General features: G+C 66.1%; 53 protein-coding genes and 1 pseudogene (2 of these 54 only partly in view). 24 read left to right on the top strand and 30 right to left on the bottom strand.

Features of this window, described 5'->3' with window-relative positions; translation table 11 throughout:
- The 5 genes from FQK05_RS10225 to lpdA form a co-directional block, all read left to right on the top strand.
- Positions 1-1,961 carry the 3' portion of a 2-oxoglutarate dehydrogenase E1 component gene (locus FQK05_RS10225; protein WP_158966392.1) on the top strand. The gene continues 1,006 nt to the left of window position 1, outside the view, so only the last 1,961 of its 2,967 coding nucleotides appear in the window; its start codon lies off the left edge, out of view; its stop codon occupies positions 1,959-1,961.
- Positions 1,962-1,964: 3 nt separating this feature from the next.
- The gene (odhB, locus tag FQK05_RS10220; protein ID WP_158966390.1) at positions 1,965-3,500 is read left to right on the top strand and encodes a 2-oxoglutarate dehydrogenase complex dihydrolipoyllysine-residue succinyltransferase; all 1,536 of its coding nucleotides are present in this window, start codon (positions 1,965-1,967) and stop codon (positions 3,498-3,500) included.
- 45 nt (positions 3,501-3,545) lie between these two features.
- Positions 3,546-4,109: an HXXEE domain-containing protein gene (locus FQK05_RS10215; protein ID WP_158966388.1), complete on the top strand. Its 564-nt coding sequence runs from the start codon at positions 3,546-3,548 to the stop codon at positions 4,107-4,109.
- A 129-nt stretch (positions 4,110-4,238) separates the two neighbouring features.
- On the top strand, positions 4,239-5,771 hold the full coding sequence (locus tag FQK05_RS10210; RefSeq protein WP_158966386.1) for a phospholipase D family protein: 1,533 nt from the start codon (positions 4,239-4,241) through the stop codon (positions 5,769-5,771).
- 226 nt (positions 5,772-5,997) lie between these two features.
- On the top strand, positions 5,998-7,386 hold the full coding sequence (gene lpdA, locus FQK05_RS10205; RefSeq protein ID WP_158966384.1) for a dihydrolipoyl dehydrogenase: 1,389 nt from the start codon (positions 5,998-6,000) through the stop codon (positions 7,384-7,386).
- 147 nt (positions 7,387-7,533) lie between these two features.
- Here lpdA and FQK05_RS10200 read toward each other — a convergent pair whose 3' ends face one another.
- From FQK05_RS10200 to FQK05_RS10185, 4 genes are read right to left on the bottom strand one after another with little or no spacing between them, the layout of a single operon-like run.
- Complete coding sequence (locus tag FQK05_RS10200; RefSeq protein WP_158966382.1) at positions 7,534-8,139, bottom strand: pyridoxamine 5'-phosphate oxidase family protein; 606 nt, start codon at positions 8,137-8,139, stop codon at positions 7,534-7,536.
- Positions 8,108-8,863 (bottom strand): lysophospholipid acyltransferase family protein, encoded by a 756-nt coding sequence (locus FQK05_RS10195; protein ID WP_158966381.1) that lies wholly within the window; start codon positions 8,861-8,863, stop codon positions 8,108-8,110. The genes FQK05_RS10200 and FQK05_RS10195 overlap by 32 nt, the downstream gene beginning before the upstream one ends.
- Entirely contained in the window at positions 8,860-9,762 is a 903-nt protein-coding gene (locus FQK05_RS10190) for a cell division protein FtsX (RefSeq protein WP_158966379.1), read from the bottom strand. Before FQK05_RS10190 ends, FQK05_RS10195 begins: the two co-directional genes overlap by 4 nt.
- The gene (locus tag FQK05_RS10185) at positions 9,759-10,436 is read right to left on the bottom strand and encodes a cell division ATP-binding protein FtsE (protein ID WP_158967588.1); all 678 of its coding nucleotides are present in this window, start codon (positions 10,434-10,436) and stop codon (positions 9,759-9,761) included. Before FQK05_RS10185 ends, FQK05_RS10190 begins: the two co-directional genes overlap by 4 nt.
- Here FQK05_RS10185 and FQK05_RS26505 point away from each other — a divergent pair.
- Together FQK05_RS26505 and FQK05_RS10180 are read left to right on the top strand one after the other, a co-directional pair.
- A pseudogene (locus tag FQK05_RS26505) lies at positions 10,352-10,681 on the top strand (hypothetical protein); the annotation flags it as partial. The gene FQK05_RS10185 and the pseudogene FQK05_RS26505 overlap by 85 nt on opposite strands.
- Before the next feature lie 171 nt (positions 10,682-10,852).
- On the top strand, positions 10,853-11,551 hold the full coding sequence (locus tag FQK05_RS10180) for a hypothetical protein (protein WP_233270454.1): 699 nt from the start codon (positions 10,853-10,855) through the stop codon (positions 11,549-11,551).
- Between the two features lie 162 nt (positions 11,552-11,713).
- On the opposite strand, the gene FQK05_RS10175 is transcribed toward FQK05_RS10180, so the two are convergent.
- The 7 genes from FQK05_RS10175 to FQK05_RS10145 form a co-directional block, all read right to left on the bottom strand.
- A complete protein-coding gene (locus FQK05_RS10175) occupies positions 11,714-12,064 on the bottom strand; it encodes an H-type lectin domain-containing protein (RefSeq protein WP_158966375.1) in 351 nt (116 codons plus the stop codon).
- Between the two features lie 118 nt (positions 12,065-12,182).
- Positions 12,183-12,596 carry a F0F1 ATP synthase subunit epsilon gene (locus FQK05_RS10170; protein WP_158966373.1) on the bottom strand — a complete coding sequence of 138 codons (414 nt, stop codon included), beginning with the start codon at positions 12,594-12,596 and terminating at the stop codon, positions 12,183-12,185.
- 12 nt (positions 12,597-12,608) lie between these two features.
- A complete protein-coding gene (atpD, locus tag FQK05_RS10165; RefSeq protein ID WP_158966371.1) occupies positions 12,609-14,033 on the bottom strand; it encodes a F0F1 ATP synthase subunit beta in 1,425 nt (474 codons plus the stop codon).
- A 13-nt stretch (positions 14,034-14,046) separates the two neighbouring features.
- Positions 14,047-14,925: a F0F1 ATP synthase subunit gamma gene (locus FQK05_RS10160; RefSeq protein WP_158966369.1), complete on the bottom strand. Its 879-nt coding sequence runs from the start codon at positions 14,923-14,925 to the stop codon at positions 14,047-14,049.
- 12 nt (positions 14,926-14,937) lie between these two features.
- Entirely contained in the window at positions 14,938-16,476 is a 1,539-nt protein-coding gene (atpA, locus tag FQK05_RS10155) for a F0F1 ATP synthase subunit alpha (RefSeq protein ID WP_158966367.1), read from the bottom strand.
- Positions 16,477-17,037, bottom strand: coding sequence for a F0F1 ATP synthase subunit delta (locus tag FQK05_RS10150; RefSeq protein WP_158966365.1), 561 nt, complete (start codon positions 17,035-17,037; stop codon positions 16,477-16,479).
- A 374-nt stretch (positions 17,038-17,411) separates the two neighbouring features.
- The gene (locus tag FQK05_RS10145) at positions 17,412-18,179 is read right to left on the bottom strand and encodes a methyltransferase domain-containing protein (protein ID WP_158966363.1); all 768 of its coding nucleotides are present in this window, start codon (positions 18,177-18,179) and stop codon (positions 17,412-17,414) included.
- 72 nt (positions 18,180-18,251) lie between these two features.
- Between FQK05_RS10145 and gloB the strand changes: the two genes are divergently transcribed.
- Positions 18,252-19,022: a hydroxyacylglutathione hydrolase gene (gene gloB / locus FQK05_RS10140; protein WP_158966361.1), complete on the top strand. Its 771-nt coding sequence runs from the start codon at positions 18,252-18,254 to the stop codon at positions 19,020-19,022.
- A 421-nt stretch (positions 19,023-19,443) separates the two neighbouring features.
- The gene (clpA, locus tag FQK05_RS10135) at positions 19,444-21,771 is read left to right on the top strand and encodes an ATP-dependent Clp protease ATP-binding subunit ClpA (protein WP_158966359.1); all 2,328 of its coding nucleotides are present in this window, start codon (positions 19,444-19,446) and stop codon (positions 21,769-21,771) included.
- Positions 21,772-21,951: 180 nt separating this feature from the next.
- Here the strand turns inward: clpA and FQK05_RS10130 are convergent, their stop codons facing one another.
- The 3 genes from FQK05_RS10130 to FQK05_RS10120 are packed head-to-tail and all read right to left on the bottom strand — an operon-like array spanning position 21,952 to position 26,292.
- Positions 21,952-24,498, bottom strand: coding sequence for a peptidoglycan -binding protein (locus FQK05_RS10130; RefSeq protein WP_158966357.1), 2,547 nt, complete (start codon positions 24,496-24,498; stop codon positions 21,952-21,954).
- Positions 24,499-24,501: 3 nt separating this feature from the next.
- Positions 24,502-25,689 (bottom strand): biopolymer transporter ExbB, encoded by a 1,188-nt coding sequence (locus FQK05_RS10125; protein ID WP_158966355.1) that lies wholly within the window; start codon positions 25,687-25,689, stop codon positions 24,502-24,504.
- Positions 25,690-25,713: 24 nt separating this feature from the next.
- A complete protein-coding gene (locus tag FQK05_RS10120) occupies positions 25,714-26,292 on the bottom strand; it encodes a gamma-glutamylcyclotransferase (protein ID WP_158966353.1) in 579 nt (192 codons plus the stop codon).
- Between the two features lie 80 nt (positions 26,293-26,372).
- Between FQK05_RS10120 and FQK05_RS10115 the strand changes: the two genes are divergently transcribed.
- Complete coding sequence (locus tag FQK05_RS10115; protein WP_158966351.1) at positions 26,373-27,368, top strand: DUF2125 domain-containing protein; 996 nt, start codon at positions 26,373-26,375, stop codon at positions 27,366-27,368.
- A 4-nt stretch (positions 27,369-27,372) separates the two neighbouring features.
- Here the strand turns inward: FQK05_RS10115 and FQK05_RS10110 are convergent, their stop codons facing one another.
- The 15 genes from FQK05_RS10110 to FQK05_RS10040 all read right to left on the bottom strand — a co-directional run bounded on the left by FQK05_RS10110 (position 27,373) and on the right by FQK05_RS10040 (position 41,438).
- Entirely contained in the window at positions 27,373-28,221 is an 849-nt protein-coding gene (locus FQK05_RS10110) for an extensin-like domain-containing protein (protein ID WP_233270453.1), read from the bottom strand.
- On the bottom strand, positions 28,218-29,159 hold the full coding sequence (locus tag FQK05_RS10105) for a prephenate/arogenate dehydrogenase family protein (RefSeq protein ID WP_158966349.1): 942 nt from the start codon (positions 29,157-29,159) through the stop codon (positions 28,218-28,220). The genes FQK05_RS10110 and FQK05_RS10105 overlap by 4 nt, the downstream gene beginning before the upstream one ends.
- Complete coding sequence (gene hisC, locus FQK05_RS10100) at positions 29,156-30,241, bottom strand: histidinol-phosphate transaminase (RefSeq protein ID WP_158966347.1); 1,086 nt, start codon at positions 30,239-30,241, stop codon at positions 29,156-29,158. Before hisC ends, FQK05_RS10105 begins: the two co-directional genes overlap by 4 nt.
- A 149-nt stretch (positions 30,242-30,390) precedes the next feature.
- On the bottom strand, positions 30,391-31,011 hold the full coding sequence (gene rpsD, locus FQK05_RS10095; protein ID WP_158966345.1) for a 30S ribosomal protein S4: 621 nt from the start codon (positions 31,009-31,011) through the stop codon (positions 30,391-30,393).
- 268 nt (positions 31,012-31,279) lie between these two features.
- On the bottom strand, positions 31,280-32,323 hold the full coding sequence (locus tag FQK05_RS10090) for a Hint domain-containing protein (protein ID WP_325063865.1): 1,044 nt from the start codon (positions 32,321-32,323) through the stop codon (positions 31,280-31,282).
- An 800-nt stretch (positions 32,324-33,123) separates the two neighbouring features.
- On the bottom strand, positions 33,124-33,561 hold the full coding sequence (locus FQK05_RS10085; protein WP_158966341.1) for a DUF302 domain-containing protein: 438 nt from the start codon (positions 33,559-33,561) through the stop codon (positions 33,124-33,126).
- Positions 33,562-33,621: 60 nt separating this feature from the next.
- The gene (locus FQK05_RS10080) at positions 33,622-34,686 is read right to left on the bottom strand and encodes a c-type cytochrome (protein WP_158966339.1); all 1,065 of its coding nucleotides are present in this window, start codon (positions 34,684-34,686) and stop codon (positions 33,622-33,624) included.
- Positions 34,670-35,935 carry a sulfite dehydrogenase gene (gene soxC, locus FQK05_RS10075; protein WP_158966337.1) on the bottom strand — a complete coding sequence of 422 codons (1,266 nt, stop codon included), beginning with the start codon at positions 35,933-35,935 and terminating at the stop codon, positions 34,670-34,672. The genes FQK05_RS10080 and soxC overlap by 17 nt, the downstream gene beginning before the upstream one ends.
- A 29-nt stretch (positions 35,936-35,964) precedes the next feature.
- Complete coding sequence (soxB, locus tag FQK05_RS10070) at positions 35,965-37,659, bottom strand: thiosulfohydrolase SoxB (RefSeq protein WP_158966335.1); 1,695 nt, start codon at positions 37,657-37,659, stop codon at positions 35,965-35,967.
- 88 nt (positions 37,660-37,747) lie between these two features.
- Entirely contained in the window at positions 37,748-38,611 is an 864-nt protein-coding gene (soxA, locus tag FQK05_RS10065) for a sulfur oxidation c-type cytochrome SoxA (RefSeq protein ID WP_158966333.1), read from the bottom strand.
- A 91-nt stretch (positions 38,612-38,702) separates the two neighbouring features.
- A complete protein-coding gene (soxZ, locus tag FQK05_RS10060; protein ID WP_158966331.1) occupies positions 38,703-39,032 on the bottom strand; it encodes a thiosulfate oxidation carrier complex protein SoxZ in 330 nt (109 codons plus the stop codon).
- Positions 39,033-39,050: 18 nt separating this feature from the next.
- Positions 39,051-39,473 (bottom strand): thiosulfate oxidation carrier protein SoxY, encoded by a 423-nt coding sequence (soxY, locus tag FQK05_RS10055; protein ID WP_158966329.1) that lies wholly within the window; start codon positions 39,471-39,473, stop codon positions 39,051-39,053.
- 34 nt (positions 39,474-39,507) lie between these two features.
- Positions 39,508-39,984: a sulfur oxidation c-type cytochrome SoxX gene (gene soxX / locus FQK05_RS10050; RefSeq protein ID WP_158966327.1), complete on the bottom strand. Its 477-nt coding sequence runs from the start codon at positions 39,982-39,984 to the stop codon at positions 39,508-39,510.
- A gap of 94 nt (positions 39,985-40,078) precedes the next feature.
- Complete coding sequence (locus tag FQK05_RS10045; RefSeq protein ID WP_407644500.1) at positions 40,079-40,678, bottom strand: thioredoxin family protein; 600 nt, start codon at positions 40,676-40,678, stop codon at positions 40,079-40,081.
- Positions 40,679-40,697: 19 nt separating this feature from the next.
- Positions 40,698-41,438: a cytochrome c biogenesis CcdA family protein gene (locus tag FQK05_RS10040; protein ID WP_158966325.1), complete on the bottom strand. Its 741-nt coding sequence runs from the start codon at positions 41,436-41,438 to the stop codon at positions 40,698-40,700.
- 47 nt (positions 41,439-41,485) lie between these two features.
- On the opposite strand from FQK05_RS10040, the gene FQK05_RS10035 reads away from it, so the two are divergent.
- From FQK05_RS10035 to FQK05_RS10015, 5 genes are all read left to right on the top strand, one after another.
- Positions 41,486-41,911 (top strand): thioredoxin domain-containing protein, encoded by a 426-nt coding sequence (locus FQK05_RS10035; RefSeq protein WP_233270452.1) that lies wholly within the window; start codon positions 41,486-41,488, stop codon positions 41,909-41,911.
- A gap of 29 nt (positions 41,912-41,940) precedes the next feature.
- Positions 41,941-42,444, top strand: a complete 504-nt coding sequence (locus FQK05_RS10030; protein WP_199252630.1) for a GlcG/HbpS family heme-binding protein — start codon at positions 41,941-41,943, stop codon at positions 42,442-42,444.
- A gap of 30 nt (positions 42,445-42,474) precedes the next feature.
- Complete coding sequence (locus tag FQK05_RS10025) at positions 42,475-42,825, top strand: ArsR/SmtB family transcription factor (protein ID WP_158966321.1); 351 nt, start codon at positions 42,475-42,477, stop codon at positions 42,823-42,825.
- A 94-nt stretch (positions 42,826-42,919) separates the two neighbouring features.
- Complete coding sequence (locus FQK05_RS10020; RefSeq protein ID WP_158966319.1) at positions 42,920-43,975, top strand: YeeE/YedE family protein; 1,056 nt, start codon at positions 42,920-42,922, stop codon at positions 43,973-43,975.
- A 169-nt stretch (positions 43,976-44,144) separates the two neighbouring features.
- Positions 44,145-45,242 carry a linear amide C-N hydrolase gene (locus FQK05_RS10015; protein ID WP_158966317.1) on the top strand — a complete coding sequence of 366 codons (1,098 nt, stop codon included), beginning with the start codon at positions 44,145-44,147 and terminating at the stop codon, positions 45,240-45,242.
- A gap of 195 nt (positions 45,243-45,437) precedes the next feature.
- Here the strand turns inward: FQK05_RS10015 and FQK05_RS10010 are convergent, their stop codons facing one another.
- Positions 45,438-46,106, bottom strand: coding sequence for a DUF1028 domain-containing protein (locus tag FQK05_RS10010; protein ID WP_158966315.1), 669 nt, complete (start codon positions 46,104-46,106; stop codon positions 45,438-45,440).
- A 149-nt stretch (positions 46,107-46,255) separates the two neighbouring features.
- Here FQK05_RS10010 and FQK05_RS10005 point away from each other — a divergent pair, with 149 nt between their 5' ends.
- The 9 genes from FQK05_RS10005 to FQK05_RS09965 all read left to right on the top strand — a co-directional run.
- Positions 46,256-47,833 carry an ABC transporter substrate-binding protein gene (locus FQK05_RS10005; protein WP_158966313.1) on the top strand — a complete coding sequence of 526 codons (1,578 nt, stop codon included), beginning with the start codon at positions 46,256-46,258 and terminating at the stop codon, positions 47,831-47,833.
- A gap of 152 nt (positions 47,834-47,985) precedes the next feature.
- Complete coding sequence (locus FQK05_RS10000; RefSeq protein ID WP_158966311.1) at positions 47,986-48,933, top strand: ABC transporter permease; 948 nt, start codon at positions 47,986-47,988, stop codon at positions 48,931-48,933.
- The gene (locus tag FQK05_RS09995; protein ID WP_158966309.1) at positions 48,930-50,795 is read left to right on the top strand and encodes a dipeptide/oligopeptide/nickel ABC transporter permease/ATP-binding protein; all 1,866 of its coding nucleotides are present in this window, start codon (positions 48,930-48,932) and stop codon (positions 50,793-50,795) included. Before FQK05_RS10000 ends, FQK05_RS09995 begins: the two co-directional genes overlap by 4 nt.
- A complete protein-coding gene (locus FQK05_RS09990; RefSeq protein ID WP_158967582.1) occupies positions 50,792-51,748 on the top strand; it encodes an ABC transporter ATP-binding protein in 957 nt (318 codons plus the stop codon). The genes FQK05_RS09995 and FQK05_RS09990 overlap by 4 nt, the downstream gene beginning before the upstream one ends.
- A complete protein-coding gene (locus tag FQK05_RS09985; protein WP_158966307.1) occupies positions 51,720-52,484 on the top strand; it encodes a FadR/GntR family transcriptional regulator in 765 nt (254 codons plus the stop codon). Before FQK05_RS09990 ends, FQK05_RS09985 begins: the two co-directional genes overlap by 29 nt.
- 676 nt (positions 52,485-53,160) lie before the next feature.
- Positions 53,161-53,316 carry a hypothetical protein gene (locus FQK05_RS09980; protein ID WP_158966305.1) on the top strand — a complete coding sequence of 52 codons (156 nt, stop codon included), beginning with the start codon at positions 53,161-53,163 and terminating at the stop codon, positions 53,314-53,316.
- A gap of 174 nt (positions 53,317-53,490) precedes the next feature.
- On the top strand, positions 53,491-55,161 hold the full coding sequence (locus FQK05_RS09975; RefSeq protein ID WP_158966303.1) for a thiamine pyrophosphate-binding protein: 1,671 nt from the start codon (positions 53,491-53,493) through the stop codon (positions 55,159-55,161).
- A gap of 4 nt (positions 55,162-55,165) precedes the next feature.
- Positions 55,166-55,921, top strand: a complete 756-nt coding sequence (locus FQK05_RS09970) for a class I SAM-dependent methyltransferase (RefSeq protein WP_158966301.1) — start codon at positions 55,166-55,168, stop codon at positions 55,919-55,921.
- A gap of 328 nt (positions 55,922-56,249) precedes the next feature.
- Positions 56,250-57,199 carry the 5' portion of a SulP family inorganic anion transporter gene (locus FQK05_RS09965; protein WP_158966299.1) on the top strand. It continues 541 nt past the right edge of the window, so only the first 950 of its 1,491 coding nucleotides appear in the window; it begins with the start codon at positions 56,250-56,252; the stop codon falls past the right edge of the window.

Below are 57,199 nucleotides of genomic sequence, written 5' to 3'. Positions count from 1 at the left end.
ACCTGGGTGCGTCTTCCGACCGTGAATTCGACGGCAACAAGGTCCACCTGTCTCTGACGGCGAACCCCTCGCACCTGGAGGCCGTGAACCCGGTCGTCCTGGGCAAGGCGCGCGCCAAGCAGGACCAACTGCACGATCCGGAACGGACCGCTGTTCTGCCGATCCTGTTGCACGGCGATGCGGCCTTTGCTGGCCAGGGCGTCGTCGCGGAATGTTTCGGCCTGTCGGGCCTGCGCGGTCACCGCACCGGCGGCACGATCCATATCGTGGTGAACAACCAGATCGGCTTTACCACCGCGCCGCATTTCAGCCGCTCGTCCCCCTACCCGACCGACATCGCCCTGATGGTCGAGGCGCCGATCTTCCACGTGAACGGGGACGACCCCGAGGCCGTGGTGCACGCCGCCAAGGTCGCGACGGAGTTCCGGCAGAAGTTCCATAAGGACGTGGTCATCGACATGTTCTGCTATCGCCGCTTCGGTCACAACGAAGGCGACGAGCCCATGTTCACCAACCCGATCATGTACAAGGAGATCAAGGGCCACAAGACAACCCTGACCCTGTACTCGGACGTGTTGGTGAAGGACGGCCTGATCCCGGAAGGCGAGATCGAGGACATGAAGGCCGCGTTCCAGGCCAAGCTGAACGAGGAATTCGAGGCCGGCAAGAACTACAAGCCGAACAAGGCCGACTGGCTGGACGGGCGCTGGTCGGGCATCGATCCGCGCAAGGAAGACCAGTACCAGCGTGGCCAGACCGCCATTTCCCCGGAAACGATGGAAAATGTCGGCGCTTCGCTGACCCGCGCCCCCGAAGGGTTCGAACTGCACCGCACCGTCGGCCGCCTGCTGGAAGCCAAGAAGCAGATGTTCGAGACCGGCGAAGGCTTCGACTGGGCCACGGCCGAAGCCCTGGCCTTCGGGTCGCTGCTGACCGAAGGCTATCCGGTGCGCCTGGCGGGCCAGGATTCGACCCGCGGCACCTTCAGCCAGCGGCATTCGGGCTTCGTCGACCAGAACACCGAAGAACGCTACTATCCGCTGAACCACATCCGGGAAGGCCAGGCGCGGTACGAGGTCATCGACTCGATGCTGTCGGAATACGCGGTGCTGGGCTTCGAATACGGCTACTCGCTGGCGGAACCGAACGCGCTGACCCTGTGGGAAGCCCAGTTCGGCGATTTCGCCAACGGCGCGCAGATCATGTTCGACCAGTTCATCAGTTCCGGTGAATCGAAGTGGCTGCGGATGTCGGGCCTGGTGTGCCTGCTGCCCCACGGCTTCGAAGGCCAGGGCCCCGAACACTCGTCGGCCCGACTGGAACGGTTCCTGCAGGGCTGCGGCTCGGACAACTGGATCGTCGCCAACTGCTCGACGCCGGCGAACTACTTCCACATCCTGCGCCGTCAGCTGCACCGCACCTTCCGCAAGCCGCTGATCCTGATGACGCCCAAGTCGCTGCTGCGCCACAAGCTGGCCGTGTCGAAGGCGCATGAGTTCACCGACGGCTCGTCCTTCCACCGCGTCCTCTGGGACGAGGCGGACAACCCGGACTGGGGCCACAAGCTGGTGTCGGACGACAAGGTCCGGCGCGTGGTGATGTGTTCAGGCAAGGTCTACTATGACCTGCTGGAAGCGCGCGACGAACGCGGGATCGACGACATCTACATCCTGCGGATCGAGCAGTTCTATCCCTTCCCGGCGCTGAGCCTGGTGAAGGAGCTGGAACGCTTCCCGAATGCCGACATGATCTGGTGCCAGGAAGAGCCCAAGAACCAGGGTGCCTGGACCTTCATCGAACCGAATATCGAGTGGGTGCTTGGACGCATCAACGCCAAGTCCCCTCGTCCCGTCTACGTGGGCCGTACGACCTCGGCCTCGCCCGCGACGGGTCTGGCCAGCCAGCACAAGGCGCAACAGGAAGCGCTGGTCAACGAAGCCCTGAGCATCGAAGGAAACTGACCGATGACGACTGAAATTCGCGTGCCGACGCTTGGCGAAAGCGTGACCGAAGCCACGGTGGCCACCTGGTTCAAGAAGCCGGGCGATGCCGTCGCGGTTGATGAAATGCTGTGCGAGCTGGAGACCGACAAGGTGACGGTCGAGGTTCCCAGCCCCGTCGCCGGCACCCTGGGCGAGATCGTCGCGGCCGAAGGCGAGACGGTGGGCGTGGACGCGCTCCTCGCAACGATCGCCGAAGGCGACGGCGCCGCGGCACCCGCGGCCAAGACCGACAAGTCGGAGAAGGCTGACAAGGCAGAGGCAGCCCCGGCCAAGTCGGACGGCGGTGCCAAGGTCGACGTGATGGTCCCCACCCTGGGCGAAAGCGTGACCGAAGCCACCGTCAGCACCTGGTTCAAGAAGGTCGGCGATGCCGTCAACCAGGACGAGATGCTGTGCGAGCTGGAAACCGACAAGGTCAGCGTCGAGGTTCCGGCCCCCGCGTCCGGTGTGCTGACCGAAATCCTGGCCGAGGAAGGCGCCACGGTCGATGCCAGCGCCAAGCTGGGCGTGATCACCGCCGGTGAAGGCGCAGGTGCCGCCGCCGCGGCCCCGGCTGAAGCCCCGGCAGCCGCCCCCGCGGCCGCACCGTCCGGTTCGGGCCGGACCGACGTGGCCAACGCGCCCTCGGCCAACAAGGCCATGGCAGAGGCCGGCCTGACCGCGGATCAGGTCACCGGCACCGGTCGCGACGGCCGCATCATGAAGGACGACGTCGCCCGCGCGGTGGCCAACCCGACGCCCGCTCCGGCCGCCGCCCCGGCCCCGATCCCGCGTGCCCCGGTGGCAGCCGAAGATGCCGCGCGCGAGGAACGCGTGCGCATGACCCGTCTGCGCCAGACCATCGCCCGCCGCCTGAAGGATGCGCAGAACACCGCCGCGATCCTGACCACCTACAACGAGGTGGACATGACCGAGGTCATGGCCCTGCGGAGCGAATACAAGGACGAGTTCTTCAAGAAGCACGGCGTCCGCCTGGGCTTCATGTCCTTCTTCACCAAGGCCTGCTGCCACGCCCTGAAAGAGGTTCCCGAAGTCAACGCCGAGATCGACGGCACCGACATCGTCTACAAGAACTTCGTCCACATGGGCGTTGCCGCAGGCACGCCCCAGGGCCTGGTGGTTCCGGTCATCCGGGATGCGGACGCGATGTCCTTTGCCGATATCGAGAAGGCGATCGCCGAAAAGGGCGCCCGCGCCCGCGACGGCAAGCTGTCCATGGCAGAGATGCAGGGCGGTACCTTCACGATCTCGAACGGTGGCGTCTACGGCTCGCTGATGTCCTCGCCGATCCTGAACCCCCCGCAGTCGGGCATCCTCGGCATGCACAAGATCCAGGACCGGCCGATGGTCATCAACGGCGAAATCAAGATCCGCCCGATGATGTACCTGGCCCTCAGCTACGATCACCGCATCGTCGACGGCAAGGGCGCCGTCACCTTCCTGGTTCGTGTCAAGGAAGCGCTGGAAGATCCGCGCCGCCTGCTGATCGACCTCTGATCCCCGAAAGGGACGGCCGGGCCCCGTGCCCGGCCGTCATCCGCCATGTTCCAGCGGCCCCTATTCCAAAGGCTATTTGCAAACTGGGTCTACGGCGGGGCACTCGCGGCCCTGGTGCTGCTGGCGCTGACGCCGTTCCTGGCGCTGTCGCCGGGACTGACGGCCATCTACCTCTGCCTTCCCGTCTACATGCTGCACCAGTACGAGGAGCATGACGACGACCGTTTCCGCCGCTTCGTCAACGCGATGATGACCGGCAAGGGCCGCGGACTGACCCGCGCCGACGTCTTCTGGATCAACATTGCCGGTGTCTGGGCGCTGCTGACCGTCACGCTGTGGCTGGCGGTGACCGTCAGCCCCGGCTGGGGCAGCATCGCCACCTGGCTTCTGGGCCTGAACGGCCTGATCCATATCGCCCAGGCCATGGCCCTGCGCCGCTACAATCCCGGTCTGGTGACCGCCGTGGTGCTATTCCTGCCGATGGCCGCCTGGCTGTTCGTGCAGATCCCGGCCACACTGCTTCAGCAGATCGCGGGTTTCGGCATCGTCCTGGCGCTTCACGCCGCGATCCTTGTGCGCGCCACCCGGCAGGGGCCGACCGTCCCGTGACCCGTTTTTCCGCTCTCCCGTCCGGAAAGGATCTCTCCTTTGCCCGCCGCAAGGGAACCCGCCGCTGTTCTGCAGGGTTGTCTTCAATGGGCTGCATTCCGGCAGCCCGCCCAGGCCCGGAGTTGGCAGATGGAGAACGCGGTGGACGGACGGACAAATGACGACGCGGCCCTGCAGGCTTCTCCTGCCACGGCCCTGATCACGGCGGCCGAAGGCTATCCCGCGCTGGAGCGGCTGGCCCTGGGCGCGGAACGCGAACTGTTGCTGTCGTTCCGGATTTTCGATCCGGAGACGCGGCTGCATTCGGACGAGGCCCGGGCGCTGGGGCTGTCCAGCTGGGCCGACCTTGCCGCCCACGTCGCGCAGCAGGGGATCGACCTCCGGCTGTTGCTGACGGATTTCGATCCGCTCTTCGCGACCGACCTTCATATCGACGCCTGGGATGCCGCAGAAGGTTTTCACGCCGCGGCGCCAGAGATGAAGATCCTGCTGCATCGCCACCCGGCGCGGATCGGGGCGGTCTGGCGGCTGGCGCTGGCCCCCAAGATCCTGAGCTGCATCAACACGATCCGGCAGGACGGGAACGAGGACCGGACCCCGGACATCCGCCCCGCCATGAGACGCGGCCGGATCTATCCCGCGACACTGCACCAGAAGATGGCCATCGCCGACGGGGACCGGATGATCATCGGCGGACTGGACGTGGACGAACGCCGCTATGACACGCCGGACCACGACCAGCCCTCGGAAGAGACCTGGCACGACGTCGCGGTCGAGGTCGAAGGCCCCATCGCCGCCGCCGGGCGCCGCCATTTCGTGGAGACCTGGAACGCCGCCCTGGCCCAGCGCGAGGCCTTCGACGATACGCCGGTGGACCTGGCGCCCATGGACCTGCCGCCCCGGGTCGATCCGGGGCCCGCGCTGCGGCTGCTGCGCACCGTGTCCGAACCCGAAACCGGCCCCTTCGTCTTCGGACCCCGCACCTCCCATGCCGAGCACGAGGAGGCGCACCTGGCGCTCTTTGCGAAGGCGGAACGGTTCATCTATATTGAGACGCAGTTCTTCCGCCACGCCCCCCTGGCCCGGGCGCTGGCCAAGGCCGCCGAACGGGCGCCCGACCTGCAATGCGTCATGGTCCTGCCCGTGGCGCCCGACATCATCCTGTTCAAAGGCCATCGCGGGCTGCATGCCAGGCATGCCCAGGCGCTGCAGATGCGCTGCCTGGACCGGATCCGCGCGGCCTTCGGCGAACGCCTGGCGGTCGTCGTGCCGGCCCGTCCGGGGACAGGCGACAGCGACGTGACCTATCGTGGGGCGGATATCGTCTATGTCCATGCCAAGGTGACCCTGGTCGACGATGTGCACGCCATCGTGGGGTCGGCCAACATGAACGGCCGGTCGATGCGCTGGGACACCGAGGCCTCGGTCCAGGTCGACGATCCGGCCTTTGCCCGGGGCCTGCGGGACCGGCTGGTCGAACACTGGTTGCCCGACCCGGCCCCGTCGGAGGATCCGACCGTGGCCCAGACCTGGGCCCGCCGCGCGGCCGCCAATGCCGCGCACCGGCCCGGGGCACGGGCCGATTTCCTTCTGCCTTACCCCGCCACGCGGACGCGGGCCTTTTCCCTCTATGCGCCGATCGTACCGGCCGAGATGTTCTGATGGCCCGCCCCTGCCCGCACCCGCGCCCGCTGCAATCGCATGCACAGCCGTCTTTGCACCGTCAGAGACCTTTCCCTGCCACCGGGACGGGTTTATCTGCCGGCCCGCTTCCACTATCTCTCTGGGGCAGTGCCCCGGGGGAAACGACAGGTCTCAAGGCGGATACGCCGCCTGCCGGCCCACCAAAACGGATTTCGCGTCTATCGCGAACTGAAAGGAGTTCCGAATGTCCAGCTATGATGTCATCGTCATCGGGTCCGGCCCCGGCGGCTATGTCTGCGCCATCCGCTGCGCGCAACTGGGCCTGAAGACGGCCTGTGTCGAAGGGCGCGAGACCCTTGGCGGCACCTGCCTGAACATCGGCTGCATCCCGTCGAAGGCGCTGCTGCACTCCACGCACATGCTGCACGAGGCAGAGCACAACTTTGCCACGCTGGGCCTGATGGGCGATGCGCCCAAGGTCGACTGGGACAAGATGAAGGGCTTCAAGGACGACGTGGTGGCGCAGAACACCAAGGGCGTCGAGTTCCTGTTCAAGAAGAACAAGATCGACTGGATCAAGGGCTGGGCGTCCATTCCGGAGGCCGGCAAGGTCAAGGTCGGCGACGAGATCCACGAGGCCAAGAACATCATCATCGCGTCGGGGTCCGAAGCGGCCTCGCTGCCGGGCGTCGAAGTGGACGAAAAGAAGGTCGTAACCTCGACCGGCGCGCTGACGCTGGACAAGGTGCCGGGCAAGCTGGTGGTGATCGGCGCCGGCGTGATCGGCCTGGAACTGGGCAGCGTCTACAAGCGGCTGGGGTCCGAAGTGACGGTCGTCGAATACCTGGACGTCGTGACCCCGGGCATGGACGGAGAGATCCAGCGCGTCTTCCAGCGCACGCTGAAGAAGCAGGGCTTCGAGTTCATCATGGGCGCCGCGGTCCAGAAGACCGAAGTCGACGGTGACAATGTCAAGGTCACCTACAAGCTGAAGAAGGACGACAGCGAGCACGTGCTGGAGGCCGATGCCGTCCTGGTGGCCACGGGTCGCAAGCCCTATGTCGACGGGCTGGGCCTGGAGGCGCTGGGGATCGAGATGACCAAGCGCGGCCAGATCGCCGTGGGCAAGGACTGGCAGACCAACGTCAAGGGCATCTATGCCATCGGCGACTGCATCGAGGGTCCGATGCTGGCCCACAAGGCCGAAGACGAAGGCATGGCGGCCGCCGAATGCGTGGCGGGCAAGCATGGGCACGTGAACTATGGCGTGATCCCGGGCGTGATCTACACCGCCCCCGAAGTGGCCAATGTGGGCGAGACCGAGGAATCGCTGAAGGCGGCGGGTCGGGCCTACAAGGTCGGGAAGTTCAACTTCATGGGCAACGGCCGGGCCAAGGCGATGATCGCCGCCGAAGGCTTCGTCAAGATCCTGGCGGACAAGGAAACCGACCGGATCCTTGGCGCGCATATCATCGGGCCCAACGCGGGTGAGCTGATCCACGAGATCTGCGTGGCGATGGAATTCGGCGCCGCGGCCGAGGACGTGGCCCTGACCTGCCATGCCCACCCGACCCTGTCCGAGGCCGTGCGCGAGGCCGCGCTCGATTGCGGCGACGGCGCGATCCACGCCTGATACGGGCCGGGCCCCGGCAGGGGCCTCGGCCGAACCACTGGTGCCAGGCAAGCCGATTCAGATCGGCTTCCTCCCAGCGGGGGTTGCGGGCGCTGCGGCGCCCGCCTCAAGGCCCTTCGGAAGGGCCCTGGACTGTTCCGGGCCTACCTACCACATGGTCTGGCGCGCACGGGCCGGCCAGGCCTCGTCATAGGCCTTGCCGTTCTCGGTTCCCTTCGTGATCTCAGTCAGCATGTCGCCCACCGTCGGCAGGCCCGCGCTCTGATCGCCCAGGGTCCAGAGTTCCGACCGCAGCAGCGCGCGGGCGCATTGGGGATAGACTTCCTCGATCGCGATCACGATGACCGTTGCGGGCTGCCGGCCGTCCTTCTCGAACCGGGCGCGCATGCCTTCGTCCGTCGTCAGTTTCGCCTTGCCGTTGACCCGCATCGCATTGGTCGATCCGGGCACCAGGAACATCAGCGACACACGCCCGTCGCGCACGATGTTGCGCAGGCTGTCGATCCGGTTGTTGCCCCGCCAGTCGGGCATCGCCAGCGTGTAGTCGTCCAGCACCTGGACCACCGGCGACTCGTCCCCCCGGGGCGTGCCGTCGGTTCCTTCCGGCCCCACCGTCGACAGCACGCAGAACCGCGACCGTTCGATCCAGGCCCGGTAGGTGTCGATCAGGTAGGGCGCCACCTTCCTGCGCGCCGGCACGCCGACCTGACCGTAAAGCGCCTCAAGCGCCGCGATGTCCTCGATGAATTCCATTCGCCTTGTCCCTTTGGTTCTCTGCCAGCAACCGGTCCGAGGCCATCTCGACCCGGGCCGTGATCTCGGTCAAGAAGGCGCGTTTGGTCAGGCCGGGGTCCACCGGGTCAAGGAATTCGACCACCGCCCGACCGGGACGGCGGATCAGTCCCTTGCGCGGCCAGACCAGGCCCGCATTGGTGGCAACCGGCACCGCCATGGCCTTCATCGTGTCGTACAGCAGCGCAACACCGGGCCTGTAGGGCGCCTCTGCCCCCGGTTCGACCCGTGTGCCCTGCGGATAGATCACCAGCTGCCCGCCCTCGCCCGCCAGCGCCGCGCGCACCATGTCGGTCATGGCCCCGGCGCCGCGGCGACGATCCACCGGGATGCAGCCGACCCGCAGCGCGTAAAGGCCGAAGACCGGCGCCCGGACCAGCGTGTGCTTCATCACGAAACGTGGCCGCGGCAGCACCGCGAACAGCATCAGGACATCCAGGAAGGACTGGTGCTTGGCCACGACCAGAACGTCGCCCTGCGGCACCGGCCCGCGCCATTCCGTCCGGATTCCCACCAGCCAGCGGGCCAGCAGAAAAACCCACCGCGCGAAGACCTTGATCGACCAGCGCGCCCCCCGGCGCGACAGCAGCCCCACCGGCGCCAGAGCGATTCCCATGACCCCCATGGACACGAACAGCAGCGCCGAGAAGGCGGCCGATCGCAGCCAGAGGATCAGGGTTCTCATGGCAGGCTCCGCAACCGTGTACGGGCCGCCTGCGTCGTGGCCCCCAGGGCCACCAGCGCGGCCAGAACCGGGATCAGCAGCGGCAGGATCCAGCCCCCGCCGTGAAAGCCAAGGCCGGTCAGGATGCTGCCTTCGGCCGAGGCCGACGGCAGCAGCATCACTCCAACCATCCCCAGCACCGTGCCGGCAGCCGCACCGGCCAGAGCCCGAAGCGTGAAGCGGCGCACGAAGGCGCTGGCGATGTAACGGTCCTGCGCACCGACCAGCCGCAGCACCGAAATGATCTGCGCATTGGCCGACAGCGCGGCATTGGCGGCCAGCGTGATCATCGTGGCCATGGCCCCGCCGATCAGCAGGATCGACACCCAGCCCAGAAGCTTCAGCGCCCGCGCCGCCGCCACCAGCGGCCGGCGCCAGCGGTCGTGATCGTCCAGGACGGCGCCCGGCACCTCAGCCTCCAGCCGCAGGCGCAGGCCCGTCGCGTCATAGCCCGGATCGTCCTCGATCACCTCGACCAGCTGGGGCAGCGACAGATTTTCGACCGGCAATTCGTTGCCGAACCAGGGTGCCAGCAGGGCCGACTGTTCCTCGGCGCTCAGCGCGCGGGCACGGGCCACGCCGGGGGTCTGGGACAGGACCTGCAGTGCCTTGGCGGTCAGGTCCGCCATCTGGTCCGCCGGCGCGCTGATCCGCAGCGTGGCGGCCTGCGCCAGTTCCTGCGACCAGCGGTGGGACACGCGGCCCGCCGCCAGCGACAGCGACAGCGCGAAGACGGCCAGGAAGGCCATCGCTCCGGCGGCAAAGATCGTCAGGCGGGCGGTATAGCCGCTGGGGGGTACGATGCGGTTGGCCTGGTCGTCCCCGAAGATCAGCGTGCGCAGCATCAGGCCCCGGCTCATAGCGCGGCCCCCGCCAGTTGCAGCCGCCGTCCTGCGATGCGCAGGACCCGGGTCTGGATCTGGGCCTTGGCGGCGCGGATCAGGTTCAGGTCGTGGGTCGCGATCACGATGGTCTTGCCCATGCGATTCAGTTCGACCAGCAGCTGCAGCAGCCGCTGGGACATTTCCCAGTCGACATTGCCGGTGGGTTCGTCCGCCAGGATCACGTCCGGCGACATCATCACCGCGCGCGCCAGCGCCGCCCGCTGGCGTTCGCCGCCCGACAGCTCCGGCGGCAGCGCATTGGCCCGATGGGACAGGCCGACCCAGGCGATCAGTTCCCGCAGGTTGGCAGCCGCCGTATCCCCCGCCCGGCCCGACACGGCCAGCGGCAGGGCGATGTTTTCGGCCACCGGCAGGTGGTCCAGGAAACGGCAGTCCTGATGCACCATCCCGATCCTCCGGCGCATCAGCGCCAGCCCGTCCCGGTCCAGCGTCGACAGGTCCGCCCCGAAGGCGCGCACCGCCCCTTCGCTGGGATGCAGCGCCCCGGTGCACAGGCTGAGAAGCGTGGTCTTCCCCGCCCCCGACGGCCCCGTCAGGAAATGGAATGTCCCCGGAGCCAGAACCACCGAGACGCCGCTCAGCAGGTAGCCGCCGCCATAAGTGTAGGCCACGTTTTCCAGCTCGATCACGTTCTTTACCCGCTCCATGCCCGGTCTTGTTGCTGCCCTGCTTCTGCCCGAGTGGCCCCCGGGTTTCAATGGGGCCACAGATGCGGGCTGCTGTTCGATTGGGCCTTTTCCGCCCATGGCAGGGGCCCTATCCTTGGGTCCGCTGGATCCGGCGACTGTGCCGGACGTGGAATGAAACCGGGGGTCGCATGCGTCTGACATGTCCGAATTGCGGCGCACAGTATGATGTCCCCGACACTGTCATACCGCCCCGGGGCCGCGAGGTGCAGTGTTCGAACTGCGCCGAATCCTGGTTCCAGAAACATCCCGAGCCTGTCCCCGCGGCGCCCGCCCCTGCGCCAATTGTTGCCGATCGCGGCACGGCAGACACGGCTGAGCCGGCCCCTGCCCCCGAAAACCCGGACGCGGCCGCCCGCGTGCGGGCCGAGATCGAAGACGAACTGGACGCCGACCCGGACGACGACGGCGACGAAGATGCCGAGGACGGCGAAGGCCTGGACGAGGACGCCTGGGCGCAGGTCCGCGCGGCCGAAGACGGCAGGCCCCGGGAGCTGGACCCCGCCATTGCCGCGATCCTGCAGGAGGAGGCGCAGCGCGAGGCCCGCCTGCGCGCCGCCGAAGCCGCCGCGGCCATCGAGACGCAGACCGAACTGGGCCTGGCAGGACCCGGACCGAAGCCTGTGCCAGGGCACAGGCCTGCGACCGGGCCCCAGCCGGAAACGGCAGCCAAACCCGCAGCGGCGCGCAAACCTGCGCCGGCCGCAGAAGAGAAACCCGGAGAGAAGCCCGCGGCAACGCCCGGGCCCACGCCGCGTGCGCGTCGCACGGCGTCGCCCCCCGATGCGGTCCGGCTTGCCCGCCCGACGCAACGCACGCCCATGCCGCCCGAACACCCAGCGCCGCGCCCCCGCGATGGCAGCGCCTTCGGCCGTGGGGTCGCGGTTGCGGTGCTGGTGGGGCTGGTCCTGCTGTTCTTTTACGCCAATGCCGATCCGATTGCCGACGACGTGCCGGAACTGCTGCCACTGCTGGACGTCTATACAGCCGGTGTGGACTCCCTGCGGGCCGGCATACACGACGTCTATCTAAGCCTCAGCGGAACAGGCAGGAACTGACGCGGGCGCCCTGCCCGGCCTCATGCAAGATGCGTGGCTTCCGCCGATCAGATCGTCCTCGACCTCTCCCGTCGCTGGGAGGGCCGATCATTCACCGGAATTGCAGACAGATCGGCAGAGGACGGCCCCGGCCATCCCGACACGGAGCTCTGGGTCAGCCCCCTAGTACAGCTCGAAGTCGTCCTCGTGGGGCATTTCCCCGATGGACAGCCACGCCACCCGGGCGCGGGCGACGCGGGTATCGAGCCAGGTCCGAAAGACGATTTCGAAATCGGATTCGGTGACATTCTCGGCCGTGACCTCGGCCCGAACCGAGGTCTTGAAGTCCACGTCCCAGAGAGAGATCGACACATGCACCGTGGGCGGATGGCGGTAGCGGTCGGAAAAGACGACGCGAAGCCGCCGTTCGCGCGGGCCGGTGCCGCGCCACATCGGGCCCCCGTCCTCGAAGTCGGCAAACATCGTCACATCGCCCTGATCGACGCCCATAAGATGATTGCTGAACCGCTGCATATGCCCGTTGCCTCCCCCGTCCCTTTCTGGGGGTACTCAACACATAACACCTGGTAAAGAACAAAACCGGCCCGCAAGGGGCCGGTTTCAACCAGGTTTCCGCGACGGAATGCCCGGATCAGTTCATGTGGATGCCCAGCTGTTCCAGGTCCGCCAGAAGCTTCAGCGCCTCGTCGACGATGCCCGTATGTGCCTCGGGCGAGGCCTTTGCGGCCTCGACCTTGGCACGGGCTTCGGCGATCAGCTCGTCCAGATGCTCGCGCGTGACCTCGTCCACCGGGGTGGCCTTCTCGGCCAGGACCGACATCGCTTCGCCGTTGATCTCGGCGAAACCGCCTGTGACCAGGTATTCCAGCGTGCCGTCCGGACCGTCGACCTTAAGAAGCCCGGGCCGCAGGGTGGTGATGAGCGGCACGTGGTTGGGCATGGCCGTCATCCGCCCCTCGGTTGCCGGGATCTCGACCGCCGTGGCCTGGACCGAAGCAAGGCTCCGTTCCGGGCTGACGAGGTCGAATTGCATCGTGTCTGCCATCAGACCCGCTCCTTACGCCGCTGCTGCGGCCATGCGCTCGGCTTTTGCGATCACTTCCTCGATGCCGCCAACCATCAGGAAGGCGCCCTCGGGCAGGTGGTCGTATTCGCCGGCCACGACGGCCTTGAACGACGAGATGGTGTTTTCCAGGGGAACCTGGACACCCGGCGAGCCGGTGAAGACCTGAGCCACGTCGAAGGGCTGCGACAGGAAGCGTTCGATCTTCCGGGCGCGGGCCACGGTCAGCTTGTCCTCTTCCGACAGTTCGTCCATCCCGAGGATGGCGATGATGTCCTGCAGCGACTTGTACTTCTGCAGGATCTGCTGAACGTCGGTTGCCACCTTGTAGTGCTCTTCGCCGACGATGGCCGGGTCAAGCAGACGCGAGGACGAGTCGAGCGGGTCAACGGCCGGGTAGATACCCTTTTCCGAGATCGCACGGTTGAGAACCGTCGTTGCGTCGAGGTGGGCGAAGGACGTTGCCGGCGCGGGGTCGGTAAGGTCGTCCGCGGGAACGTAGATGGCCTGCACCGAGGTGATGGAGCCCTTCTTGGTCGAGGTGATCCGCTCCTGCAGCTGGCCCATGTCGGTGGCCAGCGTCGGCTGGTAACCCACGGCCGACGGGATACGGCCCAGAAGTGCGGACACCTCGGAACCGGCCTGCGTGAAGCGGAAGATGTTGTCGACGAAGAACAGAACGTCGGTGCCGGACTGGTCGCGGAACTGCTCGGCCAGGGTCAGGCCGGTCAGGGCGACGCGGGCACGTGCTCCCGGCGGTTCGTTCATCTGGCCATAGACCAGGGCCACTTGGCTTTCGGCCAGGTTGTCCGGCTTGATGACGTTGGATTCGATCATCTCGTGGTAGAGGTCGTTCCCTTCACGGGTCCGTTCGCCAACACCGGCGAACACGGAGTAGCCCGAGTGCACCTTTGCGATGTTGTTGATCAGTTCCATGATCAGAACCGTCTTGCCCACGCCGGCGCCGCCGAACAGGCCGATCTTGCCGCCCTTGGCGTAGGGGGCCAGCAGGTCGACGACCTTGATGCCGGTGACCAGCACTTCGGATTCCGTGGACTGGTCCTCGAATTCCGGGGCGGGCTGGTGGATGGCGCGGGTTTCGGTCGCGTCAACCGGGCCCTTTTCGTCGATGGGCTCGCCCACGACGTTCAGGATGCGACCCAGGGTGGCGTTGCCCACCGGAACCGAGATGGCGGCGCCGGTATCCGTCACCACCTGACCGCGGACCAGACCTTCGGTCGCGTCCATGGCGATGGTGCGGACCGTGTTTTCCCCCAGGTGCTGGGCGACTTCCAGAACCAGGCGCTTGCCCTGGTTCTCGGTCTCCAGCGCGTTCAGGATCTGCGGCAGGTCGTCTTCGAATTGGACGTCGACCACAGCGCCGATGATCTGTGTAATCTTGCCTTTAGCTTGCGACATTGTGTTCGTCTCCTTAAAGCGCCTCGGCGCCGGCGATGATCTCGATGAGTTCGGTCGTGATCGCGGCCTGCCGCGAGCGGTTGTACTGGATCGTCAGCTTTTCGATCATGTCCCCGGCGTTGCGGGTCGCGTTGTCCATGGCCGACATGCGTGCGCCCTGTTCGGATGCACCGTTTTCCAGAAGCGCCGCAAAGATCTGCGTTGCCACGCCACGCGGCAACAGATCGGCCAGGATCGCCTCTTCGCTTGGTTCGTATTCGTACAGCGACGACGCGGCAGCCCCTTCCTCGGGCGCGTCGAAGACGGCCGGGATGATCTGCTGGGCGGTCGGCACCTGGGTCACGACGTTGACGAAACGGGCGAAGAAGATCGTCGCCACGTCGAATTCACCGGCGTCGAAGCGGGTCAGGATGTCCGTGGCGATGCCCTGCGCGTCGGCATAGCCAAGGCGCTTTACGTCGCTCAGGTCGACGTGACCCACGTAATACTGACCATAGTCGCGGCGCATGGCGTCGCGACCCTTCTTGCCGACCGTCAGGATCTTGACCGTCTTGCCTTTGGCCTTCAGCTCGTCCGCCTTCTGGCGGGCCAGGCGCGCGATGTTCGAGTTGAAGCCACCGCACAGCCCCCGCTCGGCCGTCATGACAACCAGAAGATGGGTCTGGTCGTCACCGGTGCCGCGCAGAAGCTTCGGCGCACTTTCACTGTCGCCGACCGAGGCCGCCAGACCCGCCATCACCGCGTTGAAGCGCTCCGCGTAGGGACGCGCTTCTTCGGCCGCTTCCTGTGCCCGCCGCAGTTTTGCGGCGGCCACCATCTGCATGGCCTTGGTGATCTTGCGGGTCGACTTGACCGACTCGATCCTGACTTTCAGGTCCTTGAGACTGGGCATTGCCGTCTCCTCTTACGCGAAGGTCGCAGCGAATTCTTCGATTGCGGCCTTGAGCTTGGCAGCGGCATCATCCTTGATCTTCGGATCTTCCTTGGTGATCCAGTCCAGGATGTCCTTGCGCTTGCCGCGCATGTGCGCCAGCAGGCCCGCTTCGAACTTGCCGACCTGGTTCACCGGAAGCTTGTCCAGGAAGCCGTTGGTACCGGCGAAGATCACGCAGACGATTTCCGCGTTGGTCAGCGGCGCGTATTGCGGCTGCTTCATCAGCTCGGTCAGGCGCGCACCACGGTTCAGCAGCTGCTGGGTCGAGGCGTCGAGGTCCGAACCGAACTGGGCGAAGGCCGCCATCTCGCGGTACTGGGCCAGCGACAGTTTCACCGGGCCGGCAACCGAGGACATCGCCTTGGTCTGGGCCGACGAACCCACGCGGGACACCGACAGACCGGTGTTCACGGCCGGGCGGATGCCCTGGAAGAACAGGTCGGTTTCCAGGAAGATCTGGCCGTCGGTGATCGAGATCACGTTGGTCGGGATAAAGGCCGAGACGTCGCCGCCCTGGGTTTCGATGACGGGCAGAGCGGTCAGCGAGCCGGCGCCGAAATCTTCGTTCAGCTTGGCCGAACGCTCCAGCAGGCGGGAGTGCAGGTAGAACACGTCGCCCGGATAGGCTTCACGCCCCGGCGGACGGCGCAGCAGCAGCGACATCTGACGGTATGCAACGGCCTGCTTAGACAGGTCATCGTAGATCATCAGGCCGTGACGGCCGTTGTCGCGGAAGTATTCGCCCATCGCGGTCGCGGTATAGGGGGCGAGATACTGCATCGGCGCCGGTTCGGACGCGGTTGCAGCCACGACGATGGAATATTCCATCGCGCCGTTTTCTTCCAGCTTCTTGACCAGCTGCGCAACGGTCGAACGCTTCTGACCGATGGCCACGTAGATGCAGTAGAGCTTCTTGGACTCGTCGTCGCCGGCGGCCTCGTTATAGCTCTTCTGGTTCAGGATCGCGTCGAGCGCCAGGGCGGTCTTGCCGGTCTGACGGTCGCCGATGATCAGTTCCCGCTGGCCGCGGCCGATCGGGATCATGGCGTCGACCGACTTCAGGCCGGTGGCCATCGGCTCGTGCACCGACTTACGCGGGATGATGCCCGGTGCCTTGACGTCGGCGATGCCTGTCTTGGTGGCGCCGATCGGGCCCTTGCCGTCGATCGGGTTGCCCAGCGCGTCGACGACGCGGCCCAGCAGTTCGTCACCGATCGGAACGCTCACGATCGAGTTCGTGCGCTTGACGATATCGCCTTCGCCGATTTCGCGGTCGGAGCCGAAGATCACGACGCCGACATTGTCGGCCTCGAGGTTCAGCGCCATGCCCATGATCCCGCCCGGGAACTCGACCATCTCGCCGGCCTGGACGTTGTCGAGGCCGTAGACGCGGGCAATCCCGTCACCGACGCTCAGCACGTGGCCGACCTCAGCAACTTCGGCTTCCTGACCGAAGTTCTTGATCTGGTCTTTTAGGATCGCAGAAATCTCTGCTGCTTGGATACCCATTTATCCGACCTCTTTCATTGCATTCTGTAGCGCACCGAGACGCGAGCGGATCGACGTGTCGATCATCTTCGAGCCCACGGTCACGATGAGACCACCGATGATGTCTTCATCGACGGCCGTCTTGAGTTTCACGGTCTTGCCGACCTTGGCGGCCAGCGCCTCGCTCAGCTTCGCGGTCTGTTCGTCGGTCAGCGCGACGGCCGACACGACAGCTGCCGTCACTTCGCCACGTTCGTCCGCCAGCCGCGCACGCAGTTGCGAGATCAGCTCGGGCAGGATGAACAGGCGGCGCTTGTCGGCCATCAGGGCCAGCGCGTTCGTCAGCATCGCGTCCAGGCCCATCTTCTGGGCGACGGCAACGATGCCGGTCCGCTGTTCGGACCGCGTGAAGACGGGGTTGAAGACCAGTTTCGCCAGGTCGTCGCTTTCGGCCAGGGCGGCCGACAGGTCGTCGAGGCTGGATTCAAGGTTGGAGAGGCCGTTGCCCTCTTTCGCGATCTCGAAGATTGCGGTGGCATAGCGCGCGGCAATGCCGGCGGAAATCGACGCTGATTCGGACACGTCCACCCTTCCGATGATTTGGCCCGGCGGACGCGAATTGCACCCACCCGGGTGTTGTTAATGAGCCCGGGTCTTGCGGCCCGGGCGCGAAAATCAGCGTGGATGTACCAGAGCGTTAACCCCCTAGCAACATGCGATAGCGTTAACGGCAACCGGCAATCGGACTGAAAAGAAACGTGAATTCCCAAGGTGCGACCGTTTGCGCAGGGCGCCACCCGACTGTTAGCGTATGCCAATTGTCCGCTCGCGCAAAGCACTCATCGAAAACGGGTTCCGGGACGGCCAGATCTGCCCCCGGCAGAGCGGCCCACCTGTGCCAGATTCGCGGGCGCGCGCGGGCGGATTCCGGCCCCGGCGACGCAAACGCGCGGTCCCTACAGATCCGTGGGCACCCGGTGGCGCAGCGGCAGGGCCGGTTCGCCCAAGCCCTCGATCGGCTTGGCGGCCGTCCGCGGCGCGCGCTTCGACAACGAGCCGCCGCCGGCACGGACGCGCTTGCTGGCCTCGACCAGGAAGACGCCGCCCGCGATCATGGTCGGAAGGCGTTTGCCCACCCTTTCCATCATGCGGCCGGACTTCAGCCAGAACCTCTTTTCCGACGGCGGCAGGAACAGAGCGGCGCACTGCCGTTCCGGTTCGAATCCGTGGGCCCGGATCTGGGTTTCCAGCTGGCCCAGCGTATAGGGCCGGCCGAAGCCGAAGGGCGTGCGGTCGTTCCGCGACCAGAGACCCGCGCGGTTCGGCACCACGAACAGCGCCTTGCCCCCCGGACCCAGCACGCGGGCGGCCTCGTCCAGAAGATTCGCAGGGCGTTCCGACGTCTCCAGCCCGTGCAGAAGGATCAGCTTGTCGACGCGGCCCGTTTCCAGGGGCCAGAGCGTCTCCTCGATCAGGGCCGATACGTTGTGCCCGTCCTTGGGCCAGGCCATCACCCCCTGCGGTCCGGGCATCAGGGCGATGGTGCGGCGGGCATCGGCAAGGTAGGGGCGCAGAAGCGGCACGGCAAAGCCGAAGCCCACCACTGTCTGGCCCTTCGCCTCGGGCCAGAGTTCAAGCATGCGCTTGCGGATGCTGGCCTGCACCGCCCGCCCCAGGGCGCGCCGGTAATAGAACTTGCGGAGATCCTCGACGTCGAGATGCATTGCGGGCGGGGGTCCGTTCGGTCAATCTGTCGGCGGTTCGCGCGCACTTTATCAACGAAAGGTCAAAAGGCCATGCCTCTCGACATCGTCACGGTTCCCTGCCTGAAAGACAACTATGCCTATCTGGCCCACGATCCGGCAACAGGCGCGACCGCGGTCATCGACGTGCCGGAAGCCGCCCCCCTGCTGGCCGCGGCCAAGGCACGCGGCTGGACCATCGGCCAGATCCTGATCACGCATCACCACTGGGACCATGTCGACGGGCTGGCCGGCATCAGGGATGCCTTCCCGGACGCCAAGGTCGTCGGCCATGCCGCCGATGCCGAACGCCTGCCACCGCTGGACGTGGCCCTGAACGAAGGCGATCCCGTCACCATCGGCACCGAAACCGGGACAGTCATCGATGTCTCCGGCCACACCGTCGGTCACATCGCCTTCTATTTCCCCGGCTCGAACGCGGTCTTCACCGCCGACAGCCTGATGGCCCTGGGCTGCGGCCGTGTATTCGAAGGCACCTTCCCCCAGATGTGGGACAGCCTGTCGAAGCTGGCCGCCCTGCCCGACGACACGGTCGTCTATTCCGGGCATGAATATACCCAGGCCAATGCCCGCTTTGCCCTGACGATCGAGCCCGGCAACACCGACCTTCAGGAGCGCGCGGTCGAAATCGACACCGACCGCGAAGCCGGCAAGCGCACGGTGCCTTCGCTTCTGGGCACGGAAAAGGCCACGAACCCGTTCCTGCGCGCCGCCACCCCCGAACTGGCCGCGGCCATCGGCATGGCAGGCGCGGCCCCGGTGGACGTCTTTGCCGAAGTCCGAACCCGCAAGGACAACTTCTGAGACCCGGGGTCAGAGACGGCTTGCACATGCCGTGACCGGCCATCCCGCCGCCGGTCGCGGTTTCGCCGTGTTGGCTTCCCGCCGACCCGGCCGCCGGGAAGCCCCCCTCCCCCGCAACCGCGGGCATAACCGGGCCACCATGCCGCAACCTGCGGAAGGTCAGCCCCACGGGCGAGCCCGTGGCCGAGTCCACACGGATGGGGACAAATCCCGCCCGGATCCTGCCAAAGCGACAGGCAGACCCCCTGCCCGCCCCCCCGAAAATGATCGCCGATTGAGCAAATGTGAGACGAATTCGGAAGAAAAGCCTTGAAGCCGCCCTGTGATCAACCAAACTCTAACGTGAACGTGGCAGGATTACGTGGGGGTGACCCGGCCCAGCCCACAACCCTCCGCGACCCAGGCAAGAAGGAGCACACCCGTGCCTTCATTCTCGAGCACTCTTGAACAAGCCATTCACGCGTCGCTGGCCCAGGCCAACGAGCGCCGGCACGAATTCGCGACGCTGGAGCATCTGTTGCTGGCGCTGATCGACGAACCCGATGCCGCGCGGGTGATGAAGGCGTGCAGCGTCGACCTGGACGAATTGCGAAGCACCTTGATGGAATTCATCGAGGAGGACCTGTCCAACCTGATCACCGACGTCGAAGGGTCCGAGGCCGTGCCCACGGCCGCCTTCCAGCGGGTGATCCAGCGGGCGGCGATCCACGTGCAATCCTCGGGCCGGACCGAAGTGACCGGCGCCAATGTCCTGGTCGCCATCTTCGCGGAACGCGAATCGAACGCGGCCTATTTCCTGCAGCTGCAGGACATGACCCGGTACGACGCCGTCAACTTCATCGCCCACGGCGTGGCGAAGGATCCTGCCTATGGCGAAAGCCGGCCCGTCCAGGGCTCTGACGAGACGGAGGAAGAAACGCACACCTCGGCTGCACCGGACACCGATCAGAAGGAAAGCGCACTCGCCAAGTACTGCGTGGACCTCAATGCCAAGTCGCGCGGCGGGGATATCGACCCGCTGATCGGGCGCGAAGAGGAGGTCGAGCGCTGCATCCAGGTGCTCTGCCGCCGTCGCAAGAACAATCCGCTGCTGGTGGGCGACCCCGGCGTCGGCAAGACTGCCATCGCCGAAGGCCTGGCCCGCAAGATCGTCGCGGGCGAAACGCCGGAAGTGCTGAAGAACACCACGATCTATTCGCTGGACATGGGGGCGCTGCTGGCTGGCACCCGCTATCGCGGCGATTTCGAGGAACGTCTGAAGGCCGTCGTGACCGAACTGGAAGAGCATCCCGATGCGATCCTCTTCATCGACGAGATCCACACGGTGATCGGTGCGGGCGCCACGTCGGGCGGGGCGATGGATGCGTCGAACCTGCTGAAGCCCGCGCTTCAGGGCGGCAAGCTGCGGACCATGGGGTCGACGACCTACAAGGAATTCCGCCAGCACTTCGAAAAGGACCGCGCGCTTTCCCGCCGGTTCCAGAAGATCGACGTGAACGAACCTTCGGTCGAGGACAGCGTGAAGATCCTGCGCGGACTGAAGCCCTACTTCGAGGAGCACCACGGCGTGAAATACACGGCAGAGGCCGTGCGCTCGGCCGTGGACCTGTCGGCCCGCTACATCAACGACCGCAAGCTGCCGGACAAGGCCATCGACGTCATCGACGAAGCCGGCGCCGCGCAGCACCTGCTGTCGGCGGCGAAGCGGCGCAAGACCATCGGCGTGAAGGAGATCGAGGCCGTCGTCGCCAAGATCGCCCGTATACCGCCGAAGAACGTCACCAAGGACGACGCAGAGATGCTGAAGGACCTGGACGTCGGTCTGAAGCGCGTGGTCTTCGGCCAGGACGCGGCCATCGACGCCCTCTCCAGCGCGATCAAGCTGGCCCGCGCCGGGCTGCGCGAACCGGAAAAGCCCATCGGCAACTACCTGTTCGCGGGCCCGACGGGTGTCGGCAAGACCGAGGTGGCCAAGCAACTGGCGGACATGCTGGGTGTGGAACTGCTGCGCTTCGACATGTCGGAATACATGGAGAAACACGCGGTTTCGCGCCTGATCGGTGCGCCCCCCGGCTATGTCGGTTTTGACCAGGGCGGGCTTCTGACCGATGGCGTCGACCAGCATCCGCACTGCGTGCTGCTGCTGGACGAGATCGAAAAGGCGCACCCGGATGTCTACAACATCCTGCTGCAGGTGATGGACCATGGCGAACTGACCGACCACAACGGTCGGACGGTGAACTTCCGGAACGTCGTGGTTATCATGACCTCGAATGCCGGTGCGCAGGAACAGGCCAAGGCCGCCATCGGCTTTGGCCGCGACCGGCGCGAGGGTGAGGATACGGCGGCCATCGAACGGACCTTCAGCCCGGAATTCCGCAACCGTCTGGACGCGGTGATCTCGTTCGGGCCACTGCCGAAAGAGGTGATCCTGCAGGTGGTCGAGAAGTTCGTGCTGCAGCTTGAAGCCCAGTTGCTGGACCGCGGCGTGACCATCGAACTGACCCGCCCGGCGGCCGAATGGCTGGCGGACAAGGGATACGACGACAAGATGGGCGCCCGGCCCTTGGCCCGGGTGATCCAGGAACACATCAAGAAGCCGCTGGCGGAAGAGCTGCTGTTCGGCAAGCTGGCCAAGGGCGGGCTGGTCAAGGTCGCCGTCAAGAACGGCGAGCTGGACCTTCAGATCGAAGGCCCCGGCAAGCCGCGCCTTGCGGGGGACAAACCGCCCCTGCTGACGGCCGACTGATCGTCGGATCCGGTACAAAATAAGAAACCCGCGGTTCCAACCGCGGGTTTTTTCTTGGCCCCTCATTCTCAGACCAGTGGCAGCACCGTTCCCGGGGCAAGGCGTTTTCTGAAACGCCTTCCACAACGCGCGATGCGCCATGCCCAAGCCGCGGATCAGCGGCTTGGCGCCAGCAGCAGATCAGCGCTCGGTCAGCTTCAGCTCGATCCGCCGGTTCTGGGCATAGGCTTCCTGGGTCCGCGCGGGATTGATCGGCTGGAATTCCCCGAACCCGTTGGCGGCCAGCCGGTTCGGCGGAATGCCCAGGCTTTCCAGGTCACGCACCACCGACAGCGCCCGGGCCTGGCTCAGCTCCCAGTTATCGGCGAATTCGGAATTCGCGCCCAGCGGCGTGCTGTCGGTATGCCCGTCCACCCGGATCACCCAGTTGATCTCGGGCGGGATCTCGCGTGAAATCCGCCGCAGAAGATCCGCCACCTTCGCGACCTCGACCTTGCCTGCATCCGACAGTTCAGCCTGCCCCGGCGGGAAAAGCACCTCGGACGAGAAGACGAAACGGTCACCCACGATCCGCAGACCTTTCTCGTCGCCCAGAACGTCCCGCAGGCGGCCAAAGAAATCGGACCGGTATTTCTCCAGATCCTTGTTCTCGGCCTCCAGCCGTTCGCGCTCGGCCTCTTCCAGGGCCAGCTTCTCTTCCGCCAGCCGCTTGTTGCGCCGCTCCTCGGACGCCACCCGCGCCAGTGCCGCGTTCAGGTCGGTGCCAAGGTTCTGTACCTGCACCCGCTGTGCCGCGTCCCGTTCCTCGTAATCGTCCAGCAGCGACTGCAGATTGCCCAGTTGCGTGCGCAGCGCCGCGACCTGCTGGTTCAGCAGCGCGGTCTGCTTCTGCGCCTCGGCGGAAATCGCCTCCTGCGCGCTCAACCGTTCCCGGGCCTTGGCCAGCAGCACCGCCCGCTGTTCAGCCAGGCCCATCTGCTCGACCGAGCTTTTCTCTGCGGTTTCCTGTGCTGCCAGCGCCGCAATCAGCCGGGCGCGCAGCTCGTCCTGCTCGCTCGCCGCCGCCTGCACCTCTTCCAGACGGTCCAGCGCCTGCAGCAGCCGCGCCTCGACCGTGGCCCGGTCGCTGGCCGTAGAGTCCGCCGTGGCCTGCACTGCCTCAAGCGCCGCCCGGGTGCGGGACAGCTCCGCCTCCAGCAACGCCACGCGGGTCTGGGACTCTTGCCGTTCGGACGCCAGTTCGTCTTCCAGCGCGGTCCGGGCGGTGCGCGCCTGGCGCTCCACCTCGCCAATCCGCGCCTCCAGCGACGCCTTCTGCTCGGCAGCCGCCGTTCGGGCTGCGGCCAAATCTTCCCGCAGGGCGCCCTGTGCCGCCTCGGCCTCGGCCTGCACCCGCACCAGGTCGGATTGCAGGCGACTCATCTCCTCGGCATGTTCGGTGCCCATCCGCGCCATCTCGGCCTCGTAATCCGAACGCACCGTGATCGACTGCCCCCGAACACGCGCCAGCGCCGCTTCCAGCGCGGCCCGCGTATCCGAAGCCCCGGCTTCGGCGGCCGTCAGACGCGCGGTCAGGGCCGATACGCGCTCTTCCGCATCCGACCGGGCGCGGGCCAGTTCGGCCGACAGCGCGGCCACCCGGGCTTCGCCATCCTGACGGGCCTGCACCAGTTCGTCTTCCAGCGCGGCGCGGGTCTGCCCCGCCTGCCCCCGCACGCGGTTCAGCTCTGCCTCCAGCGCACTGACCCGGCTGTCCGCGTCGGATTTGACGACGTCCATCCGCGCCAGGATCCGGGTCAGCCGTTCGGCCAGTTCATCCCGGTCCTGCGCGGCCGCCTGTGCCGTTTCGATCCGTTCCAGCGCCTGAAGCAGTTGCGCGTTCAGGTCGTCCTTCGTCGCCTCGGCCGCAGCCAGCAGCGTCAGGGTTTCTTCCGCCTTGCGGCGCTGTTCTTCCAGCGCCAGCGTCATCGCCGTCAGCTCGGCATCGGAATTCTTCAGCCGGTCGCGCAGGGCTTCCGCCGCCGCCGCCTCTGCCAGGCGGGCCTTTTCCTCTTCGCTCAGCTGGTTTTCCAGATCCGCGACCTGCGATTGCAGTTGCTGCGCCGCGGCGGCCTTTTCGGCATCGCGGGCGCGCAGGTCATCGACCAGCGCCATCAGCGCATCGCGGCGGGCAGCGGCCAGGCGGGCGACCTCGGCCGTTTCGTCGATTTCGGTCCGGGCCTGCGCCAGCGCCAGGTTCAGCGCCTCCTGCTCCGACAGAAGGCGGGTGCGGGTGTCTTCAAGATCGGCGATCTGGGCGCGGTCGTCGCGCTGGCTGGCCAAAAGACCCGCGACCTGTTCCTCGAAACTGGCGATACGGGTCCGTGCGGCCGACAGCGCCTGCGCCTGGCGGTCGCGTTCCGCGGTCAGCGTCGCCACCAGCCCCTGCGCCGTCGACAGGTCGGCCTGGGTGTCGGCCAGTGTCGCGTCCAGTTCGCCCACCCGGGTTGTCAGATCGGCGTTCTTGCGTTCCGACAGGCCCAGGGCCTGTGCCAGGGCCTGCATCTCGACCGAAAGTTCGTCCAACCTGCTGGCCTGCCCGGAAATCGTTTCCCGCAGCACGAACTGCACCACCATGAAGATGGTCAGGACGAACATCAGGACCAGCAGCAGCCCGGTCATCGCATCCACGAAACCGGGCCAGATCGACGCCTGGAACCGGTTGCCGGACCGTCGCGACAGCCCCATGGCTTACACCGACCCCGGCGAGTCGCTGCCGGGCCCGCGGGTGGCGCGGCCCTTGGACAGGGCGCGCGCCAGCATGTCCATCTCGCGCCGGAATTCGGCCATGCTTTCCTGCCGGCCCGCCGACAGTTCCTCCAGCACGCGCAGCATCTGCACGTCGATCGACCTGAGCCGCATCCGGCTTTCGGCATCGATCCCTTCGCCCGGTCCGAATTCCCGGATCAGTGCGACCAGTTCGGCCTGCCCCTCCGCCACCCGGTCGAGGGCGGCAACCAGCGGTTCGGTCTTGGCCTGACGGTCGTTCATCTGCGCGATGGTGGACACAAGGTCCTGCAGTCCGGCATCGACCCGCGCCCGGCTGGCATCGTTTTCGGCAAAGACTTCCCGCAGGCCTTCCATCTGGTCGGCCATGTGTTCGATCAGGCCGGTCACCAGATCGGCGCTGGCCCCGCCCTCTTCGCCGGAGGCAAAGCCCAGCCGCGTGATCGAAGTCAGCCAGTCTTCCAGTTCGCGGTAGAACCGGTTCTGGCCGTGGCCTGCAAAGAGTTCGAGCAGCCCCACGACCAGCGAACCGGCCAGGCCCAGAAGCGAGGATCCGAAAGCCACACCCATGCCGCCCAGCTGCGATTCCAGCCCGGTCATCAGGCGGTTGAAGACGTCGATGCCGCCATCGCCTTCCTGCGGCGCCAGGCTGCGGATCGTGTCGACAACCGCGGGCACCGTGGTGGCAAGGCCGAAGAACGTGCCCAGAAGTCCCAGGAAGATCAACAGGTTCACAATATAGCGCGTGATGTCGCGCTGTTCCTCGATCCGGGTCGCGACCGAATCCAGGATCGACTGCGTCGAGGTCGAGGTCAGCTGCATCCGCGTGCCGCGCGAACGCAGAAGCGACGCGAGCGAGGCCAGAAGCTGCGGCGGCTTGTTTTCGACGCTGATCTCGCCATTGGCAAAGCGTTCGATCCAGCGGACGGACCCGAACAGCTGGAACACCTGCCAGAAGGTGGCCAGCACGCCCACGATGAAGACGGTCGCGATGATGCCGTTCAGGATCGGGCTTGCCTCAAAAATCGGCAGGACCTTGGGCAGGGCCAGAAACCCGCCGAAGCCCGACAGGCCCAGCACGATCAGCATCGTCACGATCTGACGCACCGGCTGCGAGAACTGCGGGGTCGGCTCCCGATCTGATTGCGCCATAAGTTTTGCTTTCAGGGACTTGGTTTATACGTCCTTGACCCTATCGTCCCCCGGCAGGTCCGCCAAGGGCTGCGGTTGCAACGCGGCAACACGGTCCGCCAGCCATTGCAGATCTGCATCTGCCAGACCGATTTCCTCCAGGTGGCGGGCGGTATTGAACAGATATTCGGCGTTGGGGCCCATGCCGCCAATGGCGCGGGCGATGATGTCCGCCTGCTCCTCCAGCGGCAGGCCGCCGCAATACTGGACGTGATCCGCATCGATGACATAGGCCACGGCCTCGATCTCTGCGCCGGTGGCGTCGACCCGCAGGCGCACGATCCGTTCCAGATAGGCCGAGGAAATCAGTTCGCGTTCGCGCAGATAGGCCAGCGTCCGATCCTCGTGCCCCGGTTCGACCCGCAGGGCCAGGCCGGTGCAGGCGGAATCGGCCGCCGCGTCCAGCGCCAGGACCAGGCCCGGTTCTTCCGGCGTACCGCGATGGTGGATCGAGCGCATGCAGAACGACCGGTGATAGCCGTCCAGCGTCGCCACGGCCCTTTCGGCCACAGGGAACCCGGGGTTCCACAGAAGCGATCCATAGCCGAAGACCCACATCGTCATGGTGCTGTTCCCTTTGCGCCCTACGTTGTTAAATCCGGGTTGTTAAATACCTATTCAAGCTTGGGGAAAAGGGGCGGTTCATGCGGCGTCTGGTCGGCTTTCTGGTGGTTTTGGCTTTGCTGTGGACAGGGCTGTGGTTCGCGCTGTCCTGGGGCATCCGGACGGGCGTCACCGCCTGGGCCGAAGGCATGGTGCGCAACGGCGCCCAGGTCCAGACCGGGGGCATGTCCACATCGGGCTTCCCCTTCCGTCACCGCACCCTGGTCACGACCCCCGTCATCGCGGGGCCACAGGGCGGCTGGGCATCGGATTGGGTGGAACTGGACAGCCCCGCCTGGTGGCCCGGCGACCAGACCCTGCGCTTTGCCCCCGAACAGGCGATCCTGTCGAACGGCCAGCGGATCCACCTGGCTGCCGACGCGCCCGAGGCCGCGCTGCGCCTGTCGCCGTCCCCGTCCCTTGCGCTGGACCGTCTGGGCGTGACGACCGGTCCCTGGTCCATCGGCCCGCTGGAGGAGGAAGATCCCGCGCTGTCCGGCGTGGCCATCGCCCTGTCGGTCGCCGCGACCGGCGCGGACGGGACCTACGACGTCTCGCTGGACCTGCCGCGCCTGGCGCCGGGGCCGCGGATCCGCGCGATGGTGCAGGCCGATGACAGCCTTCCGGACACATTGAGCGCCGCTGACGCCGAAGGCACGCTGCACTTCGACCGGCCCTTCGACCGTCATGCCCTGGGCGCGAACCGGCCTCAACCCACCCGGATCGAGATCCGCTCCGCCAAACTGGCCTGGGGCGACCTGAGCCTGGGCGCGTCGGGGACGCTGGACATCGACGACGCCGGCATCCCCGAGGGGGTTCTGGAAATCGAGGTCACGAACTGGCGCCGGTTGCTGGCCATGGCGCAGGTCGGCCAGGCCCTGCCGCCGCAGCTTGTCACCGCGATCGAGCGGGCGATCGGCGTCCTGGCCATGCTGGGCGGCAACACCGGAACGCTGACGCTTCAGCTGAACTTCCGCAGCGGGATCGTGGCGCTGGGTCCCCTGCCCCTTGGACCGGCCCCTGTCATCCGGCTGTAACGGCTCAGCGGCAGTAGGCGCCCGAGCGATACCGGGCCGTATCCATGTGGAAATGGTCCTTGTGAAAGCGGTCGGCCCGCGGGCCCAGCACGGTCCCGAAGGGACCGCATGCCGCCTGCCACGCCGAAAGCAACTTCCGGCCGGACCGGCCTCGGCCCCAGTCCTTCAGCACCGAAACGGACGATCCATCGGCAAAGTTGAAGGCCGAGATATCGATGGCATTGCCCTTGGAATGTTCCGACAGTTTTGCGCCACGCTGGTTGTTCCGCGTGCGGCAGCTGTAATGCGCGGCCACCGTCAGCGAGGTCAGCTGCGGCCGCGCGCCGAAGGCGGGTTTCACCCCGGCCTCGACCCAGTTGCGCAGCGACTGGGCGGTCCCGCAGTTCACCAGGGCGGCGGGCGACAGGGTCACGCCGGCCACGGATTCGACCAGAACCGCCTCGGCAATGCCGCAGCCGCGCTGCTTTCCAGGGACCCGGCCGACCACCTTGCCGCGCACGTCCGGGATGCCGCAGATCATGTTGCCCGGCAATTGCCGCTGCTTCGGACGGAAGATCCTGGACAGGAACCCGCCGCCGCCCTTGGCGCCTTCGGTCGTGTCCTCGGGGCCGTCGGGTTCGATGGCCGCACCCGTGGCGGCCGCCGAAGGCCCGACCGGGTTTGTCGGGTTGGTCACCCGCGTCTGCGGCCGGACCAGCGTGCCAGACGGCGCCGCGTGGACCTCGGTGTCGGAGGAGGAGCCGGCCCGCGCCTGCGGCCGCAGCGACGATGTCGGCGCCTCGGCCGCGACGGGTACGGCACAGGCCACCGCCAGCACGGCGCACAGCGCCCATCTGGCGGCCCCGACCGTCAAGACCGGGAACCTCCGCGACCGAAGTCGGGGGCAGAAGTGTCCTGACCCGCGTCGATGATCCCCCGCCGGATGGCGCGGGTGCGGGTGAAATAGTCGAACAGATGCTGCCCGTCGCCGGTGCGGATCGCGCGCTGCAGGGCGAAAAGCTCCTCGGTGAAGCGGCCCAGGATTTCCAGCGTCGCATCCTTGTTGGTCAGGAACACGTCGCGCCACATCGTGGGGTCGGATGCGGCGATCCGGGTGAAATCGCGGAAGCCCGCGGCCGAGTACTTTACCACTTCGCTGTCCGTCACACGCCTTAGGTCATCGGCCACGCCGACCATCGTATAGGCGATAAGGTGCGGCGTATGGCTGGTGACCGCAAGCACAAGATCGTGGTGGTCGGCGGTCATCACGTCGACATTGGCCCCCAGCGCCTCCCAGAAGGTGCGCAACCTGGCCGAGGCCGGGGTGTCGACAACCTCGTCCCCGTCGGGCACGATCAGCAGGCACCAGCGGTTGTCGAAAAGCGTGGCAAAGCCGCTTTCCGGCCCGGAGTGTTCCGTCCCCGCCAACGGGTGGCCGGGCACGAAATCGACGCCTTCGGGCAGGTGCGGCGCCACCGCATCGATGACCGCGCGCTTGACGGACCCCACATCGGTCAGGGTTGCACCAGGCTTCAGATGCGGCCCGATCTCTTCCATGACCGATCCCATGGCCCCGACCGGCACGCAGAGCACCACAAGGTCCGCGTCCTGCACCGCCTCGACCGCGCTGTCGCAGACGCGGTCGCACAGGCCGATCCGGCGGGCGGTTTCGCGGGTGGCTTCGGTCCGGGCAAAGCCCGTGACTTCGCCCACCAGCGGGTCCTTCGCATTGGCGCGCTTGATCGCCCAGAACATCGACGATGCGATCAGGCCTAGGCCGATCAGCGCGACACGGTTGTAGACGACGCTCATGCGCCCTGCGCCTTGAAGGTCGCGACGGTTTCGGCGACGCGGATGCAGGCATCCTCGGTCCCGATGGTGATCCGCAGCGTGTGGTTCAGATTGTAGCTGCCCATCGGCCGCACGATCAGCCCGTGCTGACGCAGGAAGGCGTCGCAGGCCGCCGCCTCTGCCGCATCCTTGAACCGGGCCAGGATGAAATTGGCGTGGCTGGGATCCGACGGCACGCCGACCTTGTCCAGCGCGTCGGCCAGCCAGGTCCGCAGGCGCACGTTTTCAGCCAGCGTTTCGGCCACCCATTCGGTGTCCCCCAGCGCCGCCTCGGCGGCAGCCAGGGCCGGCGCCGACAGGTTGAAGGGCTGACGGATCCGGTTCAGCACGCCGATGATATCGGCCGAGCCATAGCCCCAGCCGACCCGCAAGCCGCCCAGCCCGTACAGCTTGGAAAAGGTGCGCGTCATGACGACATTGGCGTGCTTTTCCACGAAGGACGCACCGCCGTCGAACCCGTCGACGAATTCGGCATAGGCGCCGTCCAGCACGATCAGCACGTCTTCGGGCAGGCCCGCGATCAGCCTGGCGATGGCCTCGTCCCCGATCATGGTGCCGGTCGGGTTGTTCGGGTTCGCCACGAAGACGATCTTCGTGCGCGACGTGACCTTGGACAGGATCTGGTCCACGTCCACCGTTCGCTCCGTCTCCTTCGCGGCGACGGGCACGGCACCGACCGACAGCGCGCAGATCGGGTAAAGCGAAAAGCCGTATTCGGAATAGATGACCTCGTCCCCCGGACCGGCATAGGCCTGGCACAGCAGCATCAGCACCTCGTCCGACCCCACGCCGCAGAAGATGCGCGCCGGGTCCAGCCCGTGATGCGCGCCCAGGGCCTGCCGCAGACTGGCATGATCGGTCGACGGGTAACGATGCAGCTCGGCGGCGGACGCCTTCAGCGCCTCGACGGCACGGGGGCTGGGGCCCGACGGGTTCTCGTTCGACGACAGCTTGATCACGTTTTCTACGCCGGCGACCTTCGAGGCCCCGCCGACATAGGGCGTGATCTCCAGAATGCCGGGCTGCGGACGCGGTGCGGACATGGGTGACGTCCCTTTTCTGAGTGGCGCCTTTCCTTAACCTTCCGTCCGGATGGTGGAAAGGGCGGGGATCAAACGAAAAAGGGCCAGGCGAATGCCCGGCCCCCAATGGTCCTGTGCCTTGTGCCGCCCGGTGGGGCGGTCCCGGGCGATCAGTTCTTGGCGTAGAATTCGACGACCAGATGCGGTTCCATCATGACGGCATAGGGGACATCGCCCAGGGCCGGCGTGCGGACGAAGGTCGCGGTCAGCTTGGAATGGTCGACGTCCATGTAATCGGGCACGTCACGTTCGGCCAGCTGGGTGGCTTCCAGGATGGCGGCCATCTGCTTGGACCGGTCGCGGACCTCGATCACGTCGCCTTCCTTGACACGGTAGGACGGGATGTTGACGCGCTTGCCATTCACGGTCACGTGGCCGTGGTTCACGAACTGACGGGCGGCGAACATGGTCGGCACGAACTTGGCGCGATAGACGACGGCGTCCAGACGGCGTTCCAGCAGGCCGATCAGGTTTTCACCGGTATCGCCATGGACACGTTCTGCATCGGCATAGATGCGGCGGAACTGCTTTTCGGTCAGGTCGCCGTAATAGCCCTTCAGCTTCTGCTTGGCGCGCAGCTGCAGACCGAAATCGGACAGCTTGCCCTTGCGCCGCTGACCGTGCTGGCCGGGGCCGTATTCACGCTTGTTGACCGGGGATTTCGCACGACCCCAGATGTTTTCGCCCATCCGGCGGTCGAGTTTGTACTTGGCAGACGTGCGTTTGGTCACGGCTGATCTCCTTCAAAATGGCCGGGCCCCGCGGGACCCTATGAAGGGCGTTGTCCTTTCCCGGCCTTCGCGACCCGGGGCGACAGGCATCCCCTTGCGGGGGCCACCAACACCAATGAAGCGGCGCTTATAGAGGGCGCCGGGGCAGAGTCAAGCGGGGAAAACCGGCCTGACGCAGATGGCAGGAAGGGTTCATACCTTTTCCTGTCTCCCCAGACAGACTCCGGCACGGGGCCCCGCCCCGGGGGCCTCCACGACGGGGCGGCGGTCAGGCGGCTTCGGTCCGCAGGATCGCCGCTTCGGTCCGGGACAGCATGCGGCGCGCCGGCGCGCCGTACTGGTGCGGATCGCTCTTGATTTCGGGGCAGAGCTCGAACAGGCGCTCACGGTCCTGCGCCCCCAGCGAGCCAAAGGCGGCATGCGCGGGATGGAAGCTTTCCGTCTCGACCCCGTTGGCCCACAGGATCTGGTGGTTTGCCAGAAGAAGGTGGACATAGGTCACTTCGCGCATCTTCGGTTCGACCATGACAGAGTTGCCGTCGACCAGGCTGGCCGCCTGGACCAGCACCTCGTCGGTGCCGAACAGGCGCCGGGCCGCAAAGCCGCGTACCAGCATACGGTGGTCGGGCGAAACCAGAAGGCCGCTGTGCGGGCGTTCGATGCCAAGCGCGCCGGGCCGGATCAGGACCGGACGCAGATGCGGCAGCGCGTGCAGGCGTGCGCCCGTCATCCGACAGCTGCCGGACCACAGGATGTCCTGATCGCCGTTGTCGCGCGTGCGGACCCGGTCGCCAGGCTGCAGATCCTCCACCGCCCGGGGGCCGTGCGGCGTGTCGATCAGCGTGCCCGAGGCAAAGCAGATGACACCGGATCCTTCGTTCACCCCTTCCGCCGGGGCGGCCAGCGCCGTGCTGACGACCCACAGGTCGCTGTCGGCGGGCGGCACGGTGCCGTGGAACATCAGCAGCGGGGGCGAACCGCCGCCCACCGGGATCACGGTGATGGTGAAGATCTGGGCCCCGTTCGAGACGACGAAGGAACTGTCGACCAGGACCGGCGCAAAGGTGGCCATGGACGGGTTGTCCTTGGCCGGGCCTGTCGCTGCACCGCCCACCAGGCGATAGACGACGTCGGCTGCGGCCCGGCGCGAGGCCTCGGCCTCTGCCCCGCCGCGCATCAGTTCCTGAGTGGACATGTCGGCCGGTACGGCGATGGGTATGGCGCGACCACGCCACGACCATGCAGCACCCGCGCGCAGAGCTTCAAGCGGTTCGTCCGGCAAGCCGTCGAGTTCCGTTTGAGCCCAGCTCACGACAAATGTGCAAGTGGAGCCCGCTATCATCCGTCTGTCCGTTTCTACCCACCAAATACAATTGTTCCGTTATCAAACTGTCGCTAATTTTCACAGAGCTTCGTTTCGGAATTCCGGCCGTTTTTTTCCGAAGTGACGTCAAGGCAACCTAAATATTTCGCACATTCACGCTGACGCTCATTGCATGTGCAGCCTCTTTGACCGCCGAAAACCTCAACAAACAACCATAAGGTGAGGAAATTGAATATAAGTTCACCCGAAAGTTTCCGTTCCTACCCTGATCCCTCTTTCGGCGGCGACCGATTCCAAACTCTGAAATGTCACCCGGGTTACCGTTCGCTGTATTCCCGTGTTCTGTGGCCTTGAAAGCTAGCAACGCGAGGCGATGACCCCCGATCAACGCTATGGTTGAACTCTGTTGGCCGCAAACGATAGGATCTCTTTTTTCGGCCCTAGTGCAGCCGAAGCACGAACCGTCCGCGATCGTACAAACCCGCTCTCGGGCCGCTTTTGTACGATCACGGACCAAGTCTGCTGCCGGGGTGGACGGGAATATGGGGCCCTGCAACGGGCCGCAACCGGGTGCTGAACCCTGACTGTCGGGCGCAAGTCCGCCCCGACGAAGCGCTGCAGACACAGGTCCGGCGGTCGACACGACCGGGAACCCGCGGCAGCGCCGGGAAGACGTCCAGCCCACAGCTGCGCGCCGATGGTCCACCCCGCGTTCGGTGTTAGCGCCGCGATCAGGATCCGGCGTGAAGTTTGCGATACCCTAGGTGGCCACCCCGCGCGGCGGCAGGTCAGTCCAGCCCGGCCGCTTCGCGGACGATGCTGTCCAGCAGGGCCTGAACCTCCTGCATCGGACCTTCCGGCATGTTGCGATAGCCAACGGTCACGCCGCCCTCGCGTTCGAAGACGAAGACGGAATAGGGGCAGTACGCGATGTTCATCGGATCCACTTCCAGCATCTTGCGCGACAGGCTGGCCGAACAGAACAGGAAGATGTCTGCATTATCATATAGTACGACATCGGACCCCACATCGGCGCCGGTCCGTGCCAGCATCTCGCCCGTGTGGCTGACATAGTCGATGACCAGCCCCCGGTCGATGATCGCGCTTTCGACGCCGAAGGTGGCATCGTCGAAAGCACCGTCGAAGCTGTAGGTGGTGGCATCCGCCGCCAGCGCGGGCGCGGCCGCAAGGGCCAGCGCCGCGCTTAATCCGGCCAGTCGTCGCATCGGGATCCTCCTCCCCCTGTGGGCAGGCGGGCGGCAGCGCCAGGGCGCCGCCCGCCCCTGTCAGTTTGCCGGGATGGATTGCAGATAGGCAATCACGGCCGCGGTATCGCGTTCAGATTTCAGGCCCGGAAAGCTCATCTTCGTGCCCTTCATGTACTTTTTCGGGTTGGCCAGGAAGGACGCCAGTTCGCCGTCGGTCCAGACCAGCCCGCCATCGGCCGCGGCCTGCATGGGTTTGGAGTACTTGTAGCCGTCGACATGCCCCGCCGGGGCACCCACGATCCCGTTCAGGACCGGGCCGGTGCGGTTCTTGGCATCGTCGCCGACCTGGTGGCAGGCCTTGCACTTCTTGAACACGTTCTCGCCCTTGGCGACCAGTTCGGCATCCAGTTCCTGCACCTCGGCCACGACGGCCGGTTCCTCGGGCGCCTTGACCTCGACGGCCGCCACAGCCTCGCCCGCAGGCGTGTCGTTCTGCGTGTCCGATGCCTCTTCCGCCGCGTCCTCGGGCGTCACGTCCAGGACGGCGGCGCGCATGGTGATTTCGACCTCCGGCTTGCAGTCGGTCATGCAGGGTTCATAGGTGAACATCGGCACTTCCATCGCGTCCCGGTCGTCGACGATGAAGCCGCCGGCATTCGGCATCTCGACCGACAGGAAGTCGTCGCGCGTCAGCACGAAATCGTCGTCCACCAGATCGTTCGAATAAAGGATGTAGGCAACGATGGCATAGACCTCGTCCGGCGTCAGCGTCTGGGCGGCACCGAAAGGCATGGACCGGTGGACATAGTCCCATGTGGTCGACAGGTACGGCCAGTAGCTGCCCACCGTCTTCACCGGGTCCTTGTCCGCCAGCGTCCCGTCGCCCCCGGCCAGCTTGGGCCAGTTGCCGACGCCTTCGGCGAATTCCCCGTGGCAGACGGCGCAGCGTTCCGAGAAGACTTCCTCCCCCGTCATCACATCGCCCGATCCTTCGGGCAGACCCGATCCGTCGGGGTGGACAGACACGTCCCAGGCCTCGATCTCGGCTTCCGTCGCCGGGCGGCCCAGACCGAAGGGCCCGGCCAGGGCCGAGGTTCCGGCCAGCATCAGGGCAATCGCGGCGAGGTTACGATATTTCGACATTCTCGGCCTCTCCGTTGGGCTTGATCCACCAGGTCTGGATGCAGTTGTTGTGATAGACCGAGTTTTCGCCCCGGACCGCGCGCAGCTGCGCCTTGGTCGGCTGGACGTAACCCGTCTCGTCCATCGCGCGGGATTGCAGCAGCATCTCCTGCCCGTCCCAGTCGGTGTCCAGGTAGAAGCGTGTCAGCGCCTTGGATGCACCGGGCGCCGCAAGTCGCGCGGCCTGCCAGGTCTTGCCGCCATCGGTGGTCACGTCGACCCGGGTGATCGCTCCCCTGCCCGACCAGGCCAGACCGGTGATGACCAAGGGTCCCGGTCCATGGGCGATGGGCGATTGCGGGCTGGGGCTGGTCACGACCGATTTCGCGTCCATGACCCAGGTCCATTTCCGGCTGGTCCCGTCCGCCAGCGTGTCGGTGTATTTCGACGTCTCCTCGCGGCTTTCCATGGGCGCGTCCGTCACCTCGATCCGGCGCAGCCACTTGACCCACATGTTGCCTTCCCAGCCCGGCACGACCAGCCGCACGGGATAGCCATGCTCCATCCTCAGCGCCTCGCCATTGGCCTTGAAGGCGACCAGCACGTCGTCCAGCGCCTTGTCCATCGGGATCGACCGGCCGTTCGAGGACGCATCCGCGCCTTCGACATAGACCCACTTGGCATTCGTGTCGTAGCCCGCTTCCTCCAGCAGGGTGCGCAGGGGGACGCCGACATATTCCATGTTGTGGATCATGCCATGGGTGAACTGCGCGCCGTTCAGCTGGGCGCCTGCCCATTCCATCCCCGTATTCGCCGCGCATTCGCAGAAATAGACGTGGCTTTCCCGCGGGAACCGTTCCAGATCGGCATAGGTGAAGACCAGCGGCGTGCCGACCATGCCGTTGACCATCAGGCGATAGTCTTCCTTGCGCAGTTCGATCGCGCCGGAATGGTGCCGTTCGAAGGCAGCCCCCTGTGGCGTGATCGTGCCGTCCAGCGCGTGGATCGGCGTGAAGTTGATCGAACTGATCGGATCCGCCGTCAGCCACGGCACGTTCCGCCGCACCACGTCGCTTTCGAACTGGATCGGCAGCCCATAGGGGGTGGCGTCCACCCCCGCCCCCAGGCCGGACGCCCAGGGCTGGACTTCGGTAATCAGCGGATCGCCCTCGCCCGCAGCCAGCACCGGACCGCCGAATGCGGCGCCGGTGCCAGCCACGGCCGCGCCCTTCAGGAAGGCGCGGCGGGAGGGTTTGTCTGTCTCTGACATGTTCTTTTCCTCCTTCGTCACAGCACCAGTCACAGGCCGGTGACCGTGACGCTTTCGTTTGGTGTGACCGTGACGGTGCCGGCCCGGCGGACATGTTCCTCGACCACGTCCCAGATCGGCGGACCCTCGGTCCCTTCGTTCACGCTGGCCCAGCCCGAGATGACATAGCTTTTCGCCGGGTCGATCTTTTCGCCCGTCTTCAGAAGCGTCATGTCGGTGATCCGGCTGCCCTGCGGCTTCGAGATGTCGATGCGGTAGCCCATGCCGCCCACGCGCACCATGTCGCCCCCCTGCTGGTAATAGGGGTCGGGGTTGAACAGGTTGTCGGCCACGTCCTCCAGCACGATGTGCAGCATCTCGCCCGTCATCTCGGACCGGTAGGCCTGCGGATAGCTCATCGCCGTCGCGTTGAAGATGTCCTCGCGCCGGATGTCTGCCCCCGGCACCAGCGAGGCGCCCCAGCGGAACCCGGGCGACAGGGCGATATCCGCCTCGCGCACCTCCAGCAGGGCGTCGCAGATCAGGTCGTCCCAGGTGCCGTTGAAATTGCCCCGGCGATACAGAAGGCTGTCTGTCTTGCCGATCACCTCGGACAGCTCCGCGTCGTAGGGCGCGCGTTCGGCATCGATCATGGCGGTGATATGCGGATCGGGCGCGATCACGTCGGAAAAGATCGGGATCAGCTTGTGCTTCAGGCCCTTCATCTCTCCGTCCCGGACGTCCACGTCGATCCGCGACAGGAACTTGCCGTGGGATCCCGAGGCGATCAGGTGCGTCTTGCCCACCAGCACGGGTTCGGGCAGCGCGTCATGGGTATGGCCGGTCAGGATGATGTCGATGCCGGGCACATCCGCGGCCAGCTTCTTGTCCACGTCGAAGCCGTTATGGGACAGCAGTACGACCAGTTCAGCACCGTCTGCCCGGACCTCTTCCACCACCTCGGCCATGCGGTCCTGGCGGACGCCGAAGGACAGGCCCGGGAACATCCAGCCCGGGTTGGCTATGGGCATGTAGGGGAAGGCCTGCCCGATGACCGCGACCTGCACGCCGCCGCGTTCGAACATCTCGTAGGCGGGATAGGCCGGTTCGTCCCATTCCTTGTCGAAGATGTTGGCCCCCAGGAAGGGGAAGTTCAGGGCGTTCTCGACGATATCGGTCACCCGGTCGATGCCCAGGGTGAATTCCCAGTGGCTGGTCATCGCGTCGACGCCCAGGGCGTTCATGACATTGACCATGTCCTGCCCTTCGGTGCGCAGGGCGGTCAGCGACCCCTGCCATGTGTCGCCGCCATCCAGCAGCAGCGCATCGGGCCGTTCGGCGCGGATCGCCTTGATCACCGTCGCGGCCCGGTCCAGGCCGCCCATCTTCCCGTATTCCTGCGCCAGCGCCACGAAATCCAGGTAGGTCAGCGCGTATTGCTGCGGGCTGCCGGCGGTCAGGCCGAAATGCTTCATGAAGGCCTCGCCCGTCAGGTGGGGCGGCTGGCCAGCATTTGCACCGACGCCGATGTTGATCTGCGGTTCGCGGAACCAGACCGGTTTCAGCTGCGCATGGACGTCCGTGATGTGGACCAACGAGACGTTGCCGAAGGTGTCGAACTCCAGCAGGTCATCCTGGCTCAGGCGCTGCTGTGCCGCCAGTCGGGACCATTGTCCGAAACTGCCGGTCCCGTAGAGCGCCGACGCCGCCATCGCGGCCTGAAGGAAATCGCGGCGGGAGATCATGCCGAAGTCCTTACATACACGCATTCACATCTGTGAATGCAATTAAGTCGAAAAACCCGCGCCGGGGGAGAGACGGCGCGGGTCAGGGTCAGTTGCGGACAGACGGTCCTTCAACCGACAGGCCGTTGCCGCGGCTGGCAACGTAAAGTTCCAGCGCCACGAAGTCCGGCGAACCCGGGGCGAAGGTTTCCGCCCGCGTGTCGCGGATGCAGCCCTTGAAACGGTCCTGCACGCTGTTCAGCTTGGCGTTCTTCAGCCGGTAGGCGGGAAAGCCGTTGGTCTGGCCCTGGCTCAGGTGGTCGGCCCGGATCATGTCGCCGTAATGGTCTTCGTGGCAGTTGGCGCAGGCCAGTTCCAGCTGGCCATAGCGGGTATAGTACATCTCCTTCCCCTTTTCCCACATGTCGTGGGCGGGGCCGTCGATGGCCACGTCGACCGGCAGACCGCGCGACACGGCGGCCAGAAGCGCCGTCATGTCGACCATGTCGCCGCCGGTATACTTCCAGGGCTCGGCGCCCATCCGGTTTTCGCGGCAGTCGTTGATCGCCATTTCCAGCGTCTGCACCTCGCCCGCGGCTTCCACGTATTTCGGGAAGACCGCGCGCACGCCGCGCATCTCCTCGGGCGCGCCGTGGCAGTCCGCGCAGGACTTGCCCTCGGCCCCGTCGGGCGTGTTCCAGTCGTCGATCGCCTTGTCGACGAAGATCATGCCCGGATTGTCGAAATCGTCCATCTGCAACGCCTGCGTCTCGTCCGAGCGGAAGCGCCAGCCTGAATAGATTTCGTCGAAGGCTTCCACGTGGTCGGGCGCGGCGGTCTTGGTGACCATCTCGATATCGCCGTTGACCACCAGTTCCGCCTCTTCGTCGGCAGCCGCCTGGCTGGCCGCCAGAACCAGACCCGAGACGGCGAAGGCCGCCGCGATCCGGGCAAGTGCGGTAGTCGCGTTCATGTTGTCCTCCCTCGGCCCGTTGGGCCACCCTTTGGCATCGGCCCGCCGGGCCGCCCATTGGCCTTGGCCCGCTGGGCCGCCCTTTGGCTCCTCAGCCCGCCTTGACCGCCTTGTCGATCGTGTAGACGTCACCGTCGTCATCGTACCAGGTGAAGGTGAAGGTGCCGGCGCCCGGAACCTTCGCGTCGAACTCGAAATAGGGGTTGGTCGAGATCGCCGGCTCCATCGTCACGTCGATGACGTTCTCGCCTTCGAAATCGCAGGTGAAGCGGTTGATGATCGAGCGCGGGATCAGGTTGCCGTCCTTGTCCTTGCGCTGCCCGCTTTCCATGTCGTGGCTGATCAGCGTCTTAAGGGTGATCACTTCGCCCGGCGTGACGCTGCCGGGAACCTTGACGCGGGGTTTGACACCGGATGCCATGTCGTCCTCTCCTCTCGCTCAGCCGCCGCAGCCGCCGATGGTAACCTTCACGGTCGAACTGGCCTGCGCAAAGCTGCCGTCTGCCATCTTGGCGATGGCGACCACATCCTGCGTGCCTGCCAGCCGGATCCGCGTCGAGGCCACCTGCGAACCGGCCAGCGGCCCGAACTTGAAGGTGGCGACGTCGGGGCTGGGGTTGCCCATGGCCAGGACCAGGATTTCCGTGGCGCCGGGGGCATCGACGCTGATCGGCACCGTGTTGCCGTTCTCGGCGATCTCGGGCGCGGTCAGCGTGACGCCGGCCGAACCGATCGCGGCGCCGCCGGTGAAGGCGGCGATCCGGTCCGCGGACGTGGCCGCGAAGGCGCGATAGGGCAGAAAGACCGCCGCCGCACCGGCCGCAAGGCCAAGCCCAAGTGTTTCGCGTCGTGTGAAGTTCATCGACCTCTCCTCTCTCGGCGCGGCGCCTGGGCCGTCAGCCATCCTTCAGGGTCATCAGGTAGGCTACCACGTCCTCGACCTGCTGTGCGGTCAGAAGGGGCGTGATGTCCGCATCCGCGATGCCCTTGCCCGTGTATTCCAGCCCCGGCCGGATATAGCCCGTCACCCGGTAGAACGAGGGCATCATCGAGTCGGGGAACATTTCCTTGGCATTGGCCACGATCCCCCGCAGCTCGCCCTCGGTCCAGCGGTCGGCAGCGCCGTCCAGCATCGGGCCGATCTCGCCTTGGAACGGCAGGTTCGACAGGGCCGTCACCGAATGACAGGCGATGCAGTTGCCGGCCCCCTTGTTCATCAGTTCCGCGCCATTGGCCGGATCTCCCGGCACGCCGGTCAGCGAAACCTCGACCGCACCGTCCACGAAAACCACGTCGCCGGGTGCCGTCTCTCCCGCGGCAAGCGGCGTCGAGGCCACGGCAAACGCCACGGCCATCGCTGCAGAAAGTCTCATGGTTCCTCCCTTTCGACTCTCCCTCTTTGGGATACGGTAGTGCACAAACGCGACGTCACGCAACATCAAATTCGTGTATATGAATTTTATTAATTCAATCCGATCCGGTCCCCGCCGCGCGCGCATTGTGCTTGCGGGCATGGTACTTCTGGAACGGCTCCTCGCCGTCATAGCCGTCCTCCAGCACCCAGTTCAGCAGGTCATAGGTCGTGGACTTGCCGAAGGCCCCGGGCATCTGGACGACAGCCAGACGGTTGCCGGGTTCCGACCCGTCCGAGGTTTCCGGGAAGAAGACCATCATCGGCGTGAAGAGCGCACCCCAGCGGCGGACCAGTTCCTTTTCGGTCATGACCTCGCCGTCGAAATCGGTCACTTCGACATCGCCGAACATGTTCAGCTGCACGACGAAGTAGTCGTCGGTCAGCATCGCCTCGATCTCCGGGTCCGGGAACACGTCGGTGTGCATCTTCTCGCAGTAGATGCAGCCGCGTTGTTCGATCAACACCATGAACCGCTTGCCGTTCGCCGTGGCTTCGGCCAGGTCCTCGCCCAGGTCGCGGAACGTGTCGTGCATCCAGGCGGTCTTGTGCAGCCCGTCGTCGCCCATCTCGGCCGCCCACAGGGGCAGCGCGATCAGCGCCGCGGCCACACCCGAAGCCAGACTGGTGGCCATTCCTCCCAGCAGTGTACGCATGATCTCCTCCCAAACATGCCTATTTCAGGGTGCCGAGGTCCGGCGCCACGGCCAGCATCCATTCGGCGATATAGTTCACGGTGCCGGTCCCGATCAGCAGCCCGAAGACGATCAGCAGGACGCCCATTGCCTTTTCGACCTTGGGCAGGTGCCGGCGGAATTTCTGGGCCCAGCGTAGGAACGGCCCGACAAAGACCGATGCCGCGATGAAGGGCAGCGTCATCCCCAGCCCATAGGCCAGCAGAAGCATCGCCCCCCGGCCCGCCTCCTCTGCCCCGGCAGCGGTGAACAGGATCGCCGCCAGAACCGGACCGACGCAGGGCGTCCAGCCAAAGGCGAAAGCCAGACCCAGGATAAAGGCGCCGGCCACGCCGGGGTCCTTCGTCTGGCCCGCATCGGTGCGAAATTCACGGTACAGGATCCCGATCCGGAATACCCCCAGGAAATGGAGGCCCATGACAATGATGACGACGGCCGCCACCCAGCGCAGCACGTCGAACCATTCCCGCACGAACTGTCCCGCAAGGCTGGCCGATGCGCCCAGCGCCACGAAGACCGCGATGATTCCGGCCGCGAACGCGACGGACGACAGGACAGCACGCCCGCGCACCCCCGCCGGCAATGTACCGTCAGCGGTGATCTGGCTCATCCCGACGCCGGCCATGTAGCTGAGATAGAAGGGAACAATCGGCAGGATGCAGGGCGACAGGAACGACAGCAGTCCGGCAAGTGCCGCGCCCAGCAGGGAAACGTCGAACATCGGCTCGCTCCTTGATCCATCAACACATTCGTATTAGATTATGCGTCATGAGAACGTCAATCGCCTCTTTCGTGCGCAGTTGCGGAATCGCTCTCGCACTGGTCGTCCCTGCCTTCGCCCCCGCGCAGGCGGCGGAACTGGTCATGGTCGAGACCCAGGGCTGCAGCTGGTGTGCCCGCTGGACCGAGGAGATCGGTCCGATCTTTCCCAAGACCGAAGAAAGCCGCCGCGCGCCCCTGCGCCGGGTCGATATCGCGTCGCTGCCCGGCGGCGACATCGCGCTGACGCGGCGGGTGGTCTACACGCCCACCTTCCTGCTGGTCGAGGACGGTCGCGAACTGGGCCGGATCGAAGGCTACCCGGGCGAGGATTTCTTCTGGGGCTTCCTGGACCGGCTGCTGGATGACCACGACATCGCCGCGCCCGGAGGCGCGCAAGCTGTCGGCGTGCCCGCAGGCACGCCCAACGGATGACCGCAGGATCCTTGAGGGAGGACATGTCCATGCACCGCTTCACACCCATCATCCTGGCGACCGCTCTGGCCGCCGCCACACCGGCCCTGGCCGGCGAGGACGACGCCTTTGTCGAATTCAAGGTCCTGAAGCCCGAGGTGGCGCTTCAGGCAGCCCAGGCCGCGATGGAGGCCTGTCGCGCCGGCGGCTATCAGGTCGGCGTCACCGTGGTCGACCGTTTCGGCGGGCCCCAGGTCTTCGTCCGCGACCGCTATGCCGGGCTTCATGTCTACGAAACCTCGCGCCGGAAGGCGTGGACGGCGGTCAGTTTTCGGTCAAGCACATCCGAATTGCACGAAGCGACGGCACCGGGCACGATTTCGCAAGGGATAAGGCAACTTTCCGAGGCGCTTCCGCTGGGCGGCGGACTTGTCATCGAAGGCGCGGGAACGATATTGGGTGGGATCGGCGTTTCCGGCGCGCCCTCCCCCGAACTGGACGATGAATGCGCCGCTGCCGGGATCGCCGCCGTCGAGGACCAGATCGCGTTCTGAAGTGACGGCACGGATTGGGAACAGGACGACATGACCGCTCTACCGGTACTGAACGAAGACATCACGGACGAGGAAATGGACCGCATGGTGGCGAACGCCAAGTCGGCCTCGGAATTCCTGAAGGCGATCAGTCATGAAAGCCGGTTGATGATCCTGTGCCACCTGGTGTCTGGCGAAAAGTCAGTGACCGAACTGGAACAGCTGCTGTCCGCCCGCCAGGCGGCGGTGTCGCAGCAGCTGTCGCGCCTGCGTCTGGAAGGTCTGGTCACGCCCCGCCGCGACGGCAAGACGATCTACTACAGCTTGACGGATGACCGGCCGAAGCAGATCCTGCAGGTTGTCTACGATCTGTTCTGCAAGACGGACGACGACAAGGCCTGAGTCCGGGCCCGATACCGGGCCTGACGGCAAAACCTGCAGGCGGGACCGGCCCAAGAACAACCGCCGGACCGCCCCGGGAAGGGGAGGAGGCGCGATGGACATTCCACTCGCGGAGGGCGCGATTGCCGCCCTGATCGGCGCGGGCGGCGGCCTGCTGCTGGGGCTGGCCGCCCGGCTGGGACGGTTCTGCACGCTGGGCGCGGTCGAGGATTTTCTTTACGGCAACACCGATCACCGCCTGCGGATGTGGGGCGTGGCGATCGGCACGGCGATGATCGCCGTCTTCGCCATGATCGCGGGCGGGCTGGTCCCGGCCGAAACCACGCCCTACCTCGCCACCGGCTGGAACCCTGTCGCCCATGCGCTGGGCGGGCTGATGTTCGGCGTCGGCATGGCGCTGGCGGGCAATTGCGGCTTCGGCGCGCTGGCCCGGCTGGGCGGCGGCGACCTTCGGGCCTTCGTGATCGTGCTGGTGATGGGGATCAGCGCCTATGTGGTGATGTCGGGCCCGCTGGCGGGCCTGCGGATCTGGCTGCTGCCCCCCGACCTGATCCAGACCGGCGAACCCACCGGCTATGCCCATCTTCTGTCGCGCAGCTTCGGCGTGCCCGTCGCGGTCCCCGGCATCCTGGCCGGGATCGCCGTGCTGGCCCTGTCGGCCGGGCGGAAAAGCTTTCTCGCGCAGCCCCGGATGCTGGGCTGGGGCACAGTCGTGGGCCTGGCCGTGGCCATGGGCTGGGCCGGCAGCGCCTGGCTCTACGACGACGGCTTCGGGGGCGTGGCGGTGCAAAGCTATACCTTCGCCGCCCCGCTGGGAGACACGATCCTTTACGCCATGACCGCCTCGGGCACGCCGCTCGGCTTTGCGGTGGGGGCCGTGGCCGGCGTCTGGACCGGGGCCTTCATCGGATCGCTCTGCAAGGGGCATTTCCGCTGGGAAGCCTGCGAGGATCCCCGGGAGCTGAAGCGCCAGATCTTCGGCGCGGGCCTGATGGGCGGCGGCGCCGTCCTGGCGATGGGCTGCTCCGTCGGTCAGGGCATCACGGCAATGTCGATTTTGTCCTATGGCGCGCCACTTAGCCTTGCCGGCATCTTCGCAGGCGTGGCCTTGGGCCTGCGCGCCATGATCGCCGGGTTCGACGCCGCCTGACATCTGCCGATCCCCCTCCCCGCCAGCCACGAGGTCAGCAAGCAGAGGAGAGGACCGCCCCCGGACGGGGTCGCCGGCCGCCGCAGGGGACGGCAGGATGCACGGGCCGGAGACACACAGGGCCCCACATTGGGCATACCGCCCGAACTGACCAGAAAGGACTTTCTTCATGCCAGCTACCCGCACCCTCCGCCGCCTGGCGGCCGGCGTGGCCGCCCTTGCGCTGTCGGCACAATCGGCCCTGGCCTGCACCGGGATCGTGCTTCACGCCGACAACGGCGACACGATCTTCGGCCGCACCATGGAATTCGGCCTGGACCTGGAATCCGAACTCTTGGCGGTGCCCGCGGGAACCAAGATCGAAACCCTGGTCATGAACCCCGACAAGACCGGTTTCTCCTACACCACGAAATACGGCTTCGTCGGCATGAACGGCCTGAACGCACCCATCGCCATCGACGCGATGAACAGCGAAGGCCTGCATTTCGGCGCCTTCTTCTTTGCCGGTCCCGCCGTCTTCCCGGAGGTCACGGACGAAACCCAGCCCACCGCACTGTCCAGCGAGGAAGTCGGCAACTGGATCCTGGGCAACTTCGCCACCGTGGCCGAAGTGCGCGAAGCGATCCACACGGTCAACCTGGTCGGCACGCCGATCCAGCAGCTCGGCAGCGTGGCGCCCCTGCACTATTCGGTGGTCGATGCCTCGGGCGATGCCATCGTGATCGAACAGACGACCAGCGGCCTGACCATCTATGACAACACTGTGAACGTCATTGCCAACAACCCGACCTATGACTGGCACCTGACGAACCTGCGGAACTATATCGGCCTGACCGACCTGAACCTGCCCGCCGTCACCGTGGGCCGGCAAAAGCTGGAACCCTTCGGCCAGGGCACCGGGCTTGAAGGGCTGCCGGGCAACGGGTCCTCGCCTGCCCGCTTCGTGCGCGCGGTGGCCTTCGCCAATACCGCCCAGCCGATGAAGGACGGCGACGAAGGCGTCTTCCGCGCCTTCCACATCCTGAACAACTTCGACATCCCCCGCGGATCGGTGGTCGAGAACCCCGAAACCGGCCAACCCGTCCTTGAATACACGGAATGGACTTCGGTCGCGGACACGAAGAACCGGGTCTACTACTTCAAGACCTACGAGGCACAGGCGGCCACCAAGGTCGACATCAAGGCAGCGCTGGACGGTCTGACCGTCCCTAGCAAACAGCCGCTGGAAACCACCTTCCAGGTGATCGACGCCACCAAAGGGTTCTGATCCGGTCGACGTCGGAAACCAGCCCTATCCGGCCACCGGCCGGGTAGCGCGCGGCAGGCCCCCCATTGCCAAAAGGGGCGGCGGCCGCTTCGGGACACCCTCGTGGGCCCTCTGCTCGCCTTCTTGCCCTTTCTTTGAACATCCCGCTCTCGCAGGTATCGGGAAGGACAAGCCACGGGCCGCCTGCCCCTTCCCCTACTTGTCCAGCATCCTGAACGGGTCAGAGGCGACCGGCACCTGCCGGTTCCACACGGCATATTCCCCCGTCGTCGCCTGGTGGTGCAGCGCCTCCAGCGCGCCGACCGGGTCGGTTTCGTGGTAATCCACCCGCAAGGTCAGGGGCGGCCGGTCCGGGTGCAGGACCAGCAGCGCCGCGGACAGAAGCCCCCGGCTGTCGCCGCCTGCGGCCTCGGCCGCGCGCAGCGCCGTCAGCAGGCGCAAGGTCAACGGCCCGTCGCCGATGACGACCGGGCCCGCCAGCGCCTCCAGCACCTCGGGCCCCGTCAACAGGTTGCCCGTGGCGATTCCGCCATCGAAAACCTTCGCCCCCTTCCAGTCGGTATTGCCCTCGCCCGTGTGGGACGCCACGCCGCCCGACAGGTCCAGGGCCGCCAGCTGCCGGTCGGCCCGGCCCGTGTCCGGGTCGGTTACCGCCTCCACCGCCTCGGCCGCGTTCCGGCCGGCCCGCATCGCGTCCAGCACGTCCTCGCCCCAGAAGGTCGAGGGCGCAGCCCCCTGGCTGGCGGACAGACCCGCCTTCAGATGTCCGCGCAGCACCCAGCCGCCGACGCACAGCGACCCGGTCGCGGCCGCCCCGCCCAGGGCGCCCGTCTCCTCGTCACGCACAAGAATCGAGAATGTCATGGCCCTGCTCCGCTCAGAATTTCGGCATTTATCATGAAAAATTGTATCTTCCATTTATCACGATAAATTTGCACTGTCATTTATCACGATAAATTCCCACAGTGGGGAAAGACAACCGCGCAAGGCGGAAAAAAACGGGAGACTCTGACATGCCATTCCTGAACTGGACCCGCCGCGGTCTTCTGATGGCCGCCACGGCAGCCCTGACTCTGCCGGTGCTGGCCCCCGGCGCACAGGCCCAGACGCCCCCCGGCGTCCTGATCGTGGGCCAGATCGCCGAGCCGAAATCACTGGACCCCGCCGCCGACACCGCCGTGAACGACTTCCGGATCCTGGTGAACCTGTACGAGGGGCTCACCCGCTACAAGTCCGGCACGCTGGAGGTCGAACCGGCCCTTGCCGAAAGCTGGACCATCAGCGACGACGGCACCGAATACACCTTCAAGCTGCGCCCCGGCGTGACCTTCCACGACGGCACGCCCCTGAACGCCGAGGCGGTGAAATTCAACTTCGACCGGATGCTGGACGAAGCGCATCCCTATCACGATACCGGCCCCTTCCCCCTGGCCTTCTTCTTCGGCTCGGTCGACAAGACCGAGGTCGTCGACGACATGACGGTCAAGTTCACCCTGTCGGCGCCCTACGCGCCCTTTCTGTCGAACCTCGCCTATCCGACCGGGCTGATCGTCTCGCCCGAGGCGGTGAAGAAGGACGGCAAGGATTTCGGCCGCGCACCCGTCGGCACCGGGCCCTTCAAGTTCGTCGAATGGAAATCGAACGAACGGGTCGTCATCGACAAGTACGAGGATTACTGGGGCGACAAGGCGGGCCTTCAGGCCGTGGTGTTCCGCCCGATCACCGATGCGAACACCCGGGTGGCGGAAATGCTGGCCGGCGGCATCGACATGATGGTCGAAGTTCCCCCGACCTCGATCGGCGAGTTCCGGACCGACGCCTACCAGATCTTCGAGGAAGCCGGCCCCCATGTCTGGTTCCTGATCCTGAACGCCAAGGACGGCCCCTTTGCCGACAAGAAGGTCCGGCAGGCAGCGAACTATGCGATCAACAAGTCCGCCATTGTGAACGACGTGCTGGAAGGCACGGCCACGGTCGCGGCGGGCCCGACGCCGCCCGCCTTCGGCTGGGCCTATAACGACAGCCTGGAGCCCTATCCCTACGACCCCGAAAAGGCCCGGGCGCTGCTGAAGGAAGCGGGGGCGGAAGGCGCCAAGCTGACCTTCTTCGTGACCGAAGGCGGGTCGGGCATGCTGGACCCGATCCCGATGGGCACCGCGATCCAGGCGGATCTGGAGGCCGTGGGCTTTGACGTGGAAATCCAGACCTATGAATGGAACACCTTCCTGGGAGAGGTGAACCCCGGCCTGTCGGGCAAGGCCGACATGGCGGAAATGGCGTGGATGACCAATGACCCGGACACCCTGCCCTACCTCGCGCTGCGGACGGAAGCCTGGCCCGACAAGGGCGGCTTCAACTCGGGCTATTATTCCAACCCCGAGGTCGACAAGCTGCTGGATGCGGCGCGAACCGAAACCGACCAGGCCAAGCGGGCGAAGCTTTACCAGCAGATGCAGACCATCGTGCAGGACGACGCGCCCTGGGTCTTCGTCGCGAACTGGAAACAGAACGCCGTGGCCACCGACCGGGTCGAGAACTTCGAACTGCAGCCTTCGTTCCTGCTGGAGTTGAAGGACGTCACCAAGAACTGACGCCCTCCCTCCGGGAAGAGCCGGGGCCGGCCATATCCCCATCCCCGATGGCCGGCCCCGCGCATATGACCCACGTTAAGACATGTGCGTATAACGCACAGCCGACCCCGCGCATGTCGCGCGACAGCCCCCAACGCGAAAGGCGGAAGGCCATGGGCAGCTACATCCTGAAACGTCTCGTCTCGGCCCTTCCGGTCCTTCTGGGCATCACCGTGATCGTCTTCCTGATCATGTCGCTGATCCCGGGCGACCCGGCCACGGCGATCCTGGGCTCCTATGCCACGCCGGACAATGTCGAGAAGCTGAACCGCGACCTGGGTTTGGATAAGCCCATGGTCACGCGATACTTCATCTGGCTGGGCAACATGCTGACGGGCGATTTCGGGCGGTCCTTTTCGTTGAACCGTCCGGTCATCGACGAGGTGCTGGAACGGTTCCATGCCACGCTGATCCTGGCCGGCACGTCCTTCGTGCTGTGCGCGGTCCTGGGCATCCTGGCCGGCACCGTGTCGGCCGCGCGGCAATACGGCGCCGCCGACAAGGCCATCACCTTCGTCGTGCTGATCGGGATTTCCATCCCGTCCTTCTTCCTGGGCATGATGATGATCCTGCTGTTCGCCGTCGATCTGCGCTGGCTGCCGGTGTCGGGGATGTACGCGATCTATGGCGGGGGCGACCTGCCCGACCTGATCTGGCACCTGATCATGCCCGCGACCGCGCTGGCCGCCGTCGCCACCGGCGTCGTCGCCCGGCTGAGCCGCGCCGCGATGCTGGAGGTCCTGCGCCAGGATTACATCCGCACCGCACGGGCCAAGGGCGTGCCGGAACGGAGGGTGATCATGGGCCATGCGCTGCGCGCCGCGATGGTGTCGATCATCCCCGTCCTGGGCCTTCAGGCCGGCTTCGTCCTGTCGGGCGCCGTCTATATCGAGATCGTGTTCCAGTGGCCCGGCATCGGCCGGATGCTGGTCGACGCGATCCTGAAGCGCGACCTTCTGCTGGTGCAGGGCGGCGTGGTCTTCGTCGCCGCCTGCTATGTCCTGTTCAACATCGCCGTCGACGTCGCCCAAAGCCTTCTGGACCCGAGGATCAAGACATGACCCGTTTCCTGAAGCTTCTGTTCCGCAACCGCCTGGCGGGGATTGGCGCCGTCGTGATGGGCCTGATCCTGGCTCTGGTCATCCTGACGCCGGTGCTGCCCCTGCAGGACCCCTATGCCACCGACCTTGGCGCCCGGTTCAAGGGCGCGCTTCAGGACGGGCACATCCTGGGCACCGATCACCTGGGCCGCGACCAGCTGAGCCGCCTTCTGTGGGGCACCCAGCTTTCGCTGCTGGTGGGCCTGGCTTCGGCCTTTGCTGCGGCCTTGATCGGGTCGACCATCGGCGTGATCGCCGGCTATTTCGGCGGGCGCACCGACAACCTGATCATGCGCGCCGTCGACATGGTCATGGCCTTTCCCTACATCCTGCTGGCGCTGGCCATCGTCGCGGCGCTTGGCCCCGGCCTGCTGAATGCGCTGATCGCGGTGGCGGCCGTGAACGTGCCCTTCTTTGCCCGCAACATCCGCGGGATCGTCGTCACGCTGGCGGGGCGCGAATTCGTCGACGCCGCACGGCTGGCCGGGATGGGCCACACCCGCATCATCCTGACGGAGATCGTGCCGAACGTCCTGCCCGTCATCGTCATCGCCATGTCCACGACCATCGGCTGGATGATCCTTGAAACCGCCGGCCTGTCCTTTCTGGGGCTGGGCTCGCAGCCGCCGCAGGCCGACCTGGGGTCCATGCTGGGCGAGGCACGGGCGGCGCTGATCACGCATCCCTTCACCTCGGTCGTGCCGGGGGTGATGATCTTCCTGATCGTGATGTCCATCAACCTCCTGGGCGATGGCGTCCGCGATGCGCTGGACCCGCGGCTTAAATCCGGCGCCCTGTCCCGCCCCCTGCCCGTCACGACGGTCGGGCGCGAGGGCCCGATCCCCGCCGCGACCGACGACCTGCTGGCGGTGCAGGACCTGCACACCCAGTTCCATGCCGGATCCCGGATCTTCCGCGCGGTCGGCGGCGTCGACCTGGCCGTGCGGCCCGGCGAATGCCTGGGCATCATCGGTGAAAGCGGATCGGGCAAGTCCGTGACCGCGCTGTCGATCACGCGTCTTGTCGCCTCGCCCCCCGGGGTGATCACCGGGGGTGCGGTGCGGTTCCGGGAGGCTGACATGATCGGCGCATCCTACGAGGAGTTGCGCCAGATCCGCGGTGACAAGGTGGCCTATATCTTCCAGGACCCGCTTTCCACCTTGCACCCGCTGTATCGTATCGGCGACCAGCTGGCCGAGGCGATCCGGGTGCACCACAAGGTCCCCAAGGACGAATTGCGGAAACGGGCCATCACCCTGCTGAAGGACGTCCGCATCCCCAACGCCGAAAGCCGGGTGGACAATTACCCGCACGAGATGTCGGGCGGCATGCGCCAGCGGGTCGGCATCGCCATGGCGCTGGCCAATGAACCGGACGTGATCATCGCCGACGAACCGACCACCGCGCTGGACGTCACCGTACAGGCCCAGATCCTGGCGCTGTTGAACGACCTGCGGCGGGAAAAGGGGCTGGCCATCGTCTTCATCACCCACGATTTCGGCGTCGTGGCGCAGCTTTGCGACCGGGTCGCCGTCATGTATGCCGGGCGCATCGTCGAAACCGGGCCGACGCAGGCCATCCTCGACGCCCCCGCGCATCCCTATGCCAAGCGCCTGATCGCCTGCGTCCCCGAACTGGGCCATGGCCGCCGCGAACTGGCCGCCATCCCCGGCCTGCCGCCGGCGGTGGACGACCTGCCCCCGGGCTGCGCCTTCGCGCCCCGCTGCGACAAGGCCAGTGCGTCCTGCTGCGAAGGCGACGTGCCGCTGATCGGCACGCCCCCCCGCGCCGTCCGCTGCCTCTATCCCGAGGAGAACGTCTGATGCCGGCCCTCACTGTCGAGAACCTGTCGAAGACCTTCCCCCGGTCCCGCCCCCTGTTCGGCAAGGCGGCCCCGGGCGTACGGGCGGTCCGGCCCATGTCCTTCACCGTCGAACAGGGCGAAACGCTGGGCATCGTCGGCGAAAGCGGCTGTGGCAAGTCCACGCTGGCGCGGATGCTGGTGGGGCTGCTGCCGCCCTCGGAAGGCGAGATCGTCATCGACGGCCAGGCGCCCGGCAAGGGCGATCCAACCGAATTCGGCAAGCTGATCCAGTATGTCTTTCAGGACCCCAACAGTTCCCTGAACCCCCGCAAGACGATCCGGCAGGTGATGGAGGCGCCGTTGAAGCACCTTCACCATCTGCCCGCCGACCAGCGGGATGCAAGGATCCGCGAAATCTTTGCCACCGTGTCCCTGCGGGAAAGCTTCCTCGACCGCTATCCGCACGAGTTTTCCGGCGGGCAGGCCCAGCGGATCGGCATCGCCCGGGCGCTGGCGGCGGACCCGCGGATCATCGTTCTGGACGAACCTGTCTCGGCGCTGGACGTGTCCGTGCAGGCGCAGGTCCTGAACCTGCTTGCCGGTCTGAAGGCGCGGCTGGGGCTGACCTACCTCTTCATTTCGCACGATCTGGCGGTGGTCGAGGCGGTATCGGACCGCGTCATGGTGCTCTATTTCGGATCGGTCGTTGAAATCGGCCGGGCGGACAGTATCTTTGCGCACCCGCGCCACCCGTATACCCGGCTTCTGGCCAATTCCGCGCCGGTGGTGGGGCGGCCGCTGACGGCGCCCGAACAGAAGGGGACGGAACTGCCCGATCCCCTGAACCCGCCACCGGGCTGCGCCTTTGCCGGCCGCTGCCCGAAGGCGACAGAGATCTGCCGGACCGACATCCCGCAGCTGAGAGACATGGGAGAAGACCAGCGTGCCGCCTGCCACCACCCGAACGACTAGCGAGGCACGGCTGTCCCGCCCCCAGCGCGTGGCGGAAGAGATCAAGGACTGGGTGGTGGAACAGGGCCTGCGCGCGGGCGACCGCCTGCCGGGCGAGGCCGCGCTGATGGCGCGCTTCGGCATGGCCAAGGGCACCATCCGCGAGGCGATGCGCATCCTTGAAGCGCAAGGCCTGATCCGCACCCGCACCGGCCCCGGCGGCGGTAGCTTCGTCCACGAGGTCAGCCGCCAGCGGGCCAAGGCGCTTTTGGGGAACTACTTCTACTTCAAGAACCTGACCATCGGCGACATCTACCAGCTGCGCCTGGCGCTGGAGCCGGAACTGGCGGCCTCCGTCGCGCCCCATATCGACCCGTCGGTCGTCGACATGCTGGAGGAACACGCCCAGATCTATGCCGAACCGCCCACCACGATGGACGAGGAACGCCTGCACCACATCGCGTCGCTGAAGTTCCATTCCCTTCTGGCGGAACAGGCGGCGAACCCGCTTCTGGGCTTCGTCATCGACTTCATGGCGGACCTTCTGTCGGACATCACGGTCTATCGCCGACTCTACGCGCCGCCGAACCTGACGCTCTGGTCCTCCGGCCGCGACCACCACGCCCGGTTGCTGGCTGCGCTGCGAGCCCACGACGCGGACGAGGCCCGCGCCATCATGGCCAGCCACATGCGGATCGCATGGTCGCATATGCAGGGACAGGAAGCCGAGCAGATGCGGCGGTTCATTTCGGAGTGAGCGTGTATACACCCTCCATGCCATGTACCAATTCGGCTTGCCTGATACTCAGAACACTGCAAGCCTAAGATTCTCTCGGATGCAACCAAGACACGGTCCAGCCGTTTAATCTCCGTCGTTGCGTGCGCACATAGGATGCGCGACCCTGAAGTTGCGCCATAGTAATTGCGGTGGGCCAACAACGGCAAACCGACGACGCAACGGATCTACACATGACGTGCGAAAACAGGGAATGCAGAACATGCACCTGTGGACGGATCGTCGAACAGCAGTTCGACAGGTTTCCGGCCAACAGCAACTTTGCGCCGGCTGCACGTCCGAAGAAGACCGTGTGTCGGGCCCCCAAGGCCGTCGTGATCCGGAATTGCGAGCGGTTCAAAGAAACGCTTGATCTTCTGTCGCAACGTTCCTCGTTGCGCACGAAGATGGCGAACAAACGTACCCTCTGGATGCTTCACGCGTGGACTTCTGCCACGAGCAAGCCTTGTCGTGGTATCCCAAGCACCGGAAGGGAAAGTTGAATCAAAGCGCGGTCGAAGGTGCGGTTCAACGTCCCCAGAACCACTACTTCTATGAAAGAGAGCGTGACCTGCTGCGCCTTGCTGCGCTTCTTTGGCACGCAGTTTCGATGGCGCACGCATAAGAAGACGGAAACAAGCGGACCGGGTTCATTGCCATGACGCTGTTCCTTGAAACCAACGGCATCGAACTGGTGGAAGACAAGGGATACCCCGGACGCTTCATCAACAACTGCTTCGAATGCAATGTGTTCTCGGTCGACAAACTGCACGACTTCCTGACGGCTCGCTGCCGCTGGATCACCGGAGAGTGACCAGACAGAAAGAGCCGCATTCTTGTGGACGCGCCCCCAAAGGACGTCGGCTGTCGATCTGCAAGGCTCCTGTTTTCGATGCACCCGGAGGACAGGCCGCCTAGGGGCTTGCACCCGGACGCGCGGGCGGGCCTAGTGGGGCCGTTCCAACTTCGTGACAGCGAGACCAAGACCATGACCGCAAACACCGAGAGCCGCGCCCGCACAGGCGGACAGATCCTGGTGGACCAACTGGCCATCCACGGCGTCAAGCAGGTGTTCTGCGTTCCCGGCGAAAGCTATCTGGCCGCGCTGGATGCGCTGCACGACAGCCAGATCGGCGTGACCGTCTGCCGCCAGGAAGGCGGCGCCGCGATGATGGCCGAAGCACAGGGCAAGCTGACCGGCGTGCCGGGGATCTGTTTCGTCACCCGCGGTCCGGGGGCGACCAATGCGTCAGCCGGGGTCCACATCGCGATGCAGGATTCCACGCCGATGATCCTGTTCGTCGGCCAGATCGCGCGCGAGATGCGGGGCCGCGAGGCGTTCCAGGAACTGGATTACCGCGCCGTCTTCGGGACCATGGCCAAGTGGGCGGTGGAAATCGACGAGGCCGCGCGGATGCCGGAAATCATCTCGCGCGCCTTTCATGTGGCGACCTCGGGCCGCCCCGGTCCGGTGGTGATCGGCTTGCCCGAGGACATGCTGGTCGAACTGGCCGACGTGCCGGATGCCCGCCGCTATACCGTTCCCAGACCGGCGCCGACCGCGGCGGATGTCGACACCGTGCTGGACGCGCTGGCCGCGGCGCAACGCCCGCTGGTCATCGCCGGCGGATCGCGCTGGACCGAAGGGGCCGTGCGCGACCTGGTGGCCCTGTCGGACCGGCTGTCCCTGCCCGTCGCCGTGTCCTTCCGGCGGCAGATGCTGTTTCCCAACGATCACCCGAACTATGTGGGCGACCTGTCGACCGGGCCGATGCCCGCGCTGTCGGACTATGTGAAGAACGCCGACACGATCCTGCTTCTGGGATCGCGCCTGTCGGAAATCGCATCGCAAAGCTATACGCTCTTCGACATCCCCGTGCCGAAACAGAAGCTGATTCACGTCCACCCCGACCCGTCGGAACTGGGCCGCGTCTACCAGCCGGATCTGGGCATCGCCTGTGCCGCGCCGGAATTCCTGTCCTCGGTCCTGGCGCAGGCCCCGGTGAAGGGGCCGGACCGGGAAAGCCTGCTGAAGCCCCTGCGCGAGGCGCTGGTGAAACGGTCCACGCCCCCTGCCCCGCGGGGTCAGGGCGTCGATCTGGGCGCGGTCATGACCTACCTGAACGAGGCGCTGCCACGGGATTCGGTCATCACCAACGGGGCCGGGAACTATGCCACCTGGGTGCACCGGTTCTACAAGTTCCGGGCCTTCAACACGCAGGCGGCGCCGACGTCGGGCAGCATGGGATACGGCGTGCCCGCGGCCATCGGGGCGGCACGGCTGGATCCCTCGCGCCGCGCAGTGGCCTTTGCGGGCGACGGCTGCTTCCTGATGCACGGGCAGGAATTCGCGACCGCCGTGCAATACGACCTGCCGGTGATCATCGTGGTCTGCGACAACGGCATGTTCGGCACGATCCGCATGCACCAGGAACGCGAATACCCGTCCCGCGTCGTGGCGACCGACCTGAAGAACCCGGATTTCGCGGCCTATGCCAAGGCGTTCGGCGGCCATGGCGAACGGGTCGAGAAGACCGAGGATTTCGCGCCGGCCTTCGAACGGGCCATGGCCTCGGGTAAGCCCGCCATCCTGCACTTGCTGACGGATCCCGATAACCTGACGGTCGATCGCACCCTGTCCCAGATCCGCGGGCAATAGGTCCATGGATCGCCTGCGTTTCCTGGTCGACCTTCACGGCCCCGCCGACCGGCAGGGCCCCGGAAGCGATCAGGCAACGCGCCAGGCGATCGCCCTGTCCGGGCTGGCGCCTTCGCCTGCGCTGCGGATCGCCGACCTGGGCTGCGGGACCGGTGCCTCGGCGCTGGTCCTGGCGGCGGAGCTGGGGGCAGAGGTCACGGCCATCGACGTGCAGCCGGATTTCCTGAACCGCCTGGCTCAGCGCGCAGATGCCGCCCGGCTGGCGGACCGGGTCACGGGCGTCGAGGCATCGATGACCGCCCCGCCCTTTGCCGACGGATCGCTGGACGCGATCTGGTCGGAAGGCGCGATCTACAACCTTGGCTTCGACGAAGGCATCGCCCGCTGGCGGCGGTACCTGAAGCCGGGCGGTATCCTGGCGGTGTCGGACCTGTGCTGGCTGACGCCCGACCGGCCGGCGGAGCTTCAGCATCTCTGGGCCACGGCCTATCCTGGGATCGGGACCGTGCCGGACCGCATCGCCGCGCTGGAGCGCGAGGGCTATGTCCTGCAGGGCTATTTCCCGCTGGATCCGTCCTGCTGGATGGAGAACTACTATCACCCCATCGAGGCGCGCTTTGCCGAGATGCGCACGGCCCATCCGGGCGACGCGGACACCGCCCGGATGATCGAGGCCGAAAGCCGGGAGATCGAGATCTACCGACGCTATGGCGCCTGGTACAGCTACGGCTTCTTTGTCGCCCGGAAGTCCGACCTTTAGGCCGGTCATGGCGCGTTGGGACCACGCGCCCTACGGCGGCGGTACGGGCGACGCCTGATCCCATGGGGCCGCGGGCCGGACCCGCCCGCGGGGTACGCGGGCCCCTCTCACATGACCGGCCGGGAACCACGCGCCGCCCGCGCGCCCAGCGATGCGCACGCCCCCGACCTGCGGTCCCCCCGCGGGGCATTACCGCATTGGCATTCTGCACTGCGGCGTCTATGCGGCTTGAAACATCAGCGGACAGACCCCAAGGCCCCGGCGCCGGCCCCTTCGGGACGCGACCGGCCGGGCCTTGCGCCAGGAACACAGACCGGACGGAGCGACCATGATCACATTCGACGCCTATCGCCGCCAATGGACGGGAAACATCCGCGGTGACGTCATGTCCGGCATCGTGGTGGCCCTGGCGCTGATCCCCGAGGCCATCGCCTTTTCCATCATCGCCGGTGTCGATCCCAAGGTCGGCCTTTACGCCAGCTTCTCCATCGCCGTGATCACGGCCATCGTGGGCGGGCGACCCGGCATGATCTCGGCCGCCACCGCCGCCACGGCCGTCCTGATGATCACGCTGGTCAAGGATCACGGGCTGGAATACCTGCTGGCCGCCACCGTGCTGGCGGGCCTGCTGCAGATCGGCATGGGCGTGCTGAAACTGGGGCAGTTGATGCGCTTCGTGTCGAAATCGGTGATGACCGGCTTCGTCAACGCGCTGGCGATCCTGATCTTTCTGGCGCAGTTGCCCGAACTTGACCCGTCGAAGGTCACATGGATGACCTTCCCGCTGGTAGCCCTGGGCCTGGCGATCATCTACCTTCTGCCGCGCGTGACCAGGTCGATCCCGTCGCCCCTTGTCAACATCGTCGTGCTGACCGGGCTGGTCTGGTTCCTGAAGGTCGATGTCCGCACCGTGGGCGACATGGGCGAGCTGCCGGCCACCTGGCCCCATTTCCTGATCCCCGACGTGCCGCTGACCTTCGAGACGCTGCTGATCGTCCTGCCCTATTCCGCCGCCATCGCCATCGTGGGCCTGATGGAAAGCCTGATGACCCAGAACCTGGTGGACGAACTGACCGACACCACGTCGAACCGCAATCAGGAGTGCATCGGGCAAGGTCTGGCCAACACCGCCACCGCCTTCATCGGCGGCATGGCCGGCTGTGCCATGATCGGCCAGTCTATGATCAACGTGAAATCCGGCGGGCGGGGGCGGCTGTCGTCCTTCGTGGCGGGTGTCTTCCTGTTGATCCTTGTCGTGGCGCTGCAGGACTTCGTGAA

It is taken from the genome of Chachezhania sediminis (assembly GCF_009765275.1).
GTDB lineage: Bacteria > Pseudomonadota > Alphaproteobacteria > Rhodobacterales > Rhodobacteraceae > Chachezhania > Chachezhania sediminis.
This window is presented reverse-complemented; position numbering and strand designations above follow the sequence as displayed.

Excerpts from the sequence above, each read along its gene's own strand:
- odhB (WP_158966390.1), top strand. The coding sequence starts at position 1,965 with ATGACGACTGAAATTCGCGTGCCGACGCTTGGCGAAAGCGTGACCGAA.
- FQK05_RS10215 (WP_158966388.1), top strand. The coding sequence starts at position 3,546 with ATGTTCCAGCGGCCCCTATTCCAAAGGCTATTTGCAAACTGGGTCTAC.
- FQK05_RS10210 (WP_158966386.1), top strand. The coding sequence starts at position 4,239 with ATGGAGAACGCGGTGGACGGACGGACAAATGACGACGCGGCCCTGCAG.
- lpdA (WP_158966384.1), top strand. The coding sequence starts at position 5,998 with ATGTCCAGCTATGATGTCATCGTCATCGGGTCCGGCCCCGGCGGCTAT.
- FQK05_RS10200 (WP_158966382.1), bottom strand. The coding sequence starts at position 8,139 with ATGGAATTCATCGAGGACATCGCGGCGCTTGAGGCGCTTTACGGTCAG.
- FQK05_RS10195 (WP_158966381.1), bottom strand. The coding sequence starts at position 8,863 with ATGAGAACCCTGATCCTCTGGCTGCGATCGGCCGCCTTCTCGGCGCTG.
- FQK05_RS10190 (WP_158966379.1), bottom strand. The coding sequence starts at position 9,762 with ATGAGCCGGGGCCTGATGCTGCGCACGCTGATCTTCGGGGACGACCAG.
- FQK05_RS10175 (WP_158966375.1), bottom strand. The coding sequence starts at position 12,064 with ATGCAGCGGTTCAGCAATCATCTTATGGGCGTCGATCAGGGCGATGTG.
- FQK05_RS10170 (WP_158966373.1), bottom strand. The coding sequence starts at position 12,596 with ATGGCAGACACGATGCAATTCGACCTCGTCAGCCCGGAACGGAGCCTT.
- atpD (WP_158966371.1), bottom strand. The coding sequence starts at position 14,033 with ATGTCGCAAGCTAAAGGCAAGATTACACAGATCATCGGCGCTGTGGTC.
- FQK05_RS10160 (WP_158966369.1), bottom strand. The coding sequence starts at position 14,925 with ATGCCCAGTCTCAAGGACCTGAAAGTCAGGATCGAGTCGGTCAAGTCG.
- atpA (WP_158966367.1), bottom strand. The coding sequence starts at position 16,476 with ATGGGTATCCAAGCAGCAGAGATTTCTGCGATCCTAAAAGACCAGATC.
- FQK05_RS10145 (WP_158966363.1), bottom strand. The coding sequence starts at position 18,179 with ATGCATCTCGACGTCGAGGATCTCCGCAAGTTCTATTACCGGCGCGCC.
- gloB (WP_158966361.1), top strand. The coding sequence starts at position 18,252 with ATGCCTCTCGACATCGTCACGGTTCCCTGCCTGAAAGACAACTATGCC.
- FQK05_RS10130 (WP_158966357.1), bottom strand. The coding sequence starts at position 24,498 with ATGGGGCTGTCGCGACGGTCCGGCAACCGGTTCCAGGCGTCGATCTGG.
- FQK05_RS10125 (WP_158966355.1), bottom strand. The coding sequence starts at position 25,689 with ATGGCGCAATCAGATCGGGAGCCGACCCCGCAGTTCTCGCAGCCGGTG.
- FQK05_RS10120 (WP_158966353.1), bottom strand. The coding sequence starts at position 26,292 with ATGACGATGTGGGTCTTCGGCTATGGATCGCTTCTGTGGAACCCCGGG.
- FQK05_RS10115 (WP_158966351.1), top strand. The coding sequence starts at position 26,373 with ATGCGGCGTCTGGTCGGCTTTCTGGTGGTTTTGGCTTTGCTGTGGACA.
- FQK05_RS10105 (WP_158966349.1), bottom strand. The coding sequence starts at position 29,159 with ATGAGCGTCGTCTACAACCGTGTCGCGCTGATCGGCCTAGGCCTGATC.
- hisC (WP_158966347.1), bottom strand. The coding sequence starts at position 30,241 with ATGTCCGCACCGCGTCCGCAGCCCGGCATTCTGGAGATCACGCCCTAT.
- FQK05_RS10085 (WP_158966341.1), bottom strand. The coding sequence starts at position 33,561 with ATGCGACGACTGGCCGGATTAAGCGCGGCGCTGGCCCTTGCGGCCGCG.
- FQK05_RS10080 (WP_158966339.1), bottom strand. The coding sequence starts at position 34,686 with ATGTCGAAATATCGTAACCTCGCCGCGATTGCCCTGATGCTGGCCGGA.
- soxC (WP_158966337.1), bottom strand. The coding sequence starts at position 35,935 with ATGTCAGAGACAGACAAACCCTCCCGCCGCGCCTTCCTGAAGGGCGCG.
- soxB (WP_158966335.1), bottom strand. The coding sequence starts at position 37,659 with ATGATCTCCCGCCGCGATTTCCTTCAGGCCGCGATGGCGGCGTCGGCG.
- soxA (WP_158966333.1), bottom strand. The coding sequence starts at position 38,611 with ATGAACGCGACTACCGCACTTGCCCGGATCGCGGCGGCCTTCGCCGTC.
- soxZ (WP_158966331.1), bottom strand. The coding sequence starts at position 39,032 with ATGGCATCCGGTGTCAAACCCCGCGTCAAGGTTCCCGGCAGCGTCACG.
- soxY (WP_158966329.1), bottom strand. The coding sequence starts at position 39,473 with ATGAACTTCACACGACGCGAAACACTTGGGCTTGGCCTTGCGGCCGGT.
- soxX (WP_158966327.1), bottom strand. The coding sequence starts at position 39,984 with ATGAGACTTTCTGCAGCGATGGCCGTGGCGTTTGCCGTGGCCTCGACG.
- FQK05_RS10045 (WP_407644500.1), bottom strand. The coding sequence starts at position 40,678 with ATGCGTACACTGCTGGGAGGAATGGCCACCAGTCTGGCTTCGGGTGTG.
- FQK05_RS10040 (WP_158966325.1), bottom strand. The coding sequence starts at position 41,438 with ATGTTCGACGTTTCCCTGCTGGGCGCGGCACTTGCCGGACTGCTGTCG.
- FQK05_RS10035 (WP_233270452.1), top strand. The coding sequence starts at position 41,486 with ATGAGAACGTCAATCGCCTCTTTCGTGCGCAGTTGCGGAATCGCTCTC.
- FQK05_RS10030 (WP_199252630.1), top strand. The coding sequence starts at position 41,941 with ATGCACCGCTTCACACCCATCATCCTGGCGACCGCTCTGGCCGCCGCC.
- FQK05_RS10025 (WP_158966321.1), top strand. The coding sequence starts at position 42,475 with ATGACCGCTCTACCGGTACTGAACGAAGACATCACGGACGAGGAAATG.
- FQK05_RS10020 (WP_158966319.1), top strand. The coding sequence starts at position 42,920 with ATGGACATTCCACTCGCGGAGGGCGCGATTGCCGCCCTGATCGGCGCG.
- FQK05_RS10015 (WP_158966317.1), top strand. The coding sequence starts at position 44,145 with ATGCCAGCTACCCGCACCCTCCGCCGCCTGGCGGCCGGCGTGGCCGCC.
- FQK05_RS10010 (WP_158966315.1), bottom strand. The coding sequence starts at position 46,106 with ATGACATTCTCGATTCTTGTGCGTGACGAGGAGACGGGCGCCCTGGGC.
- FQK05_RS10005 (WP_158966313.1), top strand. The coding sequence starts at position 46,256 with ATGCCATTCCTGAACTGGACCCGCCGCGGTCTTCTGATGGCCGCCACG.
- FQK05_RS10000 (WP_158966311.1), top strand. The coding sequence starts at position 47,986 with ATGGGCAGCTACATCCTGAAACGTCTCGTCTCGGCCCTTCCGGTCCTT.
- FQK05_RS09995 (WP_158966309.1), top strand. The coding sequence starts at position 48,930 with ATGACCCGTTTCCTGAAGCTTCTGTTCCGCAACCGCCTGGCGGGGATT.
- FQK05_RS09980 (WP_158966305.1), top strand. The coding sequence starts at position 53,161 with ATGACGCTGTTCCTTGAAACCAACGGCATCGAACTGGTGGAAGACAAG.
- FQK05_RS09975 (WP_158966303.1), top strand. The coding sequence starts at position 53,491 with ATGACCGCAAACACCGAGAGCCGCGCCCGCACAGGCGGACAGATCCTG.
- FQK05_RS09970 (WP_158966301.1), top strand. The coding sequence starts at position 55,166 with ATGGATCGCCTGCGTTTCCTGGTCGACCTTCACGGCCCCGCCGACCGG.